Raw genomic sequence first — 57,671 nt, 5'->3', positions numbered from 1 at the left:
ACCTAAGAAAGATTGAAGAAAGTTAGCAGATGAGCTAACTCCTGTGAGGTAGAGATCAAAGCGAGCAAAGAATTCATCATATCTCCCTAAGCTATCACCATCAATATCGATGACACCTGTAAGAGTATAATTAAATGGAATAATAAAAATGAGAAATATGATATTAAAAAATAGAGTTTTATTCGGCGAAATATATTTAAACTTCTTATCAAATAAAGAGATGGCCATCGAAAGAACAAAAGGCAAGAGAAGAAGAAGTCTAAATGTACCAAGATAAATCAGAGAATAAAGGAAAATGAAGAGATTGAAGAAGCTTACAAAGAGACAATTTCTTCCAAGACCGAAATCATTTCTGTAATTCTTCCAACTTTCTTGTAATTTGTACTCAAACATTTTCTCTACTAGCTTTGTAAGATTGATAGACTTATAATACCACAATGTCAGAAGATAATTATATGAATTTTAGTCTTACAGTTCTTCCTGGGATTGAAGATATCGCGCAAAAGGAATTTGAAAAGAAATGGTCTCTTATCAATTCTGCATCTTTGCCAGAAATTCAACGAAAGAAAGGAAAGCTTTTTATAACCTCAGATATTTCTGACTTCTGCTCTCTAATTCCCTACTTAAGAATACCGACAGACGCCTACTTAATCATTGATGAATTTGTCGCAAAAGATCGTCCCAAGATCTTTAACAAAGTAGCAAAAATCCCTTGGCACAACTTCTTAAGAGGAGATTTCCCTCTAGTTATCGTAACAACTAAAGAGTCTAAACTTATAAACTCTAGCTCAGTAAAACAATCAGTTGAAAGTGGACTTAAAGATGCCTTAAAAAAGTCCCCCATCAAGAAAGTTCCAAAGAGCGCAGAACCTATTACCAATAAGCTTCATATCGACCTCTATCAGGACAGATTAAGAATCTCTTTAAGTCTATGTGGAAGCCGTATGGATAAGAGAGGAGTTAAGCTCTACACTGACACTGCCCCACTAAGAGAAAGTATTGCAGCGGCCATGCTCTTCACTCTAAGTGAATTAGCTCCTAATCAAAAATTACTTGATCCTATGGCCGGTACAGGAACTTTTGGGCTAGAGTCCATTTTATACAATAAATATAATGAATATAGATCTTTTGATTATCAACTCGCTCCCTTCTTCATCAATCTCCCTCTAAGAAAGAGAGTTAAAATCGAACAAGGTCTTTTCACCAGTATTACTCTACACGACCTATCACCTAAGGCGATAGAATCCATAAAGTATAACTTCAAAGATTTCCTTGAGTCTGTTGAAGAGATAAGTGTTCAAGACTTCTTTAAATTAGCAAAGTCTAACGCTACGGTGGCAATTTTAAATCCTCCTTATGGAAAGAGAATTAAATTAGAGGAAGAGCTAAATATCTTTATTGAAAGGATCATCACTCATTCAAAGAATACTTTAGAGTTAGAGAAACTCGCGATGGTATTTCCCGCTTGGGCCTTTCATAAACTAAGGGATCTAAAAATTTCAGAGAAGAGATTCTTCTCTAATGGCGGGATAGATGTAGTCTTTGTTATTATAGACTTACTATAGACTATTTCCAGTCTGTCCTATTTTTAAAAGCTCAATTAAGTTCTGATGCCTTGTCTTCTTATGGTCTTTCTTAATTTGCTTGCCTTTATTTCTCTTAACGTCTTTATTCTTATCTATATTATTCTTTACAATAACTTTCTTTCCCTCAAGAGTTTCAATAATAATTTGTTCTTCACCGTCTATAAAAAGTGCCTCTAGAAGCTCTTCCTGCTTCTCACTATCAACAGATGATAAATTAAAATCTATTTTAACAAGTCTTGTGTCAGTATTTGCAAGCTCACCACTAAAGCTAGAGATTTCTAAACCATCACTAAGTGTTGTAACTCCTCCACTGCTATTTATAGACGTTAGAGAGATAGCTTTACTTTTCTCATAATTACTTCCATCAGAAGCAGGCAGCTCTCTAGAGTTACTAACTGGAGCGGCACTACTAGAACTCGCGCTACTCTGTGAGTTACCAAGAGACCCTGAAGAAAAGTCATTTCCAGAAGAAGCGGCAGCAGAGTTACTGCTAGAGTTTCTTGCAACAGAGCTAGATTTTCGACTATTTCTTACTGCAGCTCTTTGTATAGGATTACTAGTCTCTTGACTATTACTAGAGCTAACGGCAGCGGGAGTTCTAGAGTTCTCTTGCTCTAAGTTTTTAATCTCTTTAGCAACTTTAGCCTTCTCTGCTTTAATTTGCTCAATCTTAATTTGGTCTTTGAGCTCAGAGATTTGCTTTTCAATTGAACTCTCGGCCGGTTTACTGTCATCAACAGAAGAACTTCTTGAAGTAAGTCTCTCTAATTCGGCCAATTGTTTTTCAAGTTCTTTCTCTCGACTACTCATTCTATCTTCGAGACTTTCAGAATTATTTTTTTCTTTATCTTCAATTCTATTTTCATTTATTGAATTTATGTGTCCAGTTCCAGTAAGATTACTGTTTGCATTTACTATTTTATTGGCAAAGAGAGATGAGCTATCTGTTATTTCAAATGCTGAACTCACTTCACTAGGACGTGTTTCTATTTCATTTTCAATAGCGGTACTCCCAATTGGTCCCGAAGGTACTGCTGCAGTATTCCCTGAAATATTAATATCATCCGCGGCTCCATTTACAGCATCTTTAATTGAAAAGTTTCCTCTTCCCATTCTTCTCTCATTGGCAACTACCATATCGTAGCTACTCGTGATTCCTAGACTTTTTCCTACTTCTTGCTCAACATTGGCAACAATACTTAAGGCGTTACCAGCTCCAACTTTTCGTTCAAGTTTTGCTACGTAATCCTTTTGTGTGTCTTCCAGAATCGATACTTTCAACATAGCCTCTTCGTGCTCAAATGTAGCTTCATCAAATTTCTTTTTAATCCCTGGTAACATATTCTCAATTCTCTTTAATATTCTTTCAGATGCCACTCTTGATGTGACAAGTTGTTCTGCAGTAACTTGATACTCGCTCCCTTCTCTTTGGTGCTTTAAAAGCATATCGAAGATGGTATTATCAACCCCCTCAGCTCTTGCCAGGAGTTCCTGACTATTAACATCAATGAATAATTTCCCATCTCTTTTGATTATATATTTTCCACTCTCTAAATCACTAAAGAGACTTGCGCGCTTTTTAGTTCTGTCTTCTAACTCTAAGTACTGAGACAAACTTTCCTTAGCTGTTTGAAGTTTTAAATAGTATTCAGACCTTTCCTGCTTCGCGAGTTCAATTTCAGCAGCATTATTTGAAATAAACTTCTTAAGCTCAGAAACCTCCCCCTTTACACTATCATCAGTCTCTGCAACCCTAGCGAGAGCTCTATCTTTACAGTAAAGAATATCCATATTGAAAATGAATTCCTGCATCTTCTTCTTTGTCGTGTCATCTCTTTGAGCGCTTAATCTCTTAGAGAGAGCGCCTTCAATAATTTTAAAAGTATTCTTTTGCTCTTCAGTCACAGGATTAAACATTGCAGCTTTTACACTTCTACTACTTTGCTCAATATCAACACTTTCAACCATTTTATCGACTTTCCCCTTAAAGTCATCACAAGCATTTCTGATAGCAGAATTTACAAGTTCTTCTCCAAGAGATTCTGCAAATTGACTATTCACATGGCTTACAAAGGGTCTAGCTGAATGATGATTTTGAAGAAATCCAAAACCTGCTCTCTGATTCCTAAGGCCATTCATATGTATAGCTTTTCTTAAATCTCTGGCAGCTACGACTCCCTCAATCTTATTAGATCTCGCAAGATTAATCGGCAGCATTGGATCCTTTCTAAGGAGTCTCGTAATGACACTATCATTAAGTTCTGACCAGTTAATATTGCCAATATCATATGGTTCATCACTATTTAGATTATCGTGAAGTTTTAAATTGTATCCCTTAACTGTCGCTAATCCCTTAAGCTTAGCAGTGTCGTTTAAAACTTCATTGAGTCCTATCTCAGGAGCATCTTTAATGTCCGAAGTAACTTTATCTAGAATTTTTTTCTTTAGTTGCTCTTTTAAAGTTAGTGGCTCCCCAGTTCTTAATTTCTTCTTCATAACTCCAAAGATTGGCCCTCCTGGTCCCTCTTGAAAACATTTCTGGTTTTCGTACTGAGAGCCAAGGATCGCTATCATATCTTCGTAACCATCGAATTCTTCTATTCCTCCGGCCATCGATTCAATAATCTTCTTCTTACTTTCTTCATCAATAACTTTTTCAATTTTTGCGGCTTCTTCGTCAGAAATCTCAATTCCATTATTTGAAATAATACTGACACAATTACAGAATTTATCAGGATCTTCAATTCTATTGCAGTTCATCTTTCCCATGAACTCTGAAATATTTTGCAAACCAAAATCAGACTTCGTTTTATTTTGACAATAAATAGCGTCCTTAGAAAATATCTCGCTATTTAAAGTAAAGTCATAAGAGACAGTACTCATCCCCGGAAGTGCAAAAGTATTTGCACTTAGGAAGAAGAATAAAATTAATTTAGCAGCGCGGTTGTTCACATTTTCTCCAAAGTCTACAAACTTAAATCGTCAGTTTCTTCGTTTCTCTTAACGATTTTAATGGGAGAGCTTGGTTAAATTGTAGTAAAGAAAGGTTAAGCAAACTTAAATACAATTTTAGTTATTTAAGTACTAATGGGCTTTCAGGAGCTTAGAGATCTTTTCACCACTTAACTAAATAGGAAGTAATTACAAGAAAAAAGAAGAAAAGTTTTTCAAGATGCAATTAATTATTGGCGATAAACCCTAGTTTTAACACTTACCCCAGAAATATGATTGATAAAGGCAATGCTATTTATTGAGGCACAGTCGATGGTTTCATCACTTGAGTTCTTAAGTTCTGAGACCACAAGCTCTTTAACTTTCCCATCAGGAGTTTTAAGAATGAGCTTCTCCCCGAGTTTTAGGCTAAGATCTTTGGACTTAATCATAATACCTAGATGCTTTTTCTTCTTAACATCAAGAACGTCACCAATGTAATTGTCATCACTTCTCTGAGTTCTTTGATTCTTTAATTTCTTAAAAAGCACATCCGACTTATTTACATGAAAGAAGCCACGAATAATTGGGTTCGGATAATCGTCTTTTAGGGGGTGGATAGAGTTATGTAGAGGGCTCTTTAAAGCATTCACTGCTTTAATCAAGAAATTCTTATCTGCAATATGTCTAAGATCAACTCTCGCAACCCCTAGTCCCACTTGCTCTAATTCATCACAGTGATCGAGTAGGAATTGATCTTTAGTATTGAACATAAAAGTTCCATGAAGGTTTTCAAGGAGAGGGAATCCCTTATGTGGACTCTCTTCACTTGATCCTTCAAGCTCATAGGAACTCTCTAGCGTGGCCTTGGTCTTATCATCATCATGATCGAGGATATAAGGAGAAATCAAATTTCGAGGGGTATAGAAAAGAAGAATTCTTCCTGCCACAAGAATTTCTACAGGAGTCCTTAATGCCTTTATATATTCAGAAAGCTTATCTTTTGGAAGTTCAATTGAGAGGATTAATCTTTCAAGATCAGCCCCTGCAATCTCCTCCCATTTCTTTAATCCAATTAAATTATGATTACCAGTTTCAGTAATAAGTTGAATAGGTTTTCCAGGAAGATTATCCTTAACCCAATTTAAAGCTCCTGGGTCTTGAACTCTTATCGCATCGATGAAATCCCACTCAATATGCTTTAGCTCTGCGCTTCTCTCCTTAAAGACTTTCTCTGTCATGAGAATATCCCAATCAAAGACCACTCTCATCTTGATATTCTTTACCTCACGGCAAAACTTAGAATATCTATTTGGAGAAATTTTTCCAAACCTTGAAAAGAGCATATTACCTAGGATGACTTCATCAACTCCCGCTTCTTTAGCAAGTACTGCTTCATCTAAATGGTCTACATAAGTAGAAACTCTCATTGCACAACCTTTGCGCGAATAATATTCCACTGTTTGGCACCTTTAACAAATGGTGTTTTAAGCAGAATTCCAGGACGACTCTTCTCGCAACTTGAACCATCAGTCTCTGCTAAGAAGTCCGCTTTGAACTCTATACAAGGACCATTAAATGGTACTAACTCTAAAGTATCCCCTAAGTAGAAAGCTGATCTGACTTCAACTAATAAGTGACTTCCTTCGACAACTTCTAGAACAATTCCTGCAACAACGTAGTCTGGAGTCTCATGCTCTCTTTCTGTATAAATTGAATCTGCTCCCGCAGGCTCTTGTAGAGAGCCAAGAGTATAATCTCTGTGAGTAATTTTTCGAAGCTCACTCTCCCACTCTAGAATTTGCTTAGAGACCATGTCTCCATTTTCTTGGTAATGGGAGAGAGCATCTGAATAAACTTTACTAATAGTTCCTGCATAGTGGTGACTCTTCATTCGCCCTTCGACTTTAATAGAGTCAATCTCAGCGTCTATGAATTCAGGGAGAGCACGAATACCTTCTAAATCCTTTGAAGACATGAAGTATGCTTTCACTTCATCGCTTGAAGCTTTTTCAATATTTTTAAAATCAAGAGAATACTCAAAACGACAACTATGAGCGCAACCACCTCGGTTGCTATCGCGCCCCTGGGTATAATTTGAAATGACACAATTTCCAGAATAGGCCATACACATTGAACCGTGAACAAACATTTCAATTTCAAGCCCAGAGGCCTTTTTAATTTCACTAGCATCAGCGAGAGAAATTTCTCTCCCAAGAACTATCCTCTTTACACCCATCTCCTTCCAAAGAATGGCCGCTTGTGTATTTAAACAACTTGCTTGAGTAGAGAGATGAATTTCAATATTAGAATATTTCTTAATTGTTTCTATAACACCAAGATCGGATACAATTACTGCATCTATTCTTAACTCATCTAAGAGAACTAAGAACTCAGGTAATTCCGCTAAATCAGAATCATGTAAGAAGCTATTTAGAACAACGTAGACTTTTGCACCACGTTCGTGCGCAAATTCTGCCCCTTCAGCAAGTTCTGCACTCGTAAAATTATCCGCAGCCGTTCTTAGGCCAAACTTCTGCCCACCTAAGTAAACAGCGTTGGCACCATAGAGTATGGCCACTTTCAATTTTTCTAAGCTACCTGCCGGAGCAAGTAATTCTGGAACGCTACGCATAAATTCGCCTATTACAATTTTCCTAATATATCAGAGCTTTTATGTAGCAGAATTTTTATATACAATAAAGGAAACAGAGAAATTTTTACTTATATAACTGTTTGAAAGTACACAATGATAAAGAAACTATTTATTTTATTTACCATAGCCTTAATTGGTGGCCTCTCCCTCTTATTTATTCGCTTAAAGAATAAGCCCACTTCGATTTATCCCTTTCCCTACTTTGTAGATTCCGCTCAGTACAAAACTGACGAACTTAGTGAGATTAGAAAGAGTGACGTTCTAATTATCGGTGACCACCTAGGGGCCCAGCTAGATAAGTATCTCGCCCCGGTCGTTGAGAAGCTCTCTAAAAATCTTAGAAATGAATTGAAGATTTATAATTGGTCAACCAAAACAGAAGGGCTTCACAGGACAATCAAAAAGCTTAGAGTTTTAAAAAAGGTTCCCTCCATTATAATTTATCATGGTGGAAGTGAAGAATTCTTTGAAGACAGATTGCTTACCGCCGACAAAGACATCTACGACTACAATATGAAGATGTTTAAGGATGACCGCTTCTCAAGCTTACTAATGACACTTCCTGATGTGAGTAAAATTCTCTACAAGAAACCAAGTAAGTATTTTTACTTAGGAGACAAGATTAAGCCATTCAATAAGGCTTCCTCCTCTTTTGTTTCACAGACAAGGGCGGAACTCATCTACCACTACTTTGCTATTCAACTAGATGATCTCGCAACACTTTCTAGAGAAAAAGGCGCTACTCTTATCTATATTACTCCTCCAGTAAATTTAGAAATCGCTCCAAGGATTGTCTGTGACAATTCAGTTTCAAATACAATTCTTACAGAGCAGGCTGAAATAGAAAAACTAATTGAAGCAGGTAGTTCTAAGGAAGCAAACGCGAGATTAAAGAGACTTCTCTCTCAGTCCATTGCGAATGCACAGACTTATTTTCTTTTAGGCAGAGCTCAACTAGGTCAGGGTTTAATTTCTAAAGCCAAGAAGAATCTAAGCCTTGCTGCGGCCTATGATTGTGGGAACTGGCGAAGTAATGCCATCTTCAATAAATTAATAATCGACAATGCTAAGAAGAATGGAATCAAAATCATAGACTTCTCAACTATAGTTGAAAGTGGTCTTGGAAGAAATATTACTTTTGTCGATGAATATTATCCACAAAGTATTTACTACAATAAATTGCAAAAAGAGCTTATTCTAATAATCAAGAGCATATTAAAAATTTGAGGCAAGTATGGGTGAAATTTCTGGACCATTAACAATGAATTTAAAGAAAGGCGATATTGTCTGTGCTGAAGGACAAGTCGACCACGACCTCTTTATCATTCACTCTGGAAAAATTTTAATCTTTGTTAATAGTGGAACTAAGGTAACTCCTCTCGCTCACTTAGAAAGTGGAGAATACCTAGGAGAGCTAAGCTTCTTTGATAAGACAAATAGAAGTGCTAGTGCCATTTGCCTTGAAGATACGACACTCATAAAAGTTCCCGTTGAAGAAGTTGATAAGCAATTCCCTCCATGGCTTGTTACTATTGCCACTAATATCACCAAGAGACTTAGGGCCGCAGACTCTCTCCTAGCAACGAAGGGAATTAGAAAGAAGAACGTTAAGACCATGCCCTCTCTGTCTATGGAAGAGCAACGGGAATACTACCAAGCGCTGATAAAGTACCGCGAAGAAAACCATTTAATCGATACTTAGTAACCCTTTGAAATAAGGGGTAGAATCTAATAAAACTTAAGTACTTGAGCAAAACAGCCGTATAATATAATAAGGAGCTCAATTATGAAAAGAAGACTGATTCTATTCTTATTCCTATCACTCACAGTATTCACATCGTGTACTACTGGTTCTAGAAATCCTAGTTCAACTGAAGATTGGGAAAAGATGGATAAACAAATTGAAAGACTAGATCACCACCTGCATCGCTCAGGGGTTATTTAAAAAAGAGGGCCTTAAACTAGGCCCTCTTTTTTTATAAAATTAAATTAATCCCATCTCTTTAACAGAAGCTTTCTCACTTCTTAACTCTTCAAGAGTTGTCTGGAATTTCTCTTGTCCAAAAGCATTGTGCTCAACACCTTCAACAACTTTGATTTGACCATTTTCTACTCTACATGGGTAAGAGAAAATTAAACCTTCATCAACACCGTACTCACCCTTAGATGATAGACACATTGAGAAAGTCTCTCCCGCAGGTGTGTCGTGAGTAAGACTATAAACACCTTGCACACACGCATTTGCCGCAGAAGCTGCAGAACTAGCTCCTCTGGCCTTAATTATAGCTGCACCTCTTTTTTGAACAACAGAGATGAACTCACCGCTTAGCCATTCACTATCAGTTATAACTTCAGCAGCACTCTTTCCATTAATTTTTGCATTATAGAAATCTGGATATTGAGTCGCAGAGTGATTTCCCCAAATTGTCATATTTGTCACAGAAGTCACATCAACTCCTGCCTTCATTGCAAGTTGGCTCTTCGCTCTATTTTCATCAAGAGCGGTCATTGCAAAGAATCTCTCTCTTGGAAGACCTGAGTTTTCCATAGCGATTAGACAATTTGTATTACAAGGATTTCCAACTACAAATAATCTACAATCATCTGCACCATGGGCCGCCATTGCTTTACCTAGTGGACCAAAGATTCCACCGTTAACTTTTAAAAGATCTGCTCTTTCCATTCCATCTTTTCTTGGAACTGCACCAATTGCTAAAATCCAGTTAACACCTTCAAAGGCCTCTTCCATTTTATCCGTACACTTAATATTCTTAAGTAGTGGGAAAGCACAGTCATCAAGTTCCATCTTCACACCTTCAAGAGCACCAAGGGCCTGAGGAAGTTCTAATAAACTCAATTCAACTTCTGTATCCATTCCAAACATCTGCCCAGAAGCAATTCTAAAAAGGATTGCGTATCCAATCTGTCCAGCAGGACCTGTTACAGCTACTCTAACGCGTTTCGTTGTCATATATATCTCCTTATAAGTATAGGTAAGTTCCAATATTTTTAATCATTTTAAAACGATTTTCAAAGTATTATTGCGTTAACACTGCGACAATTTAGACAAAATTGACTAACAACACTGCACTCTATAAAATCAATCTTTTAAAGATCTAATATTATATGATCTACAGTTAAGAATCTATGAGGAATCAATGTCCGAAAATCAGGCAAAACCTAGACCTAACCGCAATAAGAGATATCGCGGAAAACCTAAGAAGAAGAACCCTAATGCTCAATCAGCATCAGGATCAAATACAAGTAGTAACAATAATAAGAAAAAGAAATTCACAAACAGAAAAGGACCTAAGCTTCCTTTAGAAGATCAAATTACACTCAAGTATAATAATCTTCTTGAACAGCATTTGCTGGCCAGAAGAAAGTACTTCTCCCTCTATCATAGGGCCGACCCTAAGCAGAAGGCGAAGCTTGAGAGAATTTACTACAACACAATTGGAAAACTTAGAGAGTTTGAAAGAAGTCTAACAGGCGATAAGCAAGAAATTTTCCAAAAACACTTCAACTCACTCAAAGAAGACCACAAGTATTCTTTCAATCATGAAATTTCTCCTGAGGCAGAACACGTCTCTCATCAAGGAGAATTTGAAGACCCACACTTTCTTGAAATTCAAAAAGAAGCAAGGACTGAATTCTCCAATGACGAAGAAGAGAGTATGGGCTCTATTGACGACTACAAACAATACAAAGGCCTCTAACAAATTTAGATATTTTGTCACTAATAAGTTGGTGACAAAATATCCCTAGGCCCAAAGTGCCAAATCCCTCCCTCTCAAAATTCAACCACAAGACGCATCGCAAACACCTGAAATTATTGGCACAATTCTTGCTATTTTTACTCTACTATTAAAAAAGAGGAGAGAAAAAGTGAAACACATTCTATGCTTACTTGGGCTAATGCTCGCCCTAAACACAAATGCGCTGGCACAAGACACCGCAGAATTCGAATACGCACAACAACCCACAGAACAAGTCACCATTCAAGACACCAGAGAAGTTACTCTTTATAGAACTGAATACGTTGATAGCACTTGTACTAGACAAGAGCCATATCAAGAAACTGTTTGTGGTAACGAAACGAGATACAGAAATGAATGTACTTGGATTCCAGGGAGAAATGTTTGTAGAACTGAAAACGATTATCAGTGCCGCGACGTCAGACGTACAAGAAGAGAATGTACAGCGGGAAGAACGCGAAGAGAATGTGTTAACGAACCAGCGAGACGAGAATGTCGAACTCGTAACGGTGTTGAGAGATGTGTAGACGTTCCAGGAAGACAGAGATGTAGAGATGTTAGTGGACCACAAGTTTGTAGAGACGTTCCGTACACAGATAGAGAATGTCAAAATGTTCCAAGACGTGTTTGCAATAACGTTCCGGGGAGAAATGATTGTAGAGATATTCCTTACCAAGAATATATTTGTAGAGATGTAACAAGATATAGATCTATTCCTTATGCTTGTAAGAAACCTATTCAAGTTCCATACATTGTAAATAAAGAATTTACTCATCAAGTAAACTTCAACTTCAAAGATGTTGAGCAGCTTGGTAGAGCAACAATTTCTTTAGCGATGAATCAAGATGGCCAACTTAATATTTCATATAAGAATTTAAATGAAGCTGAAACTTTCATGCAACTCTTAAGTGAAGATCAAACGGTACAAGTAGACTCAGATGAAGAAGCGCGTATTGTAAGAAATGTAAGTATTAACTTTGGAAATTTAAAGAAACTTCTCGCTCCACTAAATGCGACTGGGAAGTCACTATGGATGAATAAGGGCGGAGACTTTAAATTAGAAGTAACGAAACCAAATAGTTTAGAAAATTCAAATATTGAAGTAAGTGTGACAAAGAGATCAAGTGGTGACTTGCACTTTTTAAAAGTGTTTAAACTTTCAGACTTTAATATTTCTGAAAAATATCTAAGTGTAGATCTAGCGACTCATGGCTTTGAACAACTCAAAGGATTCCTTGGGAAGAAAGTAAAATTAAAAGTCGATATTTCAGTAAAAGTTGAAAGGCCAAGAAATCTTCTTCTTCCTCTAAATGTAAGTTTTGAAAAGAGTAAGAGTTTTAATCTTGAAGTAAGTAAGAATTAAGAAAGAATAAAAAAGGCCGCAATCATTGCGGCCTTTATTATTATTTTTTTATAAATTATAACTGAGCTGTAGCTAGAGAAGATTTCTTAACTGTATTTGGCATCATCTCTGAAGCTCCTTCAAGTTTAAGATAATTATCTAGAGTTTGATCGTGATCCTTTAGGATCGCATCTTTAAGCTCATCAGCGTTAATATCTAATACTTCAGAAACTTTCTTAAGCATTTTTAACGGAATATTACAAAGAGCTCTTTCTACGTTAGAAATGAATTGTCCATTCTTGTAACCAAGTAAGTGAGATAGCTCTGACTGAGAGTACCCTTTTGGGTGATTGATTCTTTTTGTTCTTATTAATTTGGCAATATTTGTAAAGCAGCGCATGATGTTTCTCCTATTGTTAAATCATCACATTTGTTTATAAATAAAATACCAAATTATTGTGGTAAATTCCAAATAACTTTTGGTTATATTTATCAAGATATATTAACTTTCCTTTAAATTTAAATACTTAGGCTGTTTTCTAAAGTGATATAATTAACCTATTTAACTAAATATTGCTTAATATAAGGAAATAAATTCCACTGATTTTGACAATTTCTTAAGTTTCTTTAATAAATTTACAGTAACTTAAAAAGTCTAACTCAAGGGAAGCTCAAAAATTAAGAGAGAGCTTCCACGAATTCATTAAAATACTTCCCTATTTCTTCGTGAAAACACACTCTCCACGATAGAAAGTTTGCTCAACCATCTTATCGTACTTTTTACGAGAGGATTTATTAGAAGAAATTATTCTTTCGAGAATTTTTTCAGAAGACCCTGTAAGGTCCCTAGGGGCACTCACAAGAATAAAGTTGCCATACTTTCCACCTTCAAAATTTCCCGCACTCTTATCTAGTTTTAACGCTCTCGCTCCAGCAACTGTTGCTCTATAAAGTGCTTTTATATAAGTGGCACCTTTCACGTTTGCTGACTTATTTTGAGAAACAAAGGACTGCATAACATCAAACATCGAAACAAATGGTCCTCCTCCGATATCACTAGCAAGAGACCAATCAACACCATACTTCTCTGCTATTTTAAAATTAAATAATCCAGAACCTAGTCCCAATTGTTTCACAGGAGCATTAGAGGTCGGACAATGAGCAATGGAAGTTTTTGACTTACTTAAAGTTTTTAATTCTTCTGTTGAAAGATAAATTCCATGCCCCATAATAGTCTTTGGCCCAAGAACTTTTGCCTTCTTATAAATATCTGTATAAGTTTTTACTTTTTCGTAGCCCGGAATATTCTTATAAATGCTCATTACATAATCGATTTCATTTTCAGTCTCACTAAGGTGAGTTTGTATGAATGATCTATTCGCTCTCGCCATCTTGCTTGCCTCTTCCATTACATCAGGATGAGTCGTTGGAGCAAACCTTGGAGTGACTGCATAACTATCTTTAAATTTCTTCGCTTGTTTATCAACTAACTTTAGGGCCTGCTTCTTAGTCTGAGTGAGATAATCAGGTGACTCCATTGTCATCAGAACATTTCCTACAACGAAATCTCCGACAAAGTATTTAAGAGCGTCATCAGTTGTATGTGCATGAATAGAAGCGTAACAAGCTCCCCCAAGAGTCCCTACAGATGTAAGCTCTTTTGCAAATTTCTCGGCCTTCATTTTTGAGTACTTCTTATCTTTGAACTTCGCCTCATAAGGCCATGTGTAATTAATTAACCACTGAAGAAGATTCTTCTTAGGCATAAGTCTTACATCATCTTGAACCCAGTGAAAGTGAGTATCAAAGAACGCTGGCATAACCACTTTTCCCATCGTATCCATAACTTCAATAGAATTCTTAGTTGTATACTTTGGAAGAATGACTTTTTCTTTTCCGTATTCAACGACTTTATAACCAGTATTTGATCTTTTTAAGACAAGTGCGCCATTTTTAACGAATTCGCATGACTTATCTGATTTAGGGTTTAAAATATGACATAATAGTATTTTAAATAATGGTTGCAATGATAACTCCAAAGAAATTAAGGGTAAAAAGTATGAAAACCTATCAAATACTTCTAATCTTAACAATATCTCTCTTTACTTTTTTCAGTGAATCGAGAGCGCAAGATATAAATATCAAAGAGGTCCTAGAACTTAGCATTGACTCTCCTATCACCCCTGCTACCTTTAACTATCTCGAGCAAGGCTTTAAGAGAGCAAGTAAACAAAATAGTGATGCCATTCTTATCAAATTAAATACCCCTGGAGGCCTTGTCTCTACAACCAAAGAAATTCTCACTCTCATTGGAGAGAGTAAGAAACCTGTCATGGTTTGGATTTCTCCAGAAGGGGCAAGTGCCACTAGTGCTGGAGCGATTATAGCAAGTGCTGCTCACATTCTTCTTATGTCAGAGGGAACAAATATAGGAGCAGCAACTCCTATTCAAATGTCTGGGGATATTGAAAAGAGTGATGTTAGATCAAAATCAGTTAATGACCTTAAGGCCCTTGTGCAAAGTCTCGCTCAAACCAGAGGGCGTAACGCGAAACTCTTTGGTGACATGATTGAGAAGGCCTCTAGCTTTGAGGCGAGAGTCGCTAAAGAAAAAAATTTAGTTGATGATATTCTCAATCAGAAATCAAAACTCGAAAGTGTCATCAACAATAGAATGATTCATATACAAGGAGAAGACCGAAGAATTCTTGCAGAAAGAATTAACTACTCTTCTTACGAAATGGATCTAGGACAAAAACTCTTAAATATTTTTGCCAACCCCAATACGGCCTATATTTTATTTCTCATAGGAGCTGCCCTTATTTATCTTGAATTTCAAGCTCCTGGTGGTTTTATAGCAGGCTCTATTGGCGCTCTCTCACTTCTCTTAGCAGCAATCGGCTTTCAGGTCCTCCCTCTAAACTTTGGGGCAATGGCCCTTATTATTCTAGGCTTTGTTTTATTTATTATTGAAATTTATATAACCAGCTATGGAATTCTCTCCCTTGCAGGGCTTGCTAGCTTTGTCTCAGGTTCACTCTTTCTACTTAGAACCGATGATAGCTATATTGTTATTAGTCAGACATTAGTGATCTCTGCCTCACTCGCCATTTCTTTATTTCTCATTATTGTTGGCTACTTCTTAGTAAAAGATCATAAGAATATTGGAAAGACGAAATTCAATTCTCAATTAGACGAATCTGCAACAGTTGTTGCACAACTTGGTTTTGAAAATAACTCTTTTAAATATCAAGTTAAGTTACATGGAGAAGTTTGGAATTTTGAAAGTACAAGTGAGTATCAGGTTGGAGATGTTGTAAAAGTCAAAGAGCAAACAGAACTTTGCTTAAAAGGCTAAGCTATACCTTAACCAAGCTTCATTCTGCCCATCCTCTCTTCCCTTAAGCTGTAAACTTATAGTTTGCCCCTCAGAAATTCTTTGATTTCTATTGAGAGAGCCTGAGTTTCCTCTCAGCTCATCTCTTTCAAAAACAAGACTTGTCGAAGCTCCCTTTTCTCCATTTAGAACGAAGCTCAACTTCTGTTCATCTTTAGAGTTTATTGAATACTCGGTTTCTAACTTTAAGCCACTATCAAGAAGATCAATTCTGGCCGGAACTTTTAACTCTAAAACATCTTTATCCAACTCCAATCTTGCAAAGTCCTCACCCTTTGTTGAACTAATGGCAACAGCAGCCGTTTGCTTCTTTGAACTAATTTCTGTATCAGTCTTGACTGCAAAGAGATTGCCTACGCTTGTCATAGAGCTTCCCTTAACAAGAGTCAACTTCTTAGGTAAACGATTTCGGTGTTCAACAGAAAAGCCTACACCGTAATTTAAATGTTCCGACTTCTGACTAACTCCCTCAGGCTCAGACCCGCTCCACACTTCCCACTTTTCAGTTGTCTTCTTCGGAGGTTTCACCTCCTTTTTATCGCTTACATTTAAAATCTTCGCTTCTTTAACTTTATAATATGTAATTTTTGCTTTCTCATCTCCGTGAATATCTAGGCGGATAATTGTCTCTCTATCTTCCTCTTTACCTCGATAAAAGTATGTCCGCTTAATTCCATCTCTAATGATAAGAGCATTTAAACTTCCAATTGGAATTTCATTACTAAATAAGACTTTTGAATCACTAAGATCAATATCACTTTTCATAGAGTTTTCGTCTAAGTAACGAGTACACTTCGCTCTAGAAAAAGGAGCTCTATCATCATAAGTATAGTGGTAGAGAGCATCTAAACCAGATACTTTTTCAACCGTTCTCTTTGATGGATCTTTTCTATCTTCATCTTCCGCCAAAACCATCAGCGCCTTATTCACTTCTTTTACTAACGATGAAACTTCTGAACAAGAAACACAAATATTGAAGTCTCTCTCTTTTTCTTCAGGAACTTCAACTAATTCAAAACCGCCAGCATCTCTAATTTCCCTTAGAGTTTTGTAAGCCTCTTTCAAACTCCCACTTAAATCAACAGAAGTCTCTTCACCAAAGCAATTGGATTGAATAGCTAAAGAGAATATAAAGATAAATAGAAATCTTGCTTCAAACATACGAAACTTATCGGAGATAACTCAAGATACTTTCAAATATCTTGCTTATTTTATGCAATTCATTTAAAAAAGATAACAAAAGAGGAAATTATGACAATACCTAGAAAGAAATTATCCAACGTTTTGACTCTACTATTCGCATTAAATGGGCATGGTGTAGTGAAATTTGAAGATGTGAATTGGCTTAGAAATGAATTCTTAGAGTGGGCAAACTCTCTAGCTAAGAAAGTTCACTTATAAAAAGCGACCTCTATTAATTAGAGGCCGCTTGGTAATTTAATTCATTTCTTGTTTCTCTAAAATTTTTCTCTCAGATTCTAAGTCGCGGTTCTCTGCTTTTTCTTCAGAAAACTTCTCCCCGTATCTAGCCTTTAATTTTTCAATATTTCGGGCCATAACGTCACTCATATCTACACCAAGCTCATCAGCAACAATGGCCAAGTACCAAAAAAGATCACCCATTTCTTCGGCCAAGTTTACTCGGTCCAGCTCTTTTCCATAGAAGATATGCTTCTTTAAGGCATCGAGGAATTCCCCCGATTCAGTTGAAAGACCAATGCCAGCATGAAGTAATCTCTTTAGACCATCATTTTCTAATCTAGTATTCATTGCTGTAAAGTCAGTCGACTCAGTTTTAATTGCAAGCTTAACGTATTCTTGTGTATTCATAACATCCCCCATTTTCTTTAATTTAAAAGTATAGGGAATAATTCGTCAACAATGGCTTTTGCGGCACTGCGAGGATCAGGACACTCAGAATAAGGGGGGGTTCTAGGCAGGATTTAGGAGGGATTTGAAAATTAGACTTTTTTGATATCTAAGTGTCCTTCGTAGATATAATTACACTTGGACTACGAGCAGTTGTCACAATTTTGTAAAGTTTAAGTCAAATCGAATTTTATTTTAGTCGCAATGCAATGAGTACCTGATATCCTTGCTGTCTTATTATTATGAGCTAGAATATTGATTTAAATTACTACTGGAGTTAAAAATGAATATCATGTCCCTTGTCCCATTTCTGGTTATTTTCCTTATTCTCTTATTTAATACAGTTAAAATTTTAAATGAATATGAGAGAGCTGTTGTCTTTAGACTTGGTCGATTCTCTGGAGTCAGAGGACCTGGCTTAATTATTCTACTACCAGGACTCGAAAAGATGAGAAGAGTTGACCTAAGAACAGTGACCATGGACATCCCTTCTCAAGATATTATCTCTAAAGATAACGTCACACTAAAAGTAAATGGAGTTGTCTACTTTAGAGTCAATAACCCAGAGAAAGCAATTATAGCTGTTGAAGATAGTCTCCAAGCGACAGCGCAAATTTCTCAAACAACACTTAGATCAGTCATTGGTCAATTTGAATTAGATGAAATTCTTTCTCAAAGAGAAGAAATTAACCAAAGACTGCAAACAATTCTCGATGATCAAACTGAGCCTTGGGGAATCAAAGTTTCAGCTGTTGAAGTAAAGGCAATTGACCTACCTATTGAAATGCAAAGAGCAATGGCGAAGCAGGCCGAAGCGGAAAGAGATAAGAGAGCAAAAGTTATTTCAGCAGACGGTGAACTACAAGCTTCTAAGAAATTAGCAGAGGCCGCAGCAATTCTTGGTAGTCAAAAAGATGCTATTACTCTTAGATATCTGGATACAATGAAAGAGATCTCAACTGGAGATGGAAAGACAACAACTTTCTTCCCACTGCCTGTAGATTTTTTAAATATGCTTACGAAGAAATGACCTACTCCTTAATCCCATTTAAGCGTAATGAAACCTCGCTAGAAGTTCTAGCGAGCGCTTCAATCAAGACAGACCTTATAGAACTTAAGTATGAATTGAGTGGCCCACTTGAATCTATAATGATTCCAGATGAAGTTTCTAGAGATAGAAAAATTGGGCTCTGGGAATCTACTTGCTTTGAATTCTTCCTTTTAGACAAGAACTCTAGCTCCTACTATGAATTTAATTTCTCACCGTCAGGAATGTGGAATTGCTTCTTCTTTAAAAAATCTGGTAACGAACTTTCCGAGTCTCCTTGTCAAATAAGTAAATTTGAAGTGGACAAGGGAGCGAACTACTTTGAATTAGTTATTCACATCGATTTAAATTCATTAAATCAAGAGTTTCAAAATATTGATGAATTTCTAGTGAATTTAACTGCTGTATTAGAGAAAGAGAAGTTAAGCTATTGGGCCTTAAGTCACGGATTAGAGAAACCAAACTTTCACGACTTTAAAACATATGTGGAAATAAAAAAAGTCAGGTAACAAGCCGAAGCCTGTTACCTGACACCCACACACTACACATCTTACTACAGGCACAACCCTGTAGCAGAAGAAATATCTACTTTCATTAATTCCTTGAAGTTTGGATTTGAGCTTGTCTCAATTAAAACTTCAACTGTTTCATAAGCATCTTCTTCAGAAGTTGCATCAAAATTTCTAAACTCGAAAGAAACAATAATTCTCGTATCAAACGAAGTTTTAGAACCTTCAGGAATATGGATAGTACTACTGATTGACTCAGTCATTAAAATATCCATACGATCACTAATTAATCCAAGATCTCCTGCAAAACATCTATTTACAATTGTCTTACTAATTAGTCTTTCCATGTTCTTATCAAATTTACCAGCTAACTCATTATTCAAATAACGGTAAACCACTTGTGTGTCGGCCATTACAGTAAAGATAGTAAGTAAGCATAGAGTTGATAAAAACTTTTTCATAAAACATTCTCCAAATTTTTTAATTTGTTGTAAGGCTTTCTAGAATGAATGATTTCCTTTTACAATTGTACTAAAGTAAACGTGTCAAGTTTTCCTGCGCAAATTTTGTGAATATTTCGCAAAAAGTGCGAAATTTATTTAAGACTTATTTTTAATAAACGATAAGTTCATAGAATTATGGAAGAAGAAAAGAAATTAAATATATTCGAATATAGCGATTACCGTGAATTTCTACGCGATTTTAATGAAATGAAAAAGCGTGTAAATCCTTCATGGTCATTTGGTTTGTGGGCATCAAAGCTTGAGCTCAATAGTATCTCCTCTATCACCATGATTATTAATGGGCAGAGGCATGCTGGAAAGAAAATACAAACTTCTCTTATTAAATATTTTCAATTCAATTCCAAAGAAGCCTACTACTTTGAAGAGTTAGTAAAGATTGCGAAAAGTAGTAAGAACGATCCAAGCTTAACAATTTTAATGTTAGAGCAAAATGATGATTTAAAAACTCTAAGAGAAGAAAATACTGAACAAGTTGATCTCTTCTTTAATTGGAAGGCCCATTGTATCAAAGAACTCACTCAGCTCTCTGACTTTGAAGCAAGTGGTAATTGGATAGAAAAGAGAACTAATGGTCTTATAAAAAATGAGGAGGCCAATAAACTTCTCTCTGCTCTTTTAAAGAACGGTTTTCTAGAAACTAATAATATTAATGGAAGAGAAATGATATCTGCCGTTGGCTCCATACATCCAACCAAGGAAGTGACAATGGATGCAGCGAAGGCCTATCACAAGGGCCTCATGGAAAATTCCTACGAAGCCATTAACACAGACAAGGAAAAGAGATCCCTCCACGCCTCTACTCTATCTCTACTTAAAGAAGATCTGCCAAAAGCGAAAGAGATGATTAGGGAATTTCAAATAAAATTTTCGGAAGAAATAGAGCAGAATCCGGCAGATGAAGTCTACCAATTAAATATTCAATTCTTCCCTCTGACTAAATCAGAATAAATACGTCCTGCATTAAGCAATTGTTTTCAGTTTAATCATTGATAAAATTCATTTACAAAAAACAAATGTAAGTAAGAAATTTATTTTTTGACTCGCCAAAAGAAAACCAATCTGCTCAAATATTGCCCACACACAAAGACACACTTATTCTTAGGGAGAGCAAATGGATCTGATGCCAATCAACGACATCATCGTAAAAAATAAATATCTAAGAACAAATACCAACGTAGATACACTTATTGAGAGTATTGAAAATATTGGTCTTATTAGCCCACTCATTATTAATACACAGAATAAACTCATTGCCGGAGGACGCCGCTACTCAGCTCTAAAGCAGATGGGAAGAGAAGAAGTTCCCGTTATAAAAGTTGATGAAGGAGAGCTTAAAGAAGAGCTTATTTCAATTGACGAAAACCTTGTGAGAAAGAATCTTACAGATCTAGAATTTGAAAACTGTCTTCGAAGAGGAAAAGAGATTTATGAGAAATTAAACCCTGATTCTAAAGAAGAAATTACAATCAAAGATCTTTCTCGCCCATCAAAGAAGAAAGTTTCAGAAGACGATTTAAACGAAGAATTAAGTGCAGCTGTTGAACAAGCAGAGATAAGAACTTTTGTAAAAGAAACTGCTGATAAAACAGGACTTAGCGAAAGAGCAATTAAGGCCGCAATCTTAAGAGATAGAGACTCATCTAATAGTGTAAAAACAGCAAGACTAAACGGAGAGCTTGGAGCAACTCAGGCCAACGAGCTCATAAAACTTCCGCAAGATATTCAAGAAGAAATTCTCCCATACATAAGAGAGAAGGCCTCTAATGTAGTCAGAGATCTGGTAAGAGAAGTTCAAACTCATGGGGCGCAAGAAGCGATAGAGAAAGTCTTGGCCAAGGACCCTCTTATTGCAGACTTTAAGGCCATTAAAAATACAACAAAGAGACTTAATAGATCTCTTATCAAGGTCATTACTGAAAATAGATTTGTTGAAGGAAAAGAGACTGAAGATGCTCTCAAAGAGCTAATGAGTCTTAAATCTTCTATTGATGAGTTAGTACAATTCTACGAAAATTAAATAATCCTACCCTAAGTAGTTAATACTTAGGGTATATTTGACGCATTCTTTCTAGTCACACCCCTATTCTTTTCTATACAATATCCCCACAAAAAATTAACCACGAAGGAAATATATATGAAGTTACAAAGCTACTCTCTAGGACAATGGACGGAAGGAAAAAGTGAGGGCGCCAAATTGCTAGATGCCTCAAATGGTAACCTCATTGGAACGGCCAGCTCTGACGGATTAGACTTTGGAGAGATGCTAGATTTTGGAAGAAGAATTGGAAATAAGAATCTTCGCTCGATGACTTTTCATGAAAGAGCGAGAGCTCTAAAAGCACTGGCACTTCACCTCTTAGAACATAAGGAAAAATTCTATCAAGTCTCTTTTCAAACAGGGGCCACTAAGATTGATAGCTGGATTGATATTGAAGGTGGGATTGGAAATCTCTTTGTCTATTCTTCAAAAGGTAGAAGAGAGCTTCCTAATGAGAAGTTCTTAGTTGATGGTGCACCAGAACACCTGAGTAAGGGAGGAACTTTTCTAGGTCATCATATTTGGACTCCTAAGAGAGGATGCGCTGTTCATATCAACGCTTTTAATTTTCCTGTTTGGGGAATGTTAGAAAAAATCGCTGTAAATATTCTGGCAGGAGTTCCAGCGATAGTAAAACCTGCAACAGCAACAAGTTATTTAACAGAAGCTGTTTTTAGAGTCATTATTGACTCGAAAATTCTCCCAGAAGGATCTCTCCAGCTCATTTCAGGAAGTGCTGCAGGAATTTTAGACTTCGCCACTTCACAGGACATCATTACTTTTACAGGTTCAGCGTCCACAGGAAAAATGCTCAAGTCTCACTCAAATATTTTAGAAAATAATATTCCTTTTAATATGGAAGCTGATTCATTGAATGCCTCTATCTTGGGACCAGACGCAAGAGTTGGAACAGAGGAATTTGATCTCTTTGTAAAAGAAGTGGCGAAAGAGATGACGATTAAAGCAGGTCAAAAATGTACCGCTGTTAGAAGAATCATCATTCCAAGAGAAAGTGTAGAAGAAGTTCAAAAAGCACTCATCGCAAGACTTGAAAAAGTTACTATTGGAGACCCAAGAGAGAAAGATGTTCGAATGGGTCCACTAGCGAGCCTTGCCCAAAGAGAAGAAGTATTAGAAAAAATCACGCAACTAAAAAAAGACAGTGAACTTCTCTTTGGAGGAGATATCCCTAAAAATATTATTGGCGGAGATATTGAAAAAGGTGCATTCGTCTCACCGACTCTCCTACTTTGCAATAGCCCCATGAGTACAGAATCCGTTCACACTATAGAGGCCTTTGGACCAGTCAGTACTCTTCTTCCATATGACTCAACAGAAGAGGCCATCGAGCTCAGTCACAAAGGGGAAGGCTCACTTGTAAGTTCAATTGTTACTAATGATAATACCTTTGCAACTGAAGTTGTTCTTGAAACTGCTTCAAGTCATGGGCGTGTATTAGTTCTAAATAGACATTGCGCTAAGGAATCTACTGGACATGGTTCGCCTATGCCACAACTCGTTCATGGAGGACCTGGAAGAGCTGGTGGTGGTGAAGAGATGGGAGGAATAAGAGGAGTTCATCACTATATGCAGAGAACTGCTATTCAGGGACACCCAACAACTCTAACAGCAATCACTAACGTTTATCAACCAGGAAGCGAGCAACTTGATCCAGGAAAACATCCCTTTAAAAAGTTCTTTGAAGAGTTAAGGATTGGCGATACTCATCAAACACATAGAAGAACGATAACAGAAACAGACATTGTTAATTTTGCCAATGTAAGTTGGGATCACTTCTACGCTCACACTGATGTCACATCACTTGAAGGAACTATTTTTGAAAAGAGAGTTGCCCACGGATACTTTATTATCTCTGCAGCAGCGGGACTCTTTGTCGATCCAGGAAAAGGCCCAGTTCTAGCAAATTATGGACTTGATGAATTAAGATTTATTAAACCCGTCTATGCTGGGGCAACAATTAGTGTAAAGCTTACTTGTAAGGAAAAAATTGAGCAAGAACCTCGCGAAGGAGAAGATCCAAGAGGTGTTGTAAAATGGCAAGTAGAAGTAAGTGATGAAGAAGGTGAAGTTGTAGCTCTTGCAACGATTCTAACTCTAGTTGCAAAGAAGCTCTAATTATAAATCAGGCTGCCTTTCTATCTGAATTCAATTTAGGCCTAGGCAGCTTGATGATAAATTCTGTTGTGACACTATTATCAAGATAGAATTCTCCACCGTGCTTTTTAATAATAGAGCTTGAAATACTTAATCCAAGCCCAGTTCCGTGAGACCCTTCTTTCGTCGTAAAAAATGGATCGAATATCTTCTCTTTAACTTCATCTGTTATTCCTAGCCCACTATCGGCAACACAGATATAGACGAAATCATCATCTTGCTTTGTTTCAATTTTAATCCAGCTATGAATTAATTCACTATCTTGAAGTTCATCAAAAGCATTATTTAAGAGATTAAGTAGAACTTGAGATATCTCAACTGGTCTTGCCATTATATAGACATCTTCTTCTTCATCACAAATTTGGTGGAGATCAATTCCACTAGACTTAAACCGCTCTTTACAAAAACTTAGAGTATCTTCAATAATTTCCTCAACAGGAGACAGAACTAAAGAATTGTCTCCACTATTCTTTGAGAAAACCTTGAGACCTTGGATCATCTGATTAATTCTCTTTGAAGTACTATAGATTTTATCTGCATACCTTTCGACTTTCTCTTCGCTAAACTCTCCTCTTTCAACAAGACTCATAAGTCTTTCAGAAAAACCTTGAATGATTGCAAGAGGATTATTAATTTCATGGGCAAGACCTGCGGCCATTTCACCAAGACTTGCCATTTTAGCATTATGAGAAGACTTCACTCTTTCAAGCTCTAGCTCATTTAAGGCCCTATTTCTATCCCTTACATTTCTCCTATAGGAAAAATAAACCTTCAACCAAACAATTGTGATAAGAACGAATGTGATTGCAGAAAAGAGAATTTCTAATTGAATGATACGAACTTGCTCTTTTAAAAATAGATCTCTTTGCTCACTTAATTTTTCAGCAATCCCCTGAATAGAGTTTAAGAAATGAGTTTGCTCTAATTTATACTCATCACTAGTGATCAGATCAAGTGCTTCAACTTTCTTCTTCTCTTTAGCGAGTGCTAGAATTCTATCTTCAAGTTCATAGAGGGCATCTCGGTTAAAATCTTTATTAAACTTTGAAGATACACCTGAACTCTTTAATGTGTGTAAGTAACTTTTAAAGTTAAAATCAAGAGAATCTTTATCAATTTGATACTCTTCATAACCCCTTTCGCTATATTCATAAATTAAGTTCTTAGTTCTGCTTGTAAGAGAGTCACCAATTCTAATATTGATAGCATTCATTTCTAATAAAGGAAGATGTGTCTTATGAATGGCCTCAAATTGAGATGAGAGCTGCATAGTGAGCGAAAGAATCCCTACTAAGTAAACCATACTTATAAGTATTGCAAAGCTGATTAATTTCTTTGGTAACAACTCACGTTGATTCATTTTTTCTCCGAAATAACCTACTTAGACTATCGGACAAAAGACCCATATTATTTAGAATAATTGTGAATCATTGGCTAAATCACTGAATTTAGAATACGAAGTCTGCAGCAATCTCATAGATATGCACATCTTTAGTTCCTGGATTACTTGAAAAGAATGTAACCCCATCAGCTGATATAATCTTATCTTGAACTTTTAGAACTAGATTTGAGCTTACATGGTAATTGGCCCCAATTGTTTTAGACTTCTGTCTCCCACTATAAAATGAAATAGATGATTCAACTTTAGTAAGTTGTGAGTAGGTAAAATTCACAAGAAGTTTCTTATTCAAGAAGTAATAACCTCCAAGAATATAGTAAGCTTGATTTTCTTTTAAGACATTTGAAGATGTCTTCCAATTGGTAAACTCTGACATCAGTAACGTATTCTTGAACTCACTCTTAGCTCCGATAGAAATAAAGTGAGTCCTTCCAAGATTTAAATCACTTCTAGTATTCGTCACAATTGAAGTTCCTGGGGTCGTACTTGCCGAAAGCACATCGGTAAAGACTTTGGCCGCAAAAGTTCCCTGCAAGTAAGATGCTCTAAAAGAGAGAAAGTCATAGGTTAACGATAGGCTTGTTCCAATAGCATTATTGAGCTCTCCTCTTATTGAAGAGGCCCCGTCAGTATTCATATTACCGGCTCCTCCGTAGAGATCAAATTCAGAAGAAACATCACCATTTTCCATTCTATAAGTGAAGCTTAAACCATTTAACTCTTCAATAGGTAGACTTGCATAAACTTCATCAGGAGGTCTAATCCATGGAATTAATGCTCCTACTTCGTAGTACTCCGATATCATCCACAGAGGCATTCGTACTCGTCCCATTCGCAAAGAAAGTTCCGAAGTAGGCTTCCAACTCATTTGAAAAAGATCAACTTGTGGGTTTAGTTCTCCGTCACTATTAGGCTTTGCAAGGAGTTGAAAAGTAAAATCCCAGTGATCATCAAAGCTCTTATTAAGAGTAATTCCCGCCCTACTTCCTGAAACAAAATCATTCTTATTCTTCACTCTTCCAGCATAGGCCACATATTCTTTATCACTAGTACTTCTTGAAAAAGAAAAAGTTCCAAAGCCATTTACATTAATTTTATTAAAATCAAATTGAGCTGTAGCACTCACGGAAAAAAGTATTGAGAGAAGAGTAAGTAGAGATTTCATAAATTCCTAATAAATTTGTATACTAAATAATATTAACTGCTATCATTAATTAATACAAATAATAAAAATTGGAATCAACTGCTAATGACTTTCAAAGTGCTTCTAACATTTCTCATACTTTTTACCTGTCACGCTATTCCAGCTAAAGACTACCTTGTCGTTAGTAACAAGAATAAAGATATCCAGAACATCGACAAGGAATTGGTTAAAGATATTTACCTTGGTAGCAAGTTATTTTGGAAAAATGGTTCTCGAATTCAACCAGTGCATCTCCCAATTGACGATAAAGGCTTTGATACATTTTTAAGTAATGTGGTAGAAATGGACACAAACCAATTTCTTGCTTACTGGAGAAGAAAGCTCTTCTCGGGAAGGGCCCATCCTCCAAAGCAAATCTCAAGGGTTCAAGATATATTGAAATTTGTAGAAGAGAATCCTGACTCTATTGCTGTACTTCCAAAGAAGCCAAAAATTGACGACAGCTCCCTCATTATTATTGAACTAGACTAGCCTCGCTCATTAACGCGCAACTATATTTAAAATTCCTCCTCTTTTAAGCGGTATTCATTGACGGAATGCTCTCTCAGACTTAATCTTGTATTTTAAAAATTTTATATATTACATATTTGTAATAAACTAAAGTTTACAGGAACTTAAGAATGGAAATCCAAGAAATTGTAGAAGAATCTCTCTTAAATGAACTCCCTATATTTGAGGATTTTTTAAATAAGATTGGATTCAAGAGAATTGAAGGCTCTGTCTACGGTCTGTTAGTTCTGTCACCAAAGTCTCTGACAAGCGTTGAAATAGAAAATACATTAGGGCTCTCTCAACCAGCAGTTTCAAATGCTCTAAAAGTCCTTACACACTACGGTGCAGTTATCTCAAGAGATGTAAAAAGAGAAGATATAGAAAGAAGAGTAAAAGTTCACACAGTAAGAGAAGATAGTCTCTCTATTGTCTCAAGTGTTTTTAGAAAGAGAGAGCAAGAAACCATTCAAGAGTTTAAACAAATGGCCATTCGGCTAGAGAAAATCTCTAAGAATATTTCGAGTGAAAATGATCCTCGAACAAAGAGACTCAAATCGATAATCTCAACATGTGAGATTGCTGAAAGCGTTATTAGCTTTGTAGTTGAGCTTACTAAGAGCAAGCTCCCAGAAGAGTATCCTCAAGTCATTAAACAATTACCAAGAACTCTCCAACTACTAACTAGTGGAGTTGTTCCAATGGCGAATTTAACAGATCAAGTAAAGAAGAGTTTAACAAATAAATTAAAAGGTGGTCTTGAGAGACTGTCGGGAGAAGTGACAAAATGAAGCATAGAATTGTCATAACAGGAATTGGACTTACGGCCCCTAATGGAAATAACTTAACTGAGTACCGAGAAGCCCTTCTAGATGGAAGGTCTGGTATCACTCATATAGAAGTTAGGCATATGGGAATCAAGGCCGCAGGTCTCTGTAACTTCGATGAGGCTAAATATCAATCGAGAAAGACCAGAAAGCGTGGAACCAGAGTAGGGGCCATTTCAATTTACTGTGCTAACGAGGCCATTGCTAATTCAAAGCTCGATTGGGAAAATATTGATAAAGACCGTGTTGGAGTCTATCTAGGAATCACAGAGCACGGAAACGTGGAAACTGAAAATGAGATCCACGACCTCTATCAAAATGATTTGAAGACTGAGTTCTGGTCACACCATCACAATCCAAGAACGGTTGCCAATAACCCAGCAGGCGAAGTGACGCTCAATCTAAATATCACGGGACCCCATTACACAATTGGAGCTGCATGCGCGGCAGGAAATCTTGGAATTATTCAGGCCTGTCAAATGCTTCAACTTGAAGAAGTTGATATCGCACTAGCTGGTGGTGTTAGCGAGTCGCCGCAAACTTTTGGAATCTTCGCCGCCTTCGCCGCTCAGGGCGCATTAGGTGAACATGAAGACCCTACTCTCGCAACAAGACCATTAGACGTTGATAGAAACGGAATTGTCATCTCTGAAGGCGGAGCTATTTACACTCTAGAGCGTTTAGATGATGCCAAGAAGAGAAATGCTGAAATTATTGCAGAAGTTGTAGGTTTTCATTCTAATAGTGATGCTAGTGACTTTGTTCTTCCTAATACTGAAAGACAAATTCAATGTATGAATAAGGCCATTGAAAAAGCCGGTCTTAAAGTAGAAGAAATTGATATCGTGAGCCTTCACGCGACAGGAACGAAGATGGGGGATATTCAAGAGTGTGAAGCCGTTAGCCAAGTCTTTGGTTATAGCGACAATACTTATATCAATTGCACTAAGGGATTCATCGGTCACGCCATGGGCGCAGCAGGAGCACTAGAGCTTGCTGGAAATATTCCAAGTTTCACTGATGGTTACATTCACCCTTGTAAGAAAATTGAAAATATCGATCCAAAGTGCGATTTAAAAAATCTTGTCAACGGAGAGAAAATTCAAAAAGAAGTTAATTACATTCTAAATAATTCATTTGGAATGCTTGGAATAAATTCATCATTAATAGTTAAGAAATATACCCATTAGGAGGACCACAATGGAAAGAGAACAAGTAAGAGAACACGTATTAGATATTATTGCAGACGTTGCCCTTGATGATGATGTGACATCAATTGATGATGCCGTAGCACTTAGAGATCAACTAGACCTAGATTCAATGGACTTCTTAGATATCGTAATGGAACTTAAGAAGAGACATAAGATCGAAGTTCCTCAAGAAGACTATCCACAACTAGCTAGCATGAATAGCTGTGTGGAATACCTTACACCAAAATTTGTAGCACTAGCATAAGGTTTCAAGGCCACTTTAATAAGTGGCCTTACTTAAGGAAGAAATGGAAAAGTACGACGTTATTATTATTGGTGCAGGAATGAGTGGAATGGCAGCTGCTATACGTCTTGCCATGTACGATAAGAAAGTTCTCTTGCTAGAAAAGCACATCATTACTGGTGGACTCAATAGTTACTATAAGAGAGCAAAACGCGACTTTGATGTTGGTCTTCACGCCTTAACTAATTATATGGAAAAAGGCGAAAAGAGAAAACCTCTCTCAAAACTTTTAAAGCAATTAAGAATTCCCTACGATGATTTAAAATTATCACCTCAGAGACACTCTAAGATCATTTTCCCTGAGAAGTCTCTAACTTTCACTAATGACTTAAATGACTTCACTCAAGAAATTTCAGAATACTTTCCTGACCAAGTTGATGGGTTTAATAAATTAGTAAATTACATTAATAATTTTAGTGAGACTGCTCTTGATAATGAGCACATTCTAGCTAAAGAAGTTGTGCGACAATATATAACAAACGAAGAACTTTTAGAAATGATCTTCTGTCCCCTTCTGATTTATGGGTCGGCATGGGAAAATGATATGGACTTCTCTCAATTTGCCATCATGTTTAAAAGTATTTACATGGAAGGTTTTTCAAGACCGGAAGGTGGCGTTAGAACAATAATAAACATTCTACTTAAGAAACTAGAAGACCTAGGACAAGTTATTCGTTTTAAAAGCGAAGTAGAAAGTATTGAAACAAATAATGGTAAAGTCGTCGGAGTGAAACTCAAGAATGGAGACTTTCTACAAACAGAGAAAGTCATCTCTAGCATGGGTTATCCAGAAACACTGAGTGTTGTAAGTGGTGTAACTCCAAAAACACAACCCGCCATCGGAAAAATGACTTTCTGTGAAAGTATTCTTGTTCTCGACAAGAAACCCAAAGACCTTGGTTTTGATAGCACTATTGTCTTCTATAATAATAGACCGAAGTATCTCTATAGAGAGCCTACAGAACTCTATGACCCAAGTTCTGCAGTCATTTGCTTTCCAAATAATTTCACTCATGACGACTTTGAAGAAGGCTGGGTTCGCATTACAAATATGGCGAATTTTAAGCTTTGGAATGAATTAGAGCGCCCCGAATATAAAGCGCAAAAAGAATTAGTTTTTAATGATGCCTGTCAACTAACAAAGAAGCTTATGCCTTCTTGGAACGGTGAAGTCCTCTTTAAGGATATCTTTTCTCCAACAACTATTAAGAAATATACTGGACACTTTGGTGGAACCGTCTACGGATCAACTGACAAGAGTCGAGATGGTTCAACAGAAATTTATGGGCTCTATCTCTGCGGTACTGATCAAGGATTTCTTGGAATCGTTGGATCAATGCTATCTGGTATATCAATGGCAAATCTCTACGGATTAATGGATTAAATTATGAAATATCAAAATGTTGCTCTACACAGCTTTGACTACCTTGAGCCTGAAGAATTTCTCACATCAGAAGATATAGAAGAAAAGCTCTCACCTCTCTATCAGAGATTAAATCTTCCAGCAGGAAGACTTGAACTCATGACAGGAATTCAATCAAGAGGAATTTGGCCAAATGGAACTAGACCAAGTGATCTCTCTACTAGATCGGCAAAGAAATTATTAGCAAAGTCTGGAATCGATAAGTCCGACATAGGACTGCTCATTCACGCGAGTGTTTGTAGAGACTTTCTAGAGCCATCAACCGCATCTGTAGTTCATCACAATCTTGAATTAAATGAAGATGCAATGATTTATGATTTATCAAATGCCTGTCTTGGTGTTGTCAATGCAATGGCCATGGCCGCCAATATGATTGAGTTAGGGCAAATTAAATACGCCCTTATCGTATCAGGGGAAAATGGAGGACCACTTCTAAGTCAAACTCTTGATTATCTAAATGGTGACTTAACCCTAACCAGAAAATCTATTAAGAAATATATTGCAAACCTTACAATAGGCTCCGCCTCTGTCGCCTACCTACTCTCACACAAAGACCTTGCGCCCACAGCTCCAAGAATTATTGGAGGTGCAGTCTGCACAGACTCTAGTGCGAATATTCTCTGTCAGGGCGATGGTGATACAACATCCCTAATGATGGAGACAGATTCAGAAGAGTTGTTAAAACACGGACTAGAGCTAGCGAAGAAGAATTGGAATAAGACAAAGGAAGTTCTTAATTGGAAGAACTCTGATGTAGATTGGGTAATTGGTCATCAAGTTGGGACGGCCCACGAGAGACTAACCATGGAGGCCATGGAATTAAGTGAACATAAGACCTATACAACTTATGAGACTCTTGGAAATACAGGCTCTGCGGCCCTACCAATAACTCTTGCAAAATTAGTAGAAACAAATAAATTAAAAAAGGGCGAAAAAGTGGCCCTATTAGGCATCGGTAGTGGACTTACGTCTATCATGCTAGGAGTAGAATGGTGAGAGCGATAACAATACCTACATCTTTAAGAGAAGAATATCCATTCACTCCAAAGAAAATTAAATTAAAGTCGGGACATACTCTCTCTTATGTTGACGAGGGAACAGGACCAGTTGTGATAATGGCCCACGGAAACCCGACTTGGTCTTTCTATTATAGAGATGTCATCAAGAGTCTTCAGGGGAATTTTAGAGTCATAGTTCCTGATCATATTGGATGTGGACTTTCGGATAAGCCCCAAGACTATGACTATACTTTAAAAAATCATATTGATAATTTAGAAGAATTAATTGAATCTCTAAAAATAGAAGATTTCAACCTCATTGTTCACGACTGGGGCGGGGCCATTGGAATGGGACTCGCCACAAGAAGACCTGATAGCTTAAAGAAAGCGGTCATTCTAAATACTGCCGCCTTCACCTCAAAACTTATTCCAAAGACAATTGGAATTTGTAAGAATCCTATCTTTGGAGAATGGCTCGTTAGAAAGTTTAATGCCTTTGCGTGGCCAGCGACTTTTATGGCGACAAATATTGGTCTAAGTAAGACCGCAAAAGAAGGCTACCTTCTTCCTTATAATAATTATGAAAATAGAATAGCCACAGCAAGATTTGTAAAAGATATTCCAATGAATGATTCTCACCCGTCGTGGAATACTTTAAAAGAAATTGAAAATAAACTCTCCGCTCTTGAATGTCCAAAGCTCATTCTATGGGGAGAAAAAGACTTCTGTTTCAATATGAATTTCTATAATCGCTGGGTAGATATTTTCCCAAAAGCATCGAAGAAGGTTTTTAAAGATGCTGGTCACTATGTCCTTGAGGACGCAAAGGAAGAGATTAATAAAGATATTTTTAAATTCCTAAGTGAGTAAGTATGAATATTGCAGATCTATTAATAAAGAGAGCACAGGAACATCCCTCAAAGATTGCGATAAAAGTTCCTCTTGGCAGAAATTCTTATGGGAATTATAACTACGAGAGTAGAACTTTCAAAGAACTCCTAGATACAACGAGATCTATTGCAAATGGACTTACAGCAAAGGGATTAAAGAGTGGAGACAAGGCCGTTGTTTTTATAAGACCCGGGCTAGACTTTCCCGCTGTGACCTTCGCCCTCTTCTCGCTTGGAATTGTCCCCGTGTTCATTGACCCAGGAATGGGAAAAGAGAATTTACTAAGAGCAATAAAACAGGTCAGACCTAAAGCGCTTATTGCCGTTCCAATCGTTCATTTTCTAAGACTCTTTAAAAGAGATGCATTTAAAACTGTCGAACACTTTATCACAACAGGATCTCTTACATGGGGGTCAATGAAGTCGTTAAAAAGTCTTAAGAAACTTCCTCCAAGTGAAGTCCATACAACAATTGATGAAAATGACTTGGCGGCCATACTCTTCACTTCCGGCGGAACAGGAGTTCCTAAAGGAGTAGAATATACTCATAGAATTTTCTCAAAACAAACAGAGCTACTGCAGGAGATATTCTCTCTGAGTTCAAAAGATACTGATGTACCAGGCTTCCCTCTCTTCGCTCTCTTTACGATCGCCATGGGAATGACGAGCTGTATTCCAGATATGGACCCATCTAAACCAGGTCAGGCCTCTCCTGAAAAACTCGTTCAGGGAATCCTTGATAATGAAGCGACTTTTGTGGCCGGCTCCCCTGCGATTTGGGATAAAGTAGCCGTCTACTGTGTACAACGAAATATCCAACTACCTAGTGTGAAGTATCTCGTCATGTTTGGGGCTCCTGTTAGTAAGAAAATTCATCAAGATTTCTCTAAGGTTCTCCCCAATGGAACGACTTACACTCCTTATGGAGCGACAGAATCTCTACCTGTCGCAAATATTTCAGGAAAGTATCTCTTAGAAAATACTGTTGATAAGTCATCTAGAGGATTAGGGACCTGTGTCGGTAAACCTGCTCCCTCTATGGAAATAAAAATTATCTCCATCACTGATGATGTGATCCAAACAACAAGTGAGATGACAACTCTTCCTTGTGGCGAAATTGGAGAAATCATAGTCAAAGGAGAAACAGTAACTAAGCGCTACTTTGAAATGCCCATAAAAACAGCTGAAGCAAAGATTTATGACGGAGATGAGTTCTGGCATAGAATTGGAGACCTAGGCTATATTGATAATGAAGGCTACTTATGGTTTTGTGGAAGAAAGACTCATAGAGTTCAAACACAAGACGCTTTAATGAGTACTATTCCCTGCGAAGCAATTTTCAATGAACATAGTGAAGTTGAAAAATCAGCTCTTGTTGGAGTTTACAAAGGACAAGCTTTCCAAACTCCGGAACTTGTTGTTCAACTTAAAAACCCGGCCAAGAAAACAAAAGAAATGAAAGATGATCTACTACAAATGGCGAGTCTTCACGAACACACAAAGAATATAAAGACGGTTTGGTTTCATAATGAATTCCCCGTTGATGTCCGTCATAATATAAAAATCGATCGACTAAAACTTAGAGACTTAGCAGAAGAAGGAAAACTAGAGTGAATATCTTAGTGACAGGAGCTGGAGGTTTTCTAGGCTTCTATATTGCCAGAGACTTAAAAGAGCTTGGTCATAGAGTCTATAACTTCTCTAGAAGTCACCATAGAGACCTAGATCAATTAGAAATTACCACACGAATAGGTAATTTAAATAATCCTAAAAGTATTGAAAATGCACTAGAAGATATAGATGCGGTCTTTCATGTTGCAGGAAAAGTGGCGATGTGGGGGAAGTGGGATGACTTCTACCAGACAAATACCATTGGAACGAAGAACTTAGTTGAGGCCTGCAAGAAGAAAGGTATTAAGAAACTTATTTACACTTCTACGCCAAGTGTTGTTTTTGGAGAAGGTGATCTCCTTGGCCAAGATGAAACTTTAAACTATCCTAAAAAATATCTTAGCCTTTATGCAAAATCTAAAATGCTCGCGGAAAAATATGTTCTAGATCAAAACTCTGAGAGCTTTCTAACCTGCTCTCTAAGACCTCACTTAATTTTTGGACCAAGAGATAAGAATATAATCCCGCGTCTAATTGAGGCCTCCAAGAAGAATAAACTTAAAATAGTTGGTGACGGCGAAAATCTAGTGGATATTATCTACGTCGAAAATGCTGCCAAAGCACATATTCAGGCCTTTGAGAAATTAACAGTTAACTCAAAAGTTGCAGGCTCCTCTTACTTCATTGCTCAAGAGAGACCTGTAAAACTTTGGGATTTCATAAATCAAATTCTCCAAATCAATGGCCAGTCTCCTATTACGAAGAAAATCCCTACAAATACGGCCTATCGAATTGGGGCCATCATTGAATTCTTTTTAAAACTTTTTAGGGTTTGGAATATTCATCCACCGATGACGAGATTTGTAGCACTCCAACTAGGAAAGAGTCACTACTTCTCTCATAAGAAGGCCCAGGCGGACTTTAACTACTCTCCAAGCATTTCAATTGAAGAGGCCATAGAGAAGATTAGGCCTTAAGTTCAGGCAACTTTCGGATAATTTTGGTAAACCCTGGCCCTTTAAACTTTTCTTTGCAGATTGGAAGATAGTCTTCTAGAGTCCATTCAGGATTATCAATTATATAATCTACCAAATCATGAGCAATAATAAAAAGTGCAGCGAGAGGTATAAATCTAGTCGTTTGAATTTTTAAAGGAAAGCCTTTTTGATCAGGAAGCTCATGATGTTGAAGTATTATTTTCTCAGCATCCACAGGATAATCATCTGTATCTAAAACCATGTCAGCAATAATCTGAGGATGATTGAGGTACATTTTTTGTTCATTTTCAGATAGCGTCTCTTTAATTTCTTCGAAGGCCTCTAGATTTTCAATTCTTGCCACATGAGGCATATCGACCATTGTTATATCATGCATGTAACTCACATAAATCAGTTTCTCTAATGTTGATTCATGATTCCACTCCATCACATCAGCAATGGCGCAAGTAATTTTACAGAGAAGATTAATATGAATTTTTATATATTGATCTGGATTACGATCAACGCTTAGTTTATTAAAGAGCTTCTTTAAATTACTAGAATTTGACATGACCTTAACGGCTTTACTTATTTTTTTATCTATATCTTTTTTAAAATCATCGCTTAATTTGAAAGCTCCATCTACACTTTCTTGAATTTTCTTTTCCTTCTTAGCCTCTTTCTCATTCTTTATTTCGGCAAGAAGTTCAGCAAAGCTTTGCTCTTTAGGGGCATTTTCTTTCTCTTCTTCAACTTCGGCTTCCTCTATTTTTTCAAGCTCAACCTTTTCACCTTTTTCAAGGGCCTCCAAGACTTTCTTAAAATTCAAATTCATTTGCTTTAAAATCCAATGAGCTGTCTTCTTTTTTAAAAAGAGTTTTGTAACTCCCTTTCTTTCGTACTTTGAAACATCTGCATCTTCAATATTATCACTTTCGCGGTAAATCTTCAGATGCCTTCCACTGCTAAGTTTTATATAAACATCACATTTAAGACCTTCAAACGAAACAAGAATTGAGAAATCTATTGGACAGTAATTAGCATGAGTGACGAGAGGATTCTCCATGAAGTATTTCTTCAGTGAAATATCAATTTCTTTTAAACAATTATCTCGGTGAAAGACTTCTGGCCCACGCCCCTTAAAAGTATTGATATATTCGTAACTTCCTACAACGAAGTATGGAATATTTAACCTCTTATCACAAAATGAAGTAAATATATCCTCGCTCTCTCCTATAGGAATTGATCCATCACATACAATCAGTGAGTATTGATTCTTAGACTCAATTGAGTCAATGAACTCCTCTTTAGAGGATAATAGCTCAACTTCAAAGTTAAAGTTACTCTGAAGACCAAAAGTGACAAGGTCTGAAAAGGTAGACTTCTTACTAATTAAAATGATTTTTGAACTCAGCGCCATTAACTTCCCTATAAAGAACTCTTTTCGGGAAATATAATACGAATATTAGAGTAGAAACTTCAATTTAATCTAAAGATGCAGGGCTTCTTAGATTGTTTTCTCTACGAAAGTTATCAACTACTCCTAGGCCATCAAAGCGTCCTTCGTTGAAGTAGCTAATAAATGACTGTCCCTCAGAAGTATGGGCCTGAAAATTTCCATAGTAGAAAACATTGTCGTAACCGAAGAAAGAAAGGATTTGAGTCTTATTCTTATGTTCTAGATAAATAGTCTGAATTATATCTTTTAATCTCCAAAGTGGTACTTCTGCAATATTTTGAGGAACATTCCTTTTTGAATATTCCTCCATACACTTACGTCTCTTGCGGCTTCTTTTAAACCAACTATATTTCTTGGTTCTACTATCACAGTATGTATATATTCCTGCACTAAAGTCATTATAGGCCCATTCTGCATAAAACTTCTTAGAAGATGAATTCATTTTATGGAGGCAATTATTAAATAGGTTTCTAAACCATTTAAATATACCTTTACTCTTTCCACCACACATTGCTTCATAACGAGACTTCATCTCGGCCTGGCTAAAACCGAGTAAGTGATAGAGACCATCTCTATTTATTTTATATTCACCGTTAATTTTTACTGGACCAATAAGTTGATCTCTCTCAAAGAGTTTAATAGCAAGAGGGTCGACACCAGAGTAATTGTTCAAGGTTTCAAGGGCAGTTTTCTTATGTCCCCTCTTCGTGACTCCACGAGTATTTGCTGTAAAGAAATAATGAGAAAAACCAATGGAGACAGTTTCCTCTTCTTTCATGTTAATATCTTTCTTAGCATCAATTAGGTTCTCGTCAGCCGAATACTCGACGATAACCTTCTTCGAATCACTACTATCTTTATTAATAATTGAATCTAGTTTTAAAAGAGATTTAACAAGAACAGCAACAAGCCTTGAAAAAATATTTTGCTTATACTTAATCTTTTCATAGTAGTGCTTAAAGAATCTATGAACGACTCCATCTTTTACAATTTCAATTTGCTGTGTACTCGCTTCTTTTTGCCCACCCCAAAAGAGTAAACTATACTTTGATTCTTTCTGTTCAGTTTTTCTTTGTTCAAGAGAGACCACATTATTTCTAAGAGCATAGAGATCTGACTTCTGCCCTTTTAGAATCCTCTCAACTTGTTGAGAGTAGTATGAGTCTTTCTTTAATTTTTCAAAATCCTGATCATAGAAAGTGAGGTATGTCTTTTGAGCATCCTCTAATTTATAATTGAAATCGTACTTTAAGAGAGTCATCTGTAGGAGTTTTAAAAACTCAACACTAATGCTTGCCGAAACTCCAACACTTGCAGATTTTACTTTCTCCATTGTGATTCTTAGTTTTTCATTCTCACTAGACTTCTCTTGTTCATGCACTGATTGAATATCAACTCTCGATAAGCTTTCATAACTAGCAAGTACGCCAGCGCTCCCAAAGATTGGCCCATAGATAGGTGCTCCGGCAATCGCCCCCGCCTTCAAGGATAGAGAGTCTTCTTTTTGTAAGAACTCATACTCTCCTAGATTGAGGTAATCTTTATTCATAAATTTAGTAAAGGCCAAAAATAACTTATCAAAGTGAAGAGTTAAACCTTCCATATAGCTATTCGCAAAGTGTACGGATCTAAAAGTTCTTCTAAAACTTACTCCTGCAAAAGCGCCATACTGCTTTTCAGAGAAATCAACTACTCCTTGATCTTTAAGATTTGAGAGTAACTTCGAAGCATTAATATCAATGGTAAATTCATCTGAGACAATCCACTTATCATCGCTAAAGAGATCGGGAGCAACAGTACGACCAGCTATAATAGAGAAATCTAAGAAGTCTTTGGTATACTTAATCCCAATATTATTGAGACCTCCAAAGACTGTTGTATTTTGATTATGTAGAACATTGGCGGCCTGCCTCTGTCCAATGCTGTCATAAGTTGTACCCAATTCATTTAGAATACTGCGATAGAGAGCATTATCGTTGGCAAGTTCATAATTAGCACTCTTTAGTCCCACTGAGACATCACCGTAGAGAGAATGAAGTTTTTGTTCGTCGACAATTTCAAAGTGATCAAACTTCTCTGCCGCTAAGACCTTAGTCGAAAGATATAAAATGACACTGATAAGAATGTACTGCACTAATTTCATCTCAACTACCTTACTAAAGAATTCGTGGAGACTGATGATTAGTGATTAAACGTGCAGTATAATAATCAGCAATTTTGGAATTCTAACATAGACTATTCGGACACCTCAATTGTTGACTTAAACAATATGATTCTTATAATTGAAAATTCCCACATTTTAACCTATTTAGCGTCTTCTCTGTTATTATTAAAATAGTAAAATCAATAGGTTGCCTGATAGACCACTGCTATCGCGAGTTAGATATAATTGATTTTAACTATACTGCCAATTCTTGTAATCTATTAATAGAAACAAACGCAAACTATAGGAGGCGTAAAATGAGTTTTGAAAACAGAGAGGGACAAAAAGTTCCAAATACAGCACTCAAAATCATAAATGAAAATGGATTAGTGAATGTAGATTCAGAAAAATTATTCAGCAATAGAAAAGTTGTCCTCTTTTCTCTACCAGGGGCCTTTACCCCAACTTGCTCGTCTACTCACCTTCCAAGATATAATCAACTTGCAAAGACATTTGCAAAAGAAGGCGTTGACGAAATTATTTGCCTTTCAGTAAATGATGCCTTTGTGATGAAGTCTTGGGGCGAAAGCCAAGAAGCTGACAAAGTGACTCTACTCGCCGATGGTAACGGAGAATTTACAGAAAAGATGGGTCTTTTAGTAGATAAGACTGATTTAGGATTTGGTAAGAGGTCATGGAGATACTCAATGCTAGTAAATAATGGTGTCATTGAGAAGATGTTCATTGAACCAGAAAAGCCAGGAGATCCCTTTGAAGTAAGTGATGCAGATACAATGCTCAATTATATTAATAAAAATGCTGAACTTCCAAAGGCAATCACAGTAATCTCAAAGCCAGGTTGTCCTTTTTGTAAGAAAGCAAAAGAGCTGCTTGCTAGTAAAGAGCTAGATTTTGAAGAAGTTGTTCTTGGAAGAGATGCTACGAGTGTTTCTCTTGCAGCACTAACAGGAGCGGGAACAGTTCCTCAAATTTTCATCGATGGAAAGAGAATTGGTGGAAGTGATGATTTAGAAAAATATTTTAAATAAGAATTCTCTCGCCCTCTAAAAGAGGGCGAGCTTTTATAAGTTATTGGCTACGATACTCACCACATCATTATCAAAGTGATTACAGCTCATTCCTGCATCGACCTTAATCCCTGTCGCATTAATACCACTAGAGAGCTCACTTAAGAGAAATGCTATCGTATTGGCCACCTCAAGTGTTTTTAAATTCTCTCTTCTAAGAGTGAGCTTTTCAGCAAAGAGATAATTGTTGATATAACCAGGGATTCCCGCAGATGCTGAAGTCTTCAAAGGCCCAGCGCAAACAGCGTTACAGCGAACTCTAGAATCTAAACTTAATGATTTTGCAAGATAGGCCACTGTTGCATCAAGAGTTGCCTTAATCGGCCCCATATAGCCGTAGCTAGTCGCTCTCGTATCAGAAATAGAAATTGTTACAATAGAAGCGTTATTATCAAAAGAAGTCTTTAGAGCATTAGATAGACTCACAAGTGAAAAAGAAGAAATATTTGTGGCCTGAAGATAGTCCTCAAGTTTTGTTTCATGGAAAGGTTTAATCCCCTCAGAATAATTTGCAAAAGCAATAGAGTGTAAGAAGCCATGAATTTTCACACCTAGCTCTTCAATTTTCTTTCCAAACTCTAAAATAGCCGCAGCGTTTTCAACATCAAGAATAAGGATTTGAGACTCAGGAAAGAGTTTCTTCACTTTTTCTTTATGCTCTTCTGACTGTACAGTTAAAATGAGCTTCGCTCCCTCATCACTAAGAATCTTAGCACTAAAGTAGGCAACACTCTTCTTATTGGCCACTCCAGAAATAACATATGTCTTATCTTTAAAACCAAAATTCATCACTATTCCTCTATTAAAGCGCAGCTAAACTCAATGGCCATTACAACTTTGCCATTAACACTTGAGCGACCTTTCATGTAATAGGCATTTGACACTTGATCAATAAGAGTTACTTCCATTATTAATTCATCACCTGGTTTCACAAAGTTCTTAAACTTAGCGTTTGAAACTTTAGTTACAACCCCGAGACCTTTACCAGACATTGTTGCCATGAGAAGTGCTCCCGACTGAAAGGAGGCTTCTTGTAATAAAACTCCCGGCATAATGGGATTTCCAGGAAAGTGACCTTTAAAGAAATCTTCCTCTCCCGTTAGAGTTAAAGAAGTTTTTATAGTTCCTTCTCCCCTTTCCATAACTTTATCAACAAAGAGAAATGGGGGTTTCTGTGGCAATAACTCTAAGACTTCATTTGAAAATTTTAACATTAGAGGCCACCTGTAATTTCAAGAGAAGTTCCAGTGATATAACCAGCATATTCACTACTTAGAAAGAGTACAGCATTTGCAACTTCTTCAACTTTTCCAAATCTCTTAAGAGGAACTTGTTTCTTGTACTCTTTCACTTGATCGGCAGGAAGATCAGCAATTAATTCTGTCTCAATAAATCCAGGGCAGATATTATTAATCGTAATTCCTTTCTTTCCCACTTCTTTAGAGAGTGATTTAGAAAGAGCTACCTGGCCCGCCTTTGAAGCTGCGTAGTTTGCCTGACCAGATAAACCGAGAGATCCTCCAACAGAGCTCATATTTATAATTCTACCAAAACGGTTTTTCATCATCAAAGGAACTGCAGCCTTGGTCATTAGAAATGTTCCCTTAAGATTTACATCCATGACGCTATCCCAGTCTTCCGATGGCATAAGAGCGAGAACATTGTCTTTTCTAATTCCAGAATTATTTACGAGAATATCAACCCTTTCATACTCTGAATCAATATAGTGATAGAATTCTTGAACTTGATCTTCTTTAGAGACATCAAACTTTCTAAGATCAATTCTCTTGGCCATCTCTCCTAGAGATTCTTTAAACTCATTAGCAGCCTGATCATTAGATGTATAAGTAGCAATAACACTGGCACCGTGTTCAAGGAAAGTAGTAGTAACTCCTTTACCAATCCCTCTTGTTCCACCTGTTACAATTACAACTTTATTTTCAAAATTAAAATTCATCATTTTAGTCACCTATTTAGAAAGATATGTTTCAACTTCATGGGACTGAATAACCCCATAATTGGCGGCCCCAAGCCACCCCGACATTATAATACCAACAGAGCCAGAGTGAAATAGCCCTGCAATCTGCTTATGCATTTCCATACTTACTGGAAGCCCCTCAAATTTTGTTCCAAAGCTCGCACCTTTATTATGATGAGTATACTTCTCAACAGTAAGAGGTGTTGAGCAATCAATATAGTCAATTTTCTCTCTGACTCCAGGAATGATCTTCTCTAAAGTCAGTAGAGCTCTCTCGATTGTAAAATTCTTCTTCTCTAAGTATTCTTCTTTTGAGAGATCAACCCAGTCCTCATAGCGAGCGTTGCTAGAAGAGACAACAGCATATCGCCCGTCTCTCTCTTCTCTCATTTCAGGATAGTAAACAGAGAAGGTCTGACTACCAACTTTTGGAGAGAGAATGAGATTTGTATTAAAAGTATCATCATCTGAATAAAAAACAAGTTCTCCAATATCTGGGATACTCTCACCTTTTCTTATTCCCATAAAGACTTGGCAGCTAGAAGTATTGAGTCTCACCTTCTTTGCTTTCTCAATGAAGTCTTCATCGAAGTTTTCCGCTCCTGCGAGTTTAAAAACTGTGCTTAGAAGATTCGAATTAGATAGAACCGATTTCGCCCTAACGACTTGTCCACCTAATTTAACTCCTTCGACTTTTCTATTTTCAACAATGATTTCATCAACCTTAGAATGAAGTTTAATATCCACTCCATTTGCAATCAGTTCATCTTTCATCATCGAGATAAGCTTATCTGTTCCGCCTTGAAATATGTAAACTCCCTTACTCATAAAATTAGAGAAGACAATCCCGTAAGTAATGGCAGGATCTTCAAGAGTCGATCCATTGGCATAGACAATTGGCTCCATTAAAAAGCGGTGAACATCATTTCTTCCTGGAAAGAAATTTTCAAAAAGCTCTCCATTATTCATACCACTATCATCGTAGAAGTTCATTGCCGCTAAGTGATCAAAGAATCCAATAACTTTTTCTCTTTCTAGATGAAACTTCTCTGTTAGAACTTCAATGTAGTGCTCTTTCGTGAAGTCTGTTTCAATATTAAATTGTGGATTAGAAAATTTAACGCTCTTAACTTGAACAATTCTCTCTGCAATTTCTTTAGACCAATACTTTCTACAAGTTTTAATCATGCCAACTGGGAAACCATGGAGGGAGACATCAAAGATATGATCTCCCGTTTGACGCTTAAACCATGTGGCGAATCCGCCTAGTTTATTGTGAGACTCTAGTAGAAGAACACTTCTTCCATTTCGCGCAAGCTTATTAGCCGCAGTCATTCCTGCAAGGCCTGAGCCCACAACAATAACGTCATAATCTTTAGTGATTTGATCTTTCTTTTTAAGTAACATTTGTGACCCTATCCATTACTATTACAAGGCCACAACACTACCAAAATTAGTACATAAAAACCATGACCACAAAGAGTTTTATGGTCTTTTAACACTCTGCTCCCTTACATTTTTAAGGGGTAATTTTCAAAACGGCAGTTCCAAGGGCCGTCTCTAAGTACTTCGTAAATATTCTTGCCTGAAGAACGATTTCATTACTCTTATTAATAGTAATACTTCCCCCAAATGCAGGACCATTTGAAGCGTGAATAACAGCAGTAGACTGATCACTAAAAACAAGATTTCCCTCTGTTAGAACTTCTCTTACAACAAAACCATCAAAGAAGAAGATTGCTCTCTTTTGCTGAGCATTCATTGCTCGAAAAGCAATATTGCCATCTTCATTAATGGAAGGAGCGAAGTACTCAAGAGTTGAAATCCCTCCCTCACCTTCTGTTGCAATAATTTCGACTTTATCCCCAAGCTGTCTTACTAAAACTCTCTTACCATTTGTTAGCTTCGCTACGAAGGCCACATACTTAGAAGAGAAGTGAGTTCCAAGAGAGTTATTAAATTCTGAGAAGATAGAATTACTATCAAAGTCTACATCAGAATTAATTCTCGAAAAGCGTCCACTACTCTTATAGATTCTGATCGTGTCAGGTTGAGAGTCAGCTAGGCTACTTCCCTCTCTCACTTTTAAAGCAATTTGATTACCATTATAGAAGGCCGCTCCAAATAAGTAGGCGATGTCTTCTTCCTTATTGCTAGCAATAGTACTCATTTTTCCATTTCTAAGTGTAGCTACTGTTTTTTCTCCAGATTTAAAAGTAAGCCCAAAGAGAATTGTTCCAGAATTATTCAGTAGAGGATCGCGAAGAGAGACATACTCACCACCGTTAGAGTCAAGAATTTTCTCTAACTTATTATCTTTAAAATCATAGAAGTAGAGTCCAACTAGCTCAAGTTCATTATAGACAGAAAAAACCATATCCCCTTTTTCATTAATAGAAGGGTCACTCACATAATTTCCAACAGCCGCAATATGAAGAGTCTCACCTTTTGGATAGTGATCATTTCTAAGCCAAAGTCCCATATGAACTTCCTCTTCAACAATCGTAACAAAGCTAAAGGCAATCGAATTCTTACCATTATTTTTAATTGTCGAATTAGAAATATAACTAGTATCAGGTAAGTTATATGAACCGTAGCTATTCGCTCTTGCAACCAATTCAACTTCAACCCCGAAAATATTTAAAGAAAGAAGAGAGAGTAAGAGTACCTTAAAAAATTTCATTCATGCTCCAAATGGATATTTGTTTTCTTTAAAATATAAGACCTCATACTAAAGAAGTATGAGTACATACAAGGAATTAAAAATAATGTAACAACTGTCGCCAAAAGAAGACCCCATCCAAGAGAGAGCATCATCTCGGCCAGCATTGAATCATAACCAGCAATACCGTAGGCGGTAGGAAGGACCCCCGCCACAGTAGTAAGAGTCGTTACAACAATTGGTCTAAGTCTTGTTGAAGAGACAATAGCAATTCTTGAAATAAAATTTTCATCTTCATAGGAGATATCATCTTCTAATTTTGAGATGAGGATAATAGCATCATTAACAACAACACCAATCATTCCAAGGGCCCCCACTGCCGCAAAGAATCCATAAACATACATTCCGTGGGCAAGGAGCGCGTAGATAACTCCTGCGAGACCAAAGGGAACAATGGCCATAATAAGAAGAGGTGCCCCTAGAGAGTTAAACATAATTACTAAAATAATATAGATAACACCAATCACCATAATAAGTGAAATAATGAAATCCCCTCCTGACTCTCTAGTGTCTTCAACTTCCCCAATAAATGTAATCACAGAGCTTGGATATTCTTTAATAATCTTTGGAAAGATTTCAGCTTCATACCTCTCAGCAACTTCAACAGGAGTAATTCTCACCCCGTCCTTAATATTTCCATAGACGATAGCAGTTCTCTTATAATCTTTTCTCTGAATATTTGCCGGCTTCATGAACTCTTCGATAGAGACAACTTTATCTAGAGTAATAAAGCCACCAGAGTTATTTTCAATCTTTAATTTTCTAAGGTTAACGAGATCAAATTTATTCTTAGCATCAACAGTAAGTCTTACTTCTACATCCTCATCTCCTTTACTAATTGTATAGAGAATCGCTCCTTCAACGAAGGACCTAAGAGAAGTTGTGATATGACTAGGAGATAAGTTAAATTGAACAAGCTTCTCTTGATTAATTTTAAAGTTATACTCCCTTCTAACAAGAGGCTTTTCAATCTCAATATCTTTAAGCGAAGTATCTTCATTCATATACTTTGCAATCAATTTTGTAATAGCATCTCTTTTCTTATCGTTATTTTCTTGAACTTGAATTTCTAAAGAGGAACCACTACTTCTCCCCCAACGAGACTTCAAGAAATCAACTTTTTGAAGTCCTTTGATCTCTCTGGCATTCTTATCCCATTTTGCAATAAAGTCGTTCAGTCCCATTTCTCGGTCGTCCTTACTGACAACCTCAACATTAATACTGGCCTGATTCTCAAGAACTCCAGATCCTCTTCGACTTTCTCCAATATTTGATTGAACCGCGACAACACCATTTTTCTTATCTAATAGGATCATATCCTCTAAGGGCTCGATAAGCTTGGCCATTTCAAAGCGGTTCGCCCCTTTAGGACCAAAGGCCTTAATATTAATTTCCTTCCCCTCTTCTCTTGGGAACATTACAAATTTCATTTTTGACTTAAATAGGTATCCAGAAACTGAGGCCAGGACTACAGCAACAAGAATGACTAAGAGCCTGAGCTTTAAAAGCTTCTCAAGTAAAACTGCGAACTTCTCTTCATACTTAAAGAACCAAGCAGAATTAAATCCCTTGATTTTAAATTTCGAAAAGAAGCCTTTTCTCTCTAATAAGTGAGAAGGAAGTATCGTTGTAGACTCAATTAAAGAGGCCACAAGCATAGAGATCACAACAAAGGGAATATATTCAACAAATTTCCCAAAAAATCCTTCAAAAAAGAGCAGTGGAACAAATGCCACGCAAGTTGTTAAAATACTTCCAAAAACTGGTGAGAGAATTTCACGGGTTCCACCGACTGCGGCCTCCATTGGAGACTCTCCCAGATATCTCTTTCTCGAAATATTTTCGGCCACCACAATGGCATCATCAACTACAATTCCCATAACAATAATAACTGCAGCAAGAGTCATATTATTAATTGTATAACCAACTATAGTCATACTTATTATTGTAAAGGCGAGAGTAAAAGGAATTCCCATCCCTACCCAAAGTCCAGATTTAAAATCTAAGAAGACAAAGAGGACAATAAAGATAAGGGCGAAACCAATTAATCCATTTGAAGCAACAATAGAGAGCCTATTCTTAACATCATAAGACTCATCATCCATTAAAATAACACGAAGCCCACTCTTAGAATGAGTCTTTCTAAACTCATCTACAAATTTTACGACATTCTTCTGGGCAGTTAAAATATCTGTAGAGAATTTCTTCTTAACATTGATAACAATTCCCTCGTGCCCTTGTAATTTTCTAATTGTTGTAGATTTTGCAAACTGAGCTTCAACGTCGGCAACCTCTCCAAGCTTAATTCCCTTTCCACCGTAATTTCCAAGAATATAGAGAGCATCCAAGCTCTCCTTATCTTCTAGTTCATGAATTGCTGTGACTTTTGATTGTTCTTTATCTTCCAGAGTCCCTAGAGGAACTCTTATATGATTGTTTTGAATAGTTGATACCAAGCGGTCGATAGAGAGGTCATAGCGATCAATTTTCGCAGGATCAATGAGAATGTGTAGTTCGGGTTCATCATAACCTTTCTTATCAATACCGCTTACATCGCCAAGAGTTTTAATTTGGTTTTCAAAGTTTAAAACCATACTTTGTAGTTTCTTTCTAGACTCGTAGTCTAGCGCTCTCGCTCCTTCAAGATAAAAACCCACATCTAAAATAGCTTTTTCAGTAGATTTAAATTGTCTAAAGTTTGGAGTTTTTACTTCTCTTGGAAGATTTGCTCTAAGTGCTGCATCTTTAATATCTTGAATCACTTCACTATAATTTGCAGCGTCTTCATCAATTACAATTCGAAATGAAGAAGAGCCCGTCGATGAAGTTGTTGTAATTTCCTCAATCCCAGAGACCTCTTTTAATTCATCCTCAATGGGCTTAGTCACAAAGAGCTCTACATCCTCTGCGGCGGCTCCTGGATAAGAAGCAGAAATTCTAATCCAATTACTTTCAAACTCAGGCATCTCCTCTTTACCAATCTTTTGCCAAGCAAAGATTGCCATCATAAAAACTCCAACGAAGAGAATATTTGAAACAAGGTGATTCTTTGTAAAGTAAGTTATGACTGATTTCATTTAAGCTTCTTTTATAATGTGAATATCTCTTTGCGGAAAAGGAATACTAATCTTCTCTTCTCTAAATCTCTTATCTATTGCTAGTCTTACATTGGAGAGAGTTTCTCTATTATCCCAAATATCATTTATCCATACGGCCAAACTAAATTGAAGAGCAGAGTCTCCAAAATTTTCAAAAAACACTTTAGGTGGCGGATCAATTAATATGCCTGCTGTTTCTCCGGCAACTTCTAAAAGCACTTTCTTTACATTAGCTGTATCACTACCGTAGGCAACACCTACATCGACAGTCATTCTCATCGTTTCACCAGTAAAACTCTGATTAATAACTTGCTCAGAGATAAACTGACTATTTGGAACTATGATCGCCACATCATCACGAGTATGAATGAGGGTAGACCTAGCACCTATTTCCACAACCCTACCTGAGATGTCTTTTACAGAGACAAAGTCCCCCACTTTCACCGGCCTTTCAAATAATATAATAAGGCCTGAAATAAAATTCTGTGTAATATTTTGAAGACCAAAACCTATCCCCACCATAAGAACAGCACCTAGAGCGGCCAATGAAGAGAGAGAAATACCCACAGTATCTAGAGTGATCATTAACCCCACAAATAAAACGATATATCTTGTGATTCTAACGATAGAGCCTCTAACTCCTGTGTCTAGGCCCTTATCTGCTAAGAACCTATCCATAAATTTCTCAGACATCTTTGCAAGAGTAGTCGTTAAGAAGAAAACACCAACTGCTAGGAGAATGGAGATAAGGGAGATTTTATTACCGCTTATTTCAAATAAGGGCATAGAGATATACTTAAAAGTTGTCTTTAACCACGTCATTTCTATTCCTTTAGACAAATAATCCTCATTCTATCTGGATCACTTGGACGACTTTCACTTCGATGTGAGTTAGGTATAAATTTTATATTTTCATCTACACGTAAGTAAACTATTTTAAGGCCAGATTCGCAAATTATTTGCTCTATTTCTCTAGACGAAAGAATCGTCCGAATGGGAATATCGCCCTCAAAGAGAACCTTAGATTGGATGTCATAATTTTGATTTGCATCGAAACTCATTCCTCTCCCTTCGCACATAACCTCTAATACTAAGTGGCCGTGGGGGTTTAGCAGATCAAAAACTTTCTTAAAGTATTCTTTAAAAGCGTTAACTCCAATGAGACAATGAAGGAGATGAGCATCAAAGAGTAAATCCCATTTTTTTAACGGTTCAAAATCTAGGAAATCACAGTGATAGACTTTTATTTGATACTTATGAGTGAGAAAATCGGCAGCGGTCTTACTTACTTCTAGCCCCTCAACTTCCCGAAAACAAGTATTTCTATTTAGATGAAGGCCTCCACCACAGCCTAATTCCAAAGAAGTGTTAGGAATATCTTTATTTGGTAGAGACTTATAGATCTCCAGTAGCTCAAGTAGTGAGAGATGGGGTGTAAAGACATAACTATCTGATAATTCATTTCTAAACTTTTCTTCATAAATTTGCATTTAGAAATTATAGCAGAAGAAATCATGTTGTTTCTACACTGTGCGCAACAATGAATTTAATTGCAAAGAAAAAGATGGCATAGTCATTGCTATCTATTTAACCATCACCCATCAAAAGAAGAAATGGACATCTTTTTAGGGACAGAATGGAACTAACTGGTGTCTGCTTGCAACTAAATAGTCTTTACAAGGCCATAGTGACACCTAAAATTTTGAGGAGAATGCTTGTAATGAAATTATTAATGAAGCTAAGAAGCAACACTAAGGCCACCACTTCACTAACACTTGCCCTTTTATTTTCGATTTCTCCTACCATCCTAGCGGATGATCCAAACTGGGCCAGAGGTTATATTGGAAACCCAAGCTTTAAAATTAATGATGATCCAGACTTACAAGATAGAATTAGAAAAGTTGAAGTGACAAAGGCTGCCTTCGAGCAATCGCAAGCAAAGCTCAATAGACAACAAACGCAAGTTAATAATCTTCAAAAGAAGAAACAAGGACTAGCGCAAGAAATATCTAAACTAACAACAGATATTTCCAAGGCCATCACTGAGAAATCTAAAAGTGAAGATGAGTTAAAAAAGAATAAGAATCAAATTCAAAGTATTCAATCAAACCTCACTAATGCTAAAGACAAGCTTGCAAAGAAAGAACTAGAGCTAACTCAGGCCAATGGAACTCTTTCAAATAAGAAACAGAAGCTAGAAAAACAAGAAGCAGCCTGTGTGGCAACACCAGCTCCGGCCTGTACGAAGAAGATTGAAGAATTAAAGCAAGATATTGCAGTCTATGAGTCACAAATTGCTCAACTAAAAAAACAAGCAGGTAATCTCACAGAGAAAGTCGCAAATATTCAAAAGAACTTAACTGCAACTGAAAATAAAATAGCTGGCCTTAAAAAAGAAATCAATGCTCTCGATACACAGATAACTAACAAGAATAAGAAAGTTGTTGAAAGTAAGAAAGAATTGGCAGCGTCAACGAATCAGTTAAACGTTGCAAGTAATCAGTTAAATACACTAAAAAGAGAAACAAAGAACTTAGCGGCAGCTCTTGATATCGCTCAACTAGATCGTCAAAAGTTTAGAGAGAGAATAATTGCAAGAGTCTTAGATGCAAATTCAAAAGGTGGAAATGAAGGTTCCCTAGACGGTGAATCAGATGGAAGATTTCTTTCAAATCGTCTTGGAACTCACTACGGTTCTAGAGACGGTGAAAGTGATGGCCTAATCGATGGAACAAGAGACGGTAGAGAACGCCAAAGAGATATTGGTTATCAAGAAGGACAGCACGACGGAGCAGCGAGAGCTCTTCAAGCGGGAACAGAGGCCGGAACAAGAGAAGGTACTTACGCTGGAAATATTGATGCCGCCAAGAGAGTTGCAACAGTTGACGGAACAAATAGAGCAAACTCATCTGATGCAGCAAGTGTAGGAGCAGACCAAGGCTCACAAGCGGGAATACAAAGAGCAATTCAAACAGGTAACCAAATTGGAACAAAGAATGGTGAACAAGAGGCCATTAAGAAATTTGAAAGCAGATCACTAGAGACAAAGAGTGTTCAAGGCTCATTTGCAGGATCATTCTCCAGAGTGATTCCAAGCTTTCCAGTAGATCACAGGGGGAGAAACTTCAACCCTGAAGGTGGTTTCGCTAGAAAGATCGTTGAGCTTGCTTTCAAAGATGGATATAAGAATAGATATAGAAATAGACTTAGATCAACTTACGAAACTGTTGTTCCAAGAATCTATAATGATTCATATACTGCAAGCTACCAAAATAACTATGATGACTCTTATGGAAGATCCTACCCAAATGACAGACAAGCCGGATACGACCAAGGTGAATCAGATGCTTACAATAGAGACTACGGAGTTCACTACGATAGTGCTTATAACCACTACAGAACAGAGTTTAGCTTAAGGCCAAATACATCTTCTAATGAGTATCAAACAACTTATAGAAATGTTGAATCTTCTGTATATCAGTCACAGTACGAAAGTATTAGAAGTGCTGAATTCAGAAGAGTTGAAGCAAATACATTCAACACAAATATCGCAGCTCAAACAGAAATCTTTAGAGCTAAGAGACATGCAGCGGTATCAAAAGTCTACGCAGAGAATTCTGTTTTAAAGTATATCTCATCTTCAATTGTTGATGGTGGTATAAATGGAGTAGCAGCGAAAGATGGTGTCTTCCAACCAGGTGAGACGACTTTTCACAACCTTGTTATTCAAAACTTTGGAGACAAAGAAGCTAAGAACGTTGTTGTTATTATGGAAAATGGGGAGAAATCAACGATTGCTTCTATTCCAGCAAAATCAACAACAACTGTGAAGGGAGCTTCAAAGTCAAAGGTTTCAGGTGGACTAGCTTCGGCAGATACTAAAATTCTTAGCGTTTACTCTCCTGTGACTGCAGAGGCGGCAATCCAAGGAAGACACTACGCCAATATCGCTCAAGGGAAAGTAAACTCAGGAGATACTAAGTCTCATAGAGTTGCCTATCCTCTTGCTCTTACAGGCCTATCAACTAATGGAACACTAATCATTGGAAAGAGTAATACAATGAGCGTTAATCTCTTAAATAACTCTAAGAGAAATTACACTGGTGAAATTAAAATTGAAGTTGGTACAGATGCAAAATCAAAAATTATTACGAAAGAATTTAACTCGGTATCGGCACTTAATACTTCAGTTGCATTAAAGGACTCTGTGGTAAATGTTTCAAATGAAGCAGATATCTACTCTCCAATTACTTTTAAAGCAAAAGTAACAAAGAATGGAGTGACTCTTGGTGTGCTAGATAGAAATCTCGTGACAATGGCGAAGGCTCCTTATGTTGAAAAATCAGGAAAGCCAGTAGTTGTAGCAAACTCTGATCAATCAGCTAGAGATCTAGTAGACTTACTTGCAACAATGGGTGGATTACAGGGTGCAAGTGTTCTTGATACTTCTCTAAGAACTCTTAACAACAGTCCTCTTTCAAAAGGTGTTAACGGGAAAACTCTTCTTCTCTTAGAAAAAGGTGCCGTTAAAGATATAGATGGAATGCTTAAGAAATCTTCAAGCACATCCGTTGTCTTAATTGACGAACTTCAAAATGGTTTCAATGGAATTAAGTCCATCTCTACTTTCAAAGATGCAGAAGACTTCGACTTCAATGTTTCAGGAGTTAGTACAAGTACGAAAGTAATCTTTGCAAACCCAATGAGAGCTTCAGGACTAAAGACTGCTGTTCCAGTTCTTTCTTCTGATATTAAATCTTATAAGAAGTATTTAGCACTTGCTGAATTAATGAAACTATCTAATGACCAAATTCTTAAGAAGATTGAATCATCTGTTTCTAAGAATTCATTCTTTGCTTCAAGTACAGCGGATAAGCAACTTCTTCAAATGGGAATGATTAGAGGAATTGATGAGACAATGAGAATTAACAAGCACTACGACTTAAGTGGAAGTGGGCTTGGACGAGAAAAAGAGATTGCAAATTTATTAAAGGAAGATGATTCTCTCTTTCATAATAGACTTGGAAAATTAGTTGACGGAAAAACTAGAGATAAAAATGTTTCACTATTTCTCTTTGCTCACGATTTCTACTATACTATGAGAAATGCTCTTAAGTTCTATGATCCAATTGAAGATCGTGTTAAGTTTGCAATACAAAATAGAATGTTTGGAGCACTCTTTATTTCAGCAGCACTAAAAGATGTTGATAAGAGTTACAAGGATCTTAAGAAGTATGACAAGAATCTCTATAAGAAAGTTTCAGCTAATAAAGGTCTTCATGCACCTTTTGCCATGGCCGAAGAAAGAGATTAATTTAAAATTAAAAATACAGGGGGGACTTCTGTCCCTCCTCTTTCTCTCACCCCTCACTCATAGTGCTCCTTTAAAAATTGCGATTTTAGATACAGGTTTCTGTAGTGAGAGTTTAAGTTTTCCAAAGAATATTAAAATTCATCCCTCTGTAGACTTAACAAGAAGTAATAACTTTAAATGTAATGACTTAAAAGAAACAGATAGAAGACTTCACGGGAATTGGGTTCTTAAACAATTTCTAAGTACTTTAAAAGTTAAAGAGGAAGTTGAAGTTTTCCCTCTCATTATTTTTGATCGAAATGCTCATCAACAAATAGACTCGTGGAAGAAGGCCTTCACTAACCAAGAAAATTATCACCTCTACATCATCGCTGCGGGAATGAGAAGAACTAAAGAGCTTGCGTCTATAGAGATTAAAACACCTCTCTTTGTAGCAGGAGCAACAATTGGTAGAGGAATTGGCTATAAGACTCTTCTTTGGCCACAAAATCAATATAAGAATCCCAACGTCTTTACTGTCGGAAACTTTTCTAAAGCAAATAAAGATCTACCGGCAAGGCCTGATTACACACTTATTAATTCTACTCAGATGAAGTATTTTTTTAGTGGTGGTGGAGATAGTGATTTTTTCAAGGGAACAAGTAGGGCCACGGCGACGGCTGCAGCAAGGGCCATTAACCTCTGCTATAGTAAATTCTTAAAAAAGAATGGAATTCAAACTTGTTTAAAAGAGAATTCAAAAGAAGTTGAAATTTTTAATGACAAAGAAAAAATAAAAATCCTTACTCTTTAAAAATCTTCTTAAAGATATGCTGAAAAAATACCTCTAAGCCAATGCATTTGCGGTAACTGACAAAGTAGGAGTAGCGCTCCAAAAGCAATTTGTAGTAAACAAAAAATCATAATAACAACATAGAAGAAGCTTGCGCCAAACTTGAACTTTCTACTTATATTTAATTCTATAAGTGCTCTCTCCTCTCTTTCTATTTCAGCAGCAAGGAAGAGCTGTGCCTGTTCATTCCACTTAGAATAAATCTGCTCTTCTTCAAGAGAGAGATTGCTATTTGAGTCCACCATAATTTTCCCCTTAAGCTATTTAACGGTTAAATACGCCTTTGCTCAAGTGAAGTTATGGTTAACTAAATTTACTTTTCTAGCTGAATTTAATTGAGAATTTTTACTTTCTTAACTTTCTTCTCCAATTGCTCTCTTCCACTCACTTGTTGGCGGTATTAACTTTCTTTTCTTTAAATCAAAGAGGCCAAAAGAAATAATCATTGTGGAAGCAACTGTTCCATCAGCTTTAATCATGGATTGTTCCATATCCATTACCAGAGAGTTTTTCATTCCAAGATTCTTTGACTTGATAATGATGTCTTCTCTATTTTTTAGTTCAGAAGTAAATTTAATATTTAGCTCCAAGACTACTGGGCCTATTTTCTTTTCTTGGATTTCATTTAATCCAAAACCACCTTTAGTGATAAAGTCCCACCTAGCCTCTTCATATAGAGAGAGATAGATCGCATTATTCACATGTCCAAAGGTATCGAGATGCTTTTCTAAGATCGTTACAGGGTACTCAAAAGAAGTCATACGTTTAGTCCTCATTTTTCAATAATGGCAACTATAATTGCCATTCGCTATTGTCTTTATATACTTTCCATCATCTTTTAAAAGTCGCTCAAAGTAAATTATTTCAGCTATTTGTCCATCACATAGCTTATTATTTAACCCTTCTATTCAAGATAATCTAAGAAATAACCGACAAGTTTCGTATAATAAACCTAGGTATCAACTTAACTGGTTAAAACTTATGAAAAAACAAACTCAAAAACACTTTCCTACTCTTGTACTCTTTGTATTTACGAGTCTCTTTAGTCAAACCTATGCAGATATTCTGGACATCCCTCCAAATGTTGAGAGTGCTCCGAAAACTATTAAGAATGAGTTGTATGGTCCAGAAATTTCTTCATGCCAAGAGAGAGCTGGAGAAGGCTGGAAAACGAGCAAGCCAGACTATAGTGAATACGCTAAAAGAGAAATTAAAGAAGCCACCATTGAGTTTAATAAAAACATCACACAGGTTTCACCTAGCCTTGCCACTTTCTTAGAAGATAAGAAAATTTCTGACTTTATAGATCTAGATACCTATAAGATTAAAAGCGATTCATATGTATTAATACAAGATCCTGATCAAACTAACTCAATGGGAGCAGGATATTTTATTATGCCAAGAGGCGCACGAGACAGTAGACAATTTTTTGTCGATCAACAAAATTCCGTAGAAACTAGATGTAATGACAATAATTTTGGATTAAGTTGTTCAGCAACGCTACCTGGGAAATTTCAAGAGTTGGCAAAAATAAATAAATATATCTCCGAAAAAGAAGTTTCTAAACTTTTAAAAAACTTAAACACAATTATTGGAAGTTATAAGAAGACGTATCATACTATAATTGAAAATGTTGCAAAATGCTCGGCCCTTTATGCTGTTATTTCTAATGGTAAAGCAGTAAGGGGAATGGATCTATCTGAAAACAATAGAAGTCAAAGTTCAAAAACTTACGATGGAAAATTAAAATGTGAAAGTCTTGGCTACGAAACTCAAGATTATAAAGCGTGTGCTGAAGCTGCAACTTATTACGATGCAGTTTTCATTGGAAGAAAAGCGGTAGAGACTGTTCAACAATTTCAATATATGGATAAGTCCATGGACATCCAAACAGAGATGGCCAAGAATGCTCAAACAGATGCAGCTGCAGGCTTAAAAGCGCAGAAGCAAGATATTCAACAAAAAGCAGAGATGGCAAGAACAAGAGCTGCAACAGAAACAGCTGCTGTTGGAGCTCTATGGCATTCAATGCAAAAGATACCTTCTATAGAACAAATAGGAGAAGAGTGCCAAAACAAAATAGAAAGTGCCAACAATCTACAAGATTTTAGTACAAACTTATCTGCACTTTATAAAAATGCTGTGAATGATAAAATTGGCCCCTTTAATGACCCAGGAATAGCAGAAGAGATTAAAAGTAATATAGATGGAGCATGTTCTACCTATGTAATAAATGTTGGACAAACTGCGAGCCACGCTCTCATTCAAAATGGGGACGCGCGAGAAATTATTCAACAGGCCCTAATTGATGCTGGTGTAAATATCGCCACAATGCTTGGGACTGCAGAGATTTTAGATAAGCAGGCTGGACGAGTTGGCGACGCCATTAAATTAGTTAATGATCACGATCCAGAATCCCTCGCCTATGACTCACAAGATATTTTAGCAACAGAATGTCAGATTAATCCTGGTTCTGAAAATTGTGTGAATGCCAAGTATGAAAGAGGTGTTGGTTACCATAATGATGGTATCAGTGTTAGCGGATTACAATTTGCAACTTCTGACTCAACTCTTCCAATCGATGAGACCACGAGGAATACGGAAGCCGCTGGAGATAATACAAATAGAACAAATACTATAGGTGGAATTGGTGCCACTATTGATGCTGTTGATAAAGGCAGTGGATTAGCGGACTCTCCACTTGGAGCTGCTTCAGTTTCTTCAACAGGGGCTAACGGTCTAGGTGCCGGTGGTGGCGGAGGCGGAGCCGCCGGTGGTGGTGCTTCAGCTCCGGCCAATGGTTCGGCCAGAACTGGTGGTCAAGGTGCCAATAAACCATATGTAGGAAGCTCAAAGAAAGTTAAATACTCTGGTGGTTCCGGACTAAGCTTTAGCTCAGGCGCTAGAAGAGTTGCTAAGAAAGAAAAAGCTGAAAACCCTTTCTCAAGTCTATTTGGAAAGAAGGGTGCAAATAAGAATGGTGTTCTAAACTTTAGAGGTGTCGCTTCAGATGTTGGCTCAAAGAATGGATCAATCTTTCAGATGATTTCTAAAAGATATTCAGCAGTTAGCAAAGATAAGAGACTTGAAGAGTACCAAAAAGTGAATAAATAAATTGTTACGATGTAATTTCTACAAAGTGCGCCATGCGTAAAAAGTCCTGTGGTATAAATAAGAAAAAAAATATCACAGGATTATAAAATGAAGAAAAAGGCCCTAATTCTTGCCACAATCATTTCGATGACTAATGTCTACTCCTCAGAGATAGATCCTTTTAATAATAGGTCACAACCATTGAAAGACTCTCTTCCCGCTTTAAATGACAAAGCAAATTTTATGATGGAAGACGCCCTCACAAAGTTAAATAAGAAAGATCACGCCTGCTCTGAGAAAAAACTCTACAAAGCGCTTCGAAAGAAATTCAAGAATCAATACACTTCAGAGTTTGGGAAGTGGGTTGTAGATACTGATGAATTAGATAAAGTCACCACTAAGACAAGTGATTCAATATACCAAGAATTCAAATGGTACCAGGCCATTATCCCTGGACTCCTTGCTAAATTTAGCGACCCTGCAGGACAAATTATGAATGTAGGTGGAGTTCACGTTGGTACAGATAAGTTCGAGCACTTCTCAGGCTCAGGCTTTAACTACTTTAAGAAGTATTACTTAAAAGGAAAATCCCTAGAGGACGCAATGAATATCGGCTACAGAGCAGAGACCGGAATTATGGGAGCGACTATGACAGGTGTCATGAGCTTTGGTGATATGGTTGCAAACTTTAATGGAATGCGTTTTTGGAATACAATGCTTGGTCAACATAAAGATGTCCTCACTCAAGAAGAAGTCTCGCCATATATTACATGCGACGAAGATCAAAAGTGGCAGCAAG

General features: G+C 36.8%; 51 protein-coding genes (2 of these 51 cut by a window edge). 27 read left to right on the top strand and 24 right to left on the bottom strand.

Annotated features, from left to right (window positions below):
• On the bottom strand, nt 1-393 hold the 5' portion of the coding sequence (locus CES88_RS01870; RefSeq protein ID WP_290730119.1) for a phosphatase PAP2 family protein. It extends 540 nt beyond the left edge of the window; only the first 393 of its 933 coding nucleotides appear in the window; its start codon is at nt 391-393; its stop codon lies beyond the left edge, outside the window.
• A gap of 44 nt (nt 394-437) precedes the next feature.
• On the opposite strand from CES88_RS01870, the gene CES88_RS01865 reads away from it, so the two are divergent.
• On the top strand, nt 438-1,565 hold the full coding sequence (locus CES88_RS01865; RefSeq protein WP_290730116.1) for a hypothetical protein: 1,128 nt from the start codon (nt 438-440) through the stop codon (nt 1,563-1,565).
• Here the strand turns inward: CES88_RS01865 and CES88_RS01860 are convergent.
• From CES88_RS01860 to CES88_RS01850, 3 genes are all read right to left on the bottom strand, one after another.
• Entirely contained in the window at nt 1,560-4,538 is a 2,979-nt protein-coding gene (locus CES88_RS01860; protein WP_290730113.1) for a hypothetical protein, read from the bottom strand. The two genes, CES88_RS01865 and CES88_RS01860, sit on opposite strands and share 6 nt — an antisense overlap.
• 230 nt (nt 4,539-4,768) lie before the next feature.
• Nucleotides 4,769-5,947: a U32 family peptidase gene (locus CES88_RS01855; RefSeq protein ID WP_290730110.1), complete on the bottom strand. Its 1,179-nt coding sequence runs from the start codon at nt 5,945-5,947 to the stop codon at nt 4,769-4,771.
• Complete coding sequence (locus CES88_RS01850) at nt 5,944-7,152, bottom strand: U32 family peptidase (protein WP_290730107.1); 1,209 nt, start codon at nt 7,150-7,152, stop codon at nt 5,944-5,946. The genes CES88_RS01855 and CES88_RS01850 overlap by 4 nt, the downstream gene beginning before the upstream one ends.
• A gap of 114 nt (nt 7,153-7,266) precedes the next feature.
• Here CES88_RS01850 and CES88_RS01845 point away from each other — a divergent pair, with 114 nt between their 5' ends.
• From CES88_RS01845 to CES88_RS01835, 3 genes are all read left to right on the top strand, one after another.
• A complete protein-coding gene (locus tag CES88_RS01845; RefSeq protein ID WP_290730104.1) occupies nt 7,267-8,400 on the top strand; it encodes a hypothetical protein in 1,134 nt (377 codons plus the stop codon).
• Between the two features lie 7 nt (nt 8,401-8,407).
• The gene (locus tag CES88_RS01840) at nt 8,408-8,875 is read left to right on the top strand and encodes a cyclic nucleotide-binding domain-containing protein (RefSeq protein ID WP_290730101.1); all 468 of its coding nucleotides are present in this window, start codon (nt 8,408-8,410) and stop codon (nt 8,873-8,875) included.
• An 84-nt stretch (nt 8,876-8,959) separates the two neighbouring features.
• Complete coding sequence (locus CES88_RS01835; protein ID WP_290730098.1) at nt 8,960-9,118, top strand: hypothetical protein; 159 nt, start codon at nt 8,960-8,962, stop codon at nt 9,116-9,118.
• 39 nt (nt 9,119-9,157) lie between these two features.
• Here the strand turns inward: CES88_RS01835 and CES88_RS01830 are convergent, their stop codons facing one another.
• Nucleotides 9,158-10,144: a malate dehydrogenase gene (locus CES88_RS01830; protein ID WP_290730095.1), complete on the bottom strand. Its 987-nt coding sequence runs from the start codon at nt 10,142-10,144 to the stop codon at nt 9,158-9,160.
• A 187-nt stretch (nt 10,145-10,331) separates the two neighbouring features.
• On the opposite strand from CES88_RS01830, the gene CES88_RS01825 reads away from it, so the two are divergent.
• The gene (locus tag CES88_RS01825) at nt 10,332-10,892 is read left to right on the top strand and encodes a hypothetical protein (RefSeq protein ID WP_290730093.1); all 561 of its coding nucleotides are present in this window, start codon (nt 10,332-10,334) and stop codon (nt 10,890-10,892) included.
• Between the two features lie 169 nt (nt 10,893-11,061).
• A complete protein-coding gene (locus tag CES88_RS01820) occupies nt 11,062-12,294 on the top strand; it encodes a hypothetical protein (RefSeq protein ID WP_290730090.1) in 1,233 nt (410 codons plus the stop codon).
• Between the two features lie 55 nt (nt 12,295-12,349).
• Here CES88_RS01820 and CES88_RS01815 read toward each other — a convergent pair whose 3' ends face one another.
• Nucleotides 12,350-12,673 (bottom strand): helix-turn-helix transcriptional regulator, encoded by a 324-nt coding sequence (locus tag CES88_RS01815; RefSeq protein WP_290730088.1) that lies wholly within the window; start codon nt 12,671-12,673, stop codon nt 12,350-12,352.
• A 316-nt stretch (nt 12,674-12,989) separates the two neighbouring features.
• Nucleotides 12,990-14,300, bottom strand: a complete 1,311-nt coding sequence (locus tag CES88_RS01810; RefSeq protein ID WP_290730085.1) for an amidohydrolase family protein — start codon at nt 14,298-14,300, stop codon at nt 12,990-12,992.
• 32 nt (nt 14,301-14,332) lie between these two features.
• Here CES88_RS01810 and CES88_RS01805 point away from each other — a divergent pair, with 32 nt between their 5' ends.
• Nucleotides 14,333-15,631 (top strand): ATP-dependent Clp protease proteolytic subunit, encoded by a 1,299-nt coding sequence (locus CES88_RS01805; RefSeq protein WP_290730082.1) that lies wholly within the window; start codon nt 14,333-14,335, stop codon nt 15,629-15,631.
• On the opposite strand, the gene CES88_RS01800 is transcribed toward CES88_RS01805, so the two are convergent.
• Nucleotides 15,620-16,831: a hypothetical protein gene (locus CES88_RS01800; protein WP_290730080.1), complete on the bottom strand. Its 1,212-nt coding sequence runs from the start codon at nt 16,829-16,831 to the stop codon at nt 15,620-15,622. The two genes, CES88_RS01805 and CES88_RS01800, sit on opposite strands and share 12 nt — an antisense overlap.
• A 90-nt stretch (nt 16,832-16,921) precedes the next feature.
• Between CES88_RS01800 and CES88_RS01795 the strand changes: the two genes are divergently transcribed.
• Nucleotides 16,922-17,071 carry a hypothetical protein gene (locus CES88_RS01795; RefSeq protein ID WP_290730077.1) on the top strand — a complete coding sequence of 50 codons (150 nt, stop codon included), beginning with the start codon at nt 16,922-16,924 and terminating at the stop codon, nt 17,069-17,071.
• Between the two features lie 36 nt (nt 17,072-17,107).
• Here CES88_RS01795 and CES88_RS01790 read toward each other — a convergent pair whose 3' ends face one another.
• Nucleotides 17,108-17,500 (bottom strand): nucleoside triphosphate pyrophosphohydrolase family protein, encoded by a 393-nt coding sequence (locus CES88_RS01790; RefSeq protein WP_290730074.1) that lies wholly within the window; start codon nt 17,498-17,500, stop codon nt 17,108-17,110.
• A gap of 322 nt (nt 17,501-17,822) precedes the next feature.
• On the opposite strand from CES88_RS01790, the gene CES88_RS01785 reads away from it, so the two are divergent.
• Nucleotides 17,823-18,569, top strand: coding sequence for a slipin family protein (locus CES88_RS01785; protein ID WP_290730071.1), 747 nt, complete (start codon nt 17,823-17,825; stop codon nt 18,567-18,569).
• Nucleotides 18,566-19,096 carry a hypothetical protein gene (locus tag CES88_RS01780; protein ID WP_290730068.1) on the top strand — a complete coding sequence of 177 codons (531 nt, stop codon included), beginning with the start codon at nt 18,566-18,568 and terminating at the stop codon, nt 19,094-19,096. Before CES88_RS01785 ends, CES88_RS01780 begins: the two co-directional genes overlap by 4 nt.
• A gap of 44 nt (nt 19,097-19,140) precedes the next feature.
• Here CES88_RS01780 and CES88_RS01775 read toward each other — a convergent pair whose 3' ends face one another.
• Nucleotides 19,141-19,557, bottom strand: a complete 417-nt coding sequence (locus tag CES88_RS01775; protein ID WP_290730065.1) for a hypothetical protein — start codon at nt 19,555-19,557, stop codon at nt 19,141-19,143.
• 177 nt (nt 19,558-19,734) lie between these two features.
• On the opposite strand from CES88_RS01775, the gene CES88_RS01770 reads away from it, so the two are divergent.
• The 3 genes from CES88_RS01770 (at nt 19,735) to paaZ (ending at nt 23,794) form a co-directional block, all read left to right on the top strand.
• Entirely contained in the window at nt 19,735-20,568 is an 834-nt protein-coding gene (locus CES88_RS01770) for a DUF4423 domain-containing protein (RefSeq protein WP_290730062.1), read from the top strand.
• Nucleotides 20,569-20,731: 163 nt separating this feature from the next.
• Nucleotides 20,732-21,637 carry a ParB N-terminal domain-containing protein gene (locus CES88_RS01765; RefSeq protein ID WP_290730059.1) on the top strand — a complete coding sequence of 302 codons (906 nt, stop codon included), beginning with the start codon at nt 20,732-20,734 and terminating at the stop codon, nt 21,635-21,637.
• 117 nt (nt 21,638-21,754) lie between these two features.
• Nucleotides 21,755-23,794, top strand: a complete 2,040-nt coding sequence (gene paaZ / locus CES88_RS01760; RefSeq protein ID WP_290730056.1) for a phenylacetic acid degradation bifunctional protein PaaZ — start codon at nt 21,755-21,757, stop codon at nt 23,792-23,794.
• A gap of 7 nt (nt 23,795-23,801) precedes the next feature.
• On the opposite strand, the gene CES88_RS01755 is transcribed toward paaZ, so the two are convergent.
• Nucleotides 23,802-25,193 (bottom strand): ATP-binding protein, encoded by a 1,392-nt coding sequence (locus tag CES88_RS01755; RefSeq protein WP_290730053.1) that lies wholly within the window; start codon nt 25,191-25,193, stop codon nt 23,802-23,804.
• Nucleotides 25,194-25,281: 88 nt separating this feature from the next.
• Nucleotides 25,282-26,397: a hypothetical protein gene (locus CES88_RS01750; protein ID WP_290730051.1), complete on the bottom strand. Its 1,116-nt coding sequence runs from the start codon at nt 26,395-26,397 to the stop codon at nt 25,282-25,284.
• An 84-nt stretch (nt 26,398-26,481) separates the two neighbouring features.
• On the opposite strand from CES88_RS01750, the gene CES88_RS01745 reads away from it, so the two are divergent.
• From CES88_RS01745 to CES88_RS01705, 9 genes are all read left to right on the top strand, one after another.
• The gene (locus tag CES88_RS01745; RefSeq protein ID WP_290730049.1) at nt 26,482-26,907 is read left to right on the top strand and encodes a hypothetical protein; all 426 of its coding nucleotides are present in this window, start codon (nt 26,482-26,484) and stop codon (nt 26,905-26,907) included.
• 149 nt (nt 26,908-27,056) lie between these two features.
• Complete coding sequence (locus tag CES88_RS01740; protein WP_290730047.1) at nt 27,057-27,716, top strand: helix-turn-helix domain-containing protein; 660 nt, start codon at nt 27,057-27,059, stop codon at nt 27,714-27,716.
• Nucleotides 27,713-28,942 carry a beta-ketoacyl-[acyl-carrier-protein] synthase family protein gene (locus tag CES88_RS01735; protein ID WP_290730045.1) on the top strand — a complete coding sequence of 410 codons (1,230 nt, stop codon included), beginning with the start codon at nt 27,713-27,715 and terminating at the stop codon, nt 28,940-28,942. Before CES88_RS01740 ends, CES88_RS01735 begins: the two co-directional genes overlap by 4 nt.
• Before the next feature lie 10 nt (nt 28,943-28,952).
• Nucleotides 28,953-29,207 carry an acyl carrier protein gene (locus CES88_RS01730; protein WP_290730044.1) on the top strand — a complete coding sequence of 85 codons (255 nt, stop codon included), beginning with the start codon at nt 28,953-28,955 and terminating at the stop codon, nt 29,205-29,207.
• A 43-nt stretch (nt 29,208-29,250) separates the two neighbouring features.
• A complete protein-coding gene (locus CES88_RS01725) occupies nt 29,251-30,630 on the top strand; it encodes an NAD(P)/FAD-dependent oxidoreductase (protein WP_290730042.1) in 1,380 nt (459 codons plus the stop codon).
• Between the two features lie 3 nt (nt 30,631-30,633).
• Entirely contained in the window at nt 30,634-31,665 is a 1,032-nt protein-coding gene (locus tag CES88_RS01720) for a 3-oxoacyl-ACP synthase III (RefSeq protein ID WP_290730040.1), read from the top strand.
• Entirely contained in the window at nt 31,659-32,537 is an 879-nt protein-coding gene (locus CES88_RS01715; protein WP_290730038.1) for an alpha/beta fold hydrolase, read from the top strand. The genes CES88_RS01720 and CES88_RS01715 overlap by 7 nt, the downstream gene beginning before the upstream one ends.
• Before the next feature lie 2 nt (nt 32,538-32,539).
• Entirely contained in the window at nt 32,540-34,171 is a 1,632-nt protein-coding gene (locus CES88_RS01710; protein WP_290730037.1) for a fatty acid CoA ligase family protein, read from the top strand.
• Nucleotides 34,168-35,145 carry an NAD-dependent epimerase/dehydratase family protein gene (locus CES88_RS01705; protein WP_290730036.1) on the top strand — a complete coding sequence of 326 codons (978 nt, stop codon included), beginning with the start codon at nt 34,168-34,170 and terminating at the stop codon, nt 35,143-35,145. The genes CES88_RS01710 and CES88_RS01705 overlap by 4 nt, the downstream gene beginning before the upstream one ends.
• Here the strand turns inward: CES88_RS01705 and CES88_RS01700 are convergent.
• Nucleotides 35,135-36,565 carry a hypothetical protein gene (locus tag CES88_RS01700; RefSeq protein ID WP_290730034.1) on the bottom strand — a complete coding sequence of 477 codons (1,431 nt, stop codon included), beginning with the start codon at nt 36,563-36,565 and terminating at the stop codon, nt 35,135-35,137. The two genes, CES88_RS01705 and CES88_RS01700, sit on opposite strands and share 11 nt — an antisense overlap.
• 64 nt (nt 36,566-36,629) lie before the next feature.
• Nucleotides 36,630-38,747 (bottom strand): hypothetical protein, encoded by a 2,118-nt coding sequence (locus tag CES88_RS01695; RefSeq protein ID WP_290730032.1) that lies wholly within the window; start codon nt 38,745-38,747, stop codon nt 36,630-36,632.
• Between the two features lie 317 nt (nt 38,748-39,064).
• On the opposite strand from CES88_RS01695, the gene CES88_RS01690 reads away from it, so the two are divergent.
• Entirely contained in the window at nt 39,065-39,796 is a 732-nt protein-coding gene (locus CES88_RS01690; RefSeq protein ID WP_290730031.1) for a glutathione peroxidase, read from the top strand.
• 33 nt (nt 39,797-39,829) lie between these two features.
• On the opposite strand, the gene CES88_RS01685 is transcribed toward CES88_RS01690, so the two are convergent.
• The 8 genes from CES88_RS01685 to CES88_RS01650 form a co-directional block, all read right to left on the bottom strand.
• Nucleotides 39,830-40,624, bottom strand: a complete 795-nt coding sequence (locus CES88_RS01685) for an SDR family oxidoreductase (RefSeq protein WP_290730029.1) — start codon at nt 40,622-40,624, stop codon at nt 39,830-39,832.
• Nucleotides 40,625-40,626: 2 nt separating this feature from the next.
• Nucleotides 40,627-41,049: a 3-hydroxyacyl-ACP dehydratase FabZ family protein gene (locus tag CES88_RS01680; RefSeq protein WP_290730027.1), complete on the bottom strand. Its 423-nt coding sequence runs from the start codon at nt 41,047-41,049 to the stop codon at nt 40,627-40,629.
• A complete protein-coding gene (locus CES88_RS01675) occupies nt 41,049-41,795 on the bottom strand; it encodes an SDR family NAD(P)-dependent oxidoreductase (RefSeq protein WP_290730025.1) in 747 nt (248 codons plus the stop codon). Before CES88_RS01675 ends, CES88_RS01680 begins: the two co-directional genes overlap by 1 nt.
• Before the next feature lie 9 nt (nt 41,796-41,804).
• Nucleotides 41,805-43,220 carry an FAD-dependent oxidoreductase gene (locus CES88_RS01670; protein WP_290730023.1) on the bottom strand — a complete coding sequence of 472 codons (1,416 nt, stop codon included), beginning with the start codon at nt 43,218-43,220 and terminating at the stop codon, nt 41,805-41,807.
• A 112-nt stretch (nt 43,221-43,332) separates the two neighbouring features.
• Complete coding sequence (locus CES88_RS01665) at nt 43,333-44,496, bottom strand: hypothetical protein (RefSeq protein WP_290730021.1); 1,164 nt, start codon at nt 44,494-44,496, stop codon at nt 43,333-43,335.
• Nucleotides 44,493-47,612, bottom strand: a complete 3,120-nt coding sequence (locus tag CES88_RS01660; protein WP_290730019.1) for an efflux RND transporter permease subunit — start codon at nt 47,610-47,612, stop codon at nt 44,493-44,495. Before CES88_RS01660 ends, CES88_RS01665 begins: the two co-directional genes overlap by 4 nt.
• Nucleotides 47,613-48,455 (bottom strand): mechanosensitive ion channel domain-containing protein, encoded by an 843-nt coding sequence (locus CES88_RS01655; protein WP_290730017.1) that lies wholly within the window; start codon nt 48,453-48,455, stop codon nt 47,613-47,615.
• A 2-nt stretch (nt 48,456-48,457) separates the two neighbouring features.
• On the bottom strand, nt 48,458-49,123 hold the full coding sequence (locus tag CES88_RS01650; protein WP_290730015.1) for a class I SAM-dependent methyltransferase: 666 nt from the start codon (nt 49,121-49,123) through the stop codon (nt 48,458-48,460).
• Between the two features lie 230 nt (nt 49,124-49,353).
• Here CES88_RS01650 and CES88_RS01645 point away from each other — a divergent pair, with 230 nt between their 5' ends.
• Entirely contained in the window at nt 49,354-52,947 is a 3,594-nt protein-coding gene (locus CES88_RS01645) for a hypothetical protein (protein ID WP_290730013.1), read from the top strand.
• Nucleotides 52,913-53,740, top strand: coding sequence for a hypothetical protein (locus tag CES88_RS01640; protein WP_290730011.1), 828 nt, complete (start codon nt 52,913-52,915; stop codon nt 53,738-53,740). Before CES88_RS01645 ends, CES88_RS01640 begins: the two co-directional genes overlap by 35 nt.
• A gap of 8 nt (nt 53,741-53,748) precedes the next feature.
• On the opposite strand, the gene CES88_RS01635 is transcribed toward CES88_RS01640, so the two are convergent.
• Nucleotides 53,749-54,024: a hypothetical protein gene (locus CES88_RS01635; protein WP_290730009.1), complete on the bottom strand. Its 276-nt coding sequence runs from the start codon at nt 54,022-54,024 to the stop codon at nt 53,749-53,751.
• Between the two features lie 108 nt (nt 54,025-54,132).
• Entirely contained in the window at nt 54,133-54,540 is a 408-nt protein-coding gene (locus tag CES88_RS01630; protein ID WP_290730006.1) for an acyl-CoA thioesterase, read from the bottom strand.
• A 220-nt stretch (nt 54,541-54,760) separates the two neighbouring features.
• Here CES88_RS01630 and CES88_RS01625 point away from each other — a divergent pair, with 220 nt between their 5' ends.
• On the top strand, nt 54,761-56,893 hold the full coding sequence (locus tag CES88_RS01625) for a hypothetical protein (RefSeq protein WP_290730004.1): 2,133 nt from the start codon (nt 54,761-54,763) through the stop codon (nt 56,891-56,893).
• A gap of 87 nt (nt 56,894-56,980) precedes the next feature.
• Nucleotides 56,981-57,671 carry the 5' portion of a hypothetical protein gene (locus CES88_RS01620; RefSeq protein ID WP_290730002.1) on the top strand. 254 nt of this gene lie beyond the right edge of the window, so 691 of the gene's 945 nt are visible here — the first part of the coding sequence; the start codon lies at nt 56,981-56,983; its stop codon lies beyond the right edge, outside the window.

The organism is Halobacteriovorax sp. JY17, assembly GCF_002753895.1.
Lineage (GTDB): Bacteria > Bdellovibrionota > Bacteriovoracia > Bacteriovoracales > Bacteriovoracaceae > Halobacteriovorax.
Note: the sequence above shows the minus strand (reverse complement) of the source record. Positions and strands in the feature narration are given on the sequence as shown.

Excerpts from the sequence above, each read along its gene's own strand:
- CES88_RS01865 (WP_290730116.1), top strand. The coding sequence starts at position 438 with ATGTCAGAAGATAATTATATGAATTTTAGTCTTACAGTTCTTCCTGGG.
- CES88_RS01855 (WP_290730110.1), bottom strand. The coding sequence starts at position 5,947 with ATGAGAGTTTCTACTTATGTAGACCATTTAGATGAAGCAGTACTTGCT.
- CES88_RS01850 (WP_290730107.1), bottom strand. The coding sequence starts at position 7,152 with ATGCGTAGCGTTCCAGAATTACTTGCTCCGGCAGGTAGCTTAGAAAAA.
- CES88_RS01845 (WP_290730104.1), top strand. The coding sequence starts at position 7,267 with ATGATAAAGAAACTATTTATTTTATTTACCATAGCCTTAATTGGTGGC.
- CES88_RS01840 (WP_290730101.1), top strand. The coding sequence starts at position 8,408 with ATGGGTGAAATTTCTGGACCATTAACAATGAATTTAAAGAAAGGCGAT.
- CES88_RS01835 (WP_290730098.1), top strand. The coding sequence starts at position 8,960 with ATGAAAAGAAGACTGATTCTATTCTTATTCCTATCACTCACAGTATTC.
- CES88_RS01830 (WP_290730095.1), bottom strand. The coding sequence starts at position 10,144 with ATGACAACGAAACGCGTTAGAGTAGCTGTAACAGGTCCTGCTGGACAG.
- CES88_RS01825 (WP_290730093.1), top strand. The coding sequence starts at position 10,332 with ATGTCCGAAAATCAGGCAAAACCTAGACCTAACCGCAATAAGAGATAT.
- CES88_RS01815 (WP_290730088.1), bottom strand. The coding sequence starts at position 12,673 with ATGCGCTGCTTTACAAATATTGCCAAATTAATAAGAACAAAAAGAATC.
- CES88_RS01805 (WP_290730082.1), top strand. The coding sequence starts at position 14,333 with ATGAAAACCTATCAAATACTTCTAATCTTAACAATATCTCTCTTTACT.
- CES88_RS01800 (WP_290730080.1), bottom strand. The coding sequence starts at position 16,831 with ATGTTTGAAGCAAGATTTCTATTTATCTTTATATTCTCTTTAGCTATT.
- CES88_RS01795 (WP_290730077.1), top strand. The coding sequence starts at position 16,922 with ATGACAATACCTAGAAAGAAATTATCCAACGTTTTGACTCTACTATTC.
- CES88_RS01790 (WP_290730074.1), bottom strand. The coding sequence starts at position 17,500 with ATGAATACACAAGAATACGTTAAGCTTGCAATTAAAACTGAGTCGACT.
- CES88_RS01785 (WP_290730071.1), top strand. The coding sequence starts at position 17,823 with ATGAATATCATGTCCCTTGTCCCATTTCTGGTTATTTTCCTTATTCTC.
- CES88_RS01780 (WP_290730068.1), top strand. The coding sequence starts at position 18,566 with ATGACCTACTCCTTAATCCCATTTAAGCGTAATGAAACCTCGCTAGAA.
- CES88_RS01775 (WP_290730065.1), bottom strand. The coding sequence starts at position 19,557 with ATGAAAAAGTTTTTATCAACTCTATGCTTACTTACTATCTTTACTGTA.
- CES88_RS01770 (WP_290730062.1), top strand. The coding sequence starts at position 19,735 with ATGGAAGAAGAAAAGAAATTAAATATATTCGAATATAGCGATTACCGT.
- CES88_RS01765 (WP_290730059.1), top strand. The coding sequence starts at position 20,732 with ATGGATCTGATGCCAATCAACGACATCATCGTAAAAAATAAATATCTA.
- paaZ (WP_290730056.1), top strand. The coding sequence starts at position 21,755 with ATGAAGTTACAAAGCTACTCTCTAGGACAATGGACGGAAGGAAAAAGT.
- CES88_RS01755 (WP_290730053.1), bottom strand. The coding sequence starts at position 25,193 with ATGAATCAACGTGAGTTGTTACCAAAGAAATTAATCAGCTTTGCAATA.
- CES88_RS01750 (WP_290730051.1), bottom strand. The coding sequence starts at position 26,397 with ATGAAATCTCTACTTACTCTTCTCTCAATACTTTTTTCCGTGAGTGCT.
- CES88_RS01745 (WP_290730049.1), top strand. The coding sequence starts at position 26,482 with ATGACTTTCAAAGTGCTTCTAACATTTCTCATACTTTTTACCTGTCAC.
- CES88_RS01740 (WP_290730047.1), top strand. The coding sequence starts at position 27,057 with ATGGAAATCCAAGAAATTGTAGAAGAATCTCTCTTAAATGAACTCCCT.
- CES88_RS01735 (WP_290730045.1), top strand. The coding sequence starts at position 27,713 with ATGAAGCATAGAATTGTCATAACAGGAATTGGACTTACGGCCCCTAAT.
- CES88_RS01730 (WP_290730044.1), top strand. The coding sequence starts at position 28,953 with ATGGAAAGAGAACAAGTAAGAGAACACGTATTAGATATTATTGCAGAC.
- CES88_RS01725 (WP_290730042.1), top strand. The coding sequence starts at position 29,251 with ATGGAAAAGTACGACGTTATTATTATTGGTGCAGGAATGAGTGGAATG.
- CES88_RS01720 (WP_290730040.1), top strand. The coding sequence starts at position 30,634 with ATGAAATATCAAAATGTTGCTCTACACAGCTTTGACTACCTTGAGCCT.
- CES88_RS01715 (WP_290730038.1), top strand. The coding sequence starts at position 31,659 with ATGGTGAGAGCGATAACAATACCTACATCTTTAAGAGAAGAATATCCA.
- CES88_RS01710 (WP_290730037.1), top strand. The coding sequence starts at position 32,540 with ATGAATATTGCAGATCTATTAATAAAGAGAGCACAGGAACATCCCTCA.
- CES88_RS01700 (WP_290730034.1), bottom strand. The coding sequence starts at position 36,565 with ATGGCGCTGAGTTCAAAAATCATTTTAATTAGTAAGAAGTCTACCTTT.
- CES88_RS01695 (WP_290730032.1), bottom strand. The coding sequence starts at position 38,747 with ATGAAATTAGTGCAGTACATTCTTATCAGTGTCATTTTATATCTTTCG.
- CES88_RS01690 (WP_290730031.1), top strand. The coding sequence starts at position 39,065 with ATGAGTTTTGAAAACAGAGAGGGACAAAAAGTTCCAAATACAGCACTC.
- CES88_RS01685 (WP_290730029.1), bottom strand. The coding sequence starts at position 40,624 with ATGAATTTTGGTTTTAAAGATAAGACATATGTTATTTCTGGAGTGGCC.
- CES88_RS01680 (WP_290730027.1), bottom strand. The coding sequence starts at position 41,049 with ATGTTAAAATTTTCAAATGAAGTCTTAGAGTTATTGCCACAGAAACCC.
- CES88_RS01675 (WP_290730025.1), bottom strand. The coding sequence starts at position 41,795 with ATGATGAATTTTAATTTTGAAAATAAAGTTGTAATTGTAACAGGTGGA.
- CES88_RS01670 (WP_290730023.1), bottom strand. The coding sequence starts at position 43,220 with ATGTTACTTAAAAAGAAAGATCAAATCACTAAAGATTATGACGTTATT.
- CES88_RS01665 (WP_290730021.1), bottom strand. The coding sequence starts at position 44,496 with ATGAAATTTTTTAAGGTACTCTTACTCTCTCTTCTTTCTTTAAATATT.
- CES88_RS01660 (WP_290730019.1), bottom strand. The coding sequence starts at position 47,612 with ATGAAATCAGTCATAACTTACTTTACAAAGAATCACCTTGTTTCAAAT.
- CES88_RS01655 (WP_290730017.1), bottom strand. The coding sequence starts at position 48,455 with ATGACGTGGTTAAAGACAACTTTTAAGTATATCTCTATGCCCTTATTT.
- CES88_RS01650 (WP_290730015.1), bottom strand. The coding sequence starts at position 49,123 with ATGCAAATTTATGAAGAAAAGTTTAGAAATGAATTATCAGATAGTTAT.
- CES88_RS01645 (WP_290730013.1), top strand. The coding sequence starts at position 49,354 with ATGAAATTATTAATGAAGCTAAGAAGCAACACTAAGGCCACCACTTCA.
- CES88_RS01640 (WP_290730011.1), top strand. The coding sequence starts at position 52,913 with ATGCACCTTTTGCCATGGCCGAAGAAAGAGATTAATTTAAAATTAAAA.
- CES88_RS01635 (WP_290730009.1), bottom strand. The coding sequence starts at position 54,024 with ATGGTGGACTCAAATAGCAATCTCTCTCTTGAAGAAGAGCAGATTTAT.
- CES88_RS01630 (WP_290730006.1), bottom strand. The coding sequence starts at position 54,540 with ATGACTTCTTTTGAGTACCCTGTAACGATCTTAGAAAAGCATCTCGAT.
- CES88_RS01625 (WP_290730004.1), top strand. The coding sequence starts at position 54,761 with ATGAAAAAACAAACTCAAAAACACTTTCCTACTCTTGTACTCTTTGTA.